Origin of the sequence: Streptosporangium sp. NPDC051022, assembly GCF_040683035.1 — a bacterium.
Classification (GTDB): domain Bacteria; phylum Actinomycetota; class Actinomycetes; order Streptosporangiales; family Streptosporangiaceae; genus Streptosporangium.
The window spans coordinates 113,603-170,485 of record NZ_JBFBCF010000003.1; the positions used below are offsets into that span (position 1 = coordinate 113,603).

Annotated in this window: 48 protein-coding genes and 1 riboswitch (2 of these 49 only partly in view); of the genes, 25 read left to right on the top strand and 23 right to left on the bottom strand. The window is 72.3% G+C overall.

The window, feature by feature from the left end; translation table 11 throughout:
* Positions 1-240: the 3' portion of a hypothetical protein gene (locus AB0N02_RS07225; protein ID WP_363943617.1), read on the top strand. It extends 165 nt beyond the left edge of the window; the window shows 240 of its 405 coding nt (coding positions 166-405); its start codon lies beyond the left edge, outside the window; the stop codon is at positions 238-240.
* A 90-nt stretch (positions 241-330) separates the two neighbouring features.
* On the opposite strand, the gene glgX is transcribed toward AB0N02_RS07225, so the two are convergent.
* The gene (gene glgX / locus AB0N02_RS07230; RefSeq protein ID WP_363943618.1) at positions 331-2,448 is read right to left on the bottom strand and encodes a glycogen debranching protein GlgX; all 2,118 of its coding nucleotides are present in this window, start codon (positions 2,446-2,448) and stop codon (positions 331-333) included.
* 655 nt (positions 2,449-3,103) lie between these two features.
* Entirely contained in the window at positions 3,104-3,532 is a 429-nt protein-coding gene (locus tag AB0N02_RS07235) for an OsmC family protein (RefSeq protein ID WP_363943620.1), read from the bottom strand.
* Between the two features lie 252 nt (positions 3,533-3,784).
* Between AB0N02_RS07235 and AB0N02_RS07240 the strand changes: the two genes are divergently transcribed.
* Together AB0N02_RS07240 and AB0N02_RS07245 are read left to right on the top strand one after the other, a co-directional pair.
* Complete coding sequence (locus AB0N02_RS07240) at positions 3,785-4,318, top strand: sigma-70 family RNA polymerase sigma factor (RefSeq protein WP_363943622.1); 534 nt, start codon at positions 3,785-3,787, stop codon at positions 4,316-4,318.
* Positions 4,315-5,457 (top strand): hypothetical protein, encoded by a 1,143-nt coding sequence (locus AB0N02_RS07245; protein ID WP_363943624.1) that lies wholly within the window; start codon positions 4,315-4,317, stop codon positions 5,455-5,457. Before AB0N02_RS07240 ends, AB0N02_RS07245 begins: the two co-directional genes overlap by 4 nt.
* Positions 5,458-5,583: 126 nt before the next feature.
* Here the strand turns inward: AB0N02_RS07245 and AB0N02_RS07250 are convergent, their stop codons facing one another.
* Entirely contained in the window at positions 5,584-6,147 is a 564-nt protein-coding gene (locus AB0N02_RS07250; RefSeq protein WP_363943626.1) for a hypothetical protein, read from the bottom strand.
* 215 nt (positions 6,148-6,362) lie between these two features.
* Here AB0N02_RS07250 and AB0N02_RS07255 point away from each other — a divergent pair, with 215 nt between their 5' ends.
* Entirely contained in the window at positions 6,363-6,962 is a 600-nt protein-coding gene (locus AB0N02_RS07255; protein WP_363943628.1) for a hypothetical protein, read from the top strand.
* Here AB0N02_RS07255 and AB0N02_RS07260 read toward each other — a convergent pair.
* The gene (locus AB0N02_RS07260) at positions 6,955-8,574 is read right to left on the bottom strand and encodes an isovaleryl-CoA dehydrogenase (protein WP_363943630.1); all 1,620 of its coding nucleotides are present in this window, start codon (positions 8,572-8,574) and stop codon (positions 6,955-6,957) included. The genes AB0N02_RS07255 and AB0N02_RS07260 overlap by 8 nt on opposite strands.
* Positions 8,575-8,820: 246 nt before the next feature.
* Positions 8,821-10,269: an ankyrin repeat domain-containing protein gene (locus AB0N02_RS07265; protein ID WP_363943631.1), complete on the bottom strand. Its 1,449-nt coding sequence runs from the start codon at positions 10,267-10,269 to the stop codon at positions 8,821-8,823.
* Positions 10,270-10,470: 201 nt separating this feature from the next.
* Between AB0N02_RS07265 and AB0N02_RS07270 the strand changes: the two genes are divergently transcribed.
* From AB0N02_RS07270 to AB0N02_RS07280, 3 genes are all read left to right on the top strand, one after another.
* A complete protein-coding gene (locus AB0N02_RS07270; protein WP_363943633.1) occupies positions 10,471-11,313 on the top strand; it encodes a DUF1707 domain-containing protein in 843 nt (280 codons plus the stop codon).
* Between the two features lie 85 nt (positions 11,314-11,398).
* Complete coding sequence (locus AB0N02_RS07275; RefSeq protein WP_363943635.1) at positions 11,399-11,896, top strand: SigE family RNA polymerase sigma factor; 498 nt, start codon at positions 11,399-11,401, stop codon at positions 11,894-11,896.
* 4 nt (positions 11,897-11,900) lie between these two features.
* Complete coding sequence (locus AB0N02_RS07280; RefSeq protein WP_363943636.1) at positions 11,901-12,713, top strand: hypothetical protein; 813 nt, start codon at positions 11,901-11,903, stop codon at positions 12,711-12,713.
* Positions 12,714-12,719: 6 nt separating this feature from the next.
* On the opposite strand, the gene AB0N02_RS07285 is transcribed toward AB0N02_RS07280, so the two are convergent.
* The 5 genes from AB0N02_RS07285 to AB0N02_RS07305 form a co-directional block, all read right to left on the bottom strand.
* On the bottom strand, positions 12,720-13,487 hold the full coding sequence (locus AB0N02_RS07285; RefSeq protein ID WP_363943637.1) for a sirohydrochlorin chelatase: 768 nt from the start codon (positions 13,485-13,487) through the stop codon (positions 12,720-12,722).
* 8 nt (positions 13,488-13,495) lie between these two features.
* Positions 13,496-14,224 carry a phosphoadenylyl-sulfate reductase gene (locus AB0N02_RS07290; protein ID WP_363943639.1) on the bottom strand — a complete coding sequence of 243 codons (729 nt, stop codon included), beginning with the start codon at positions 14,222-14,224 and terminating at the stop codon, positions 13,496-13,498.
* 172 nt (positions 14,225-14,396) lie between these two features.
* On the bottom strand, positions 14,397-14,540 hold the full coding sequence (locus AB0N02_RS07295; protein WP_344900914.1) for an Insertion element protein: 144 nt from the start codon (positions 14,538-14,540) through the stop codon (positions 14,397-14,399).
* A gap of 76 nt (positions 14,541-14,616) precedes the next feature.
* Positions 14,617-16,299 (bottom strand): nitrite/sulfite reductase, encoded by a 1,683-nt coding sequence (locus AB0N02_RS07300; protein ID WP_363943642.1) that lies wholly within the window; start codon positions 16,297-16,299, stop codon positions 14,617-14,619.
* 319 nt (positions 16,300-16,618) lie between these two features.
* A complete protein-coding gene (locus AB0N02_RS07305; RefSeq protein WP_363943644.1) occupies positions 16,619-16,753 on the bottom strand; it encodes a hypothetical protein in 135 nt (44 codons plus the stop codon).
* 98 nt (positions 16,754-16,851) lie between these two features.
* Between AB0N02_RS07305 and AB0N02_RS07310 the strand changes: the two genes are divergently transcribed.
* The 7 genes from AB0N02_RS07310 to AB0N02_RS07340 all read left to right on the top strand — a co-directional run bounded on the left by AB0N02_RS07310 (position 16,852) and on the right by AB0N02_RS07340 (position 23,076).
* Positions 16,852-17,676 carry a TIGR03084 family metal-binding protein gene (locus AB0N02_RS07310; RefSeq protein WP_363944214.1) on the top strand — a complete coding sequence of 275 codons (825 nt, stop codon included), beginning with the start codon at positions 16,852-16,854 and terminating at the stop codon, positions 17,674-17,676.
* A gap of 12 nt (positions 17,677-17,688) precedes the next feature.
* Positions 17,689-18,087, top strand: a complete 399-nt coding sequence (locus AB0N02_RS07315; RefSeq protein ID WP_363943645.1) for a YccF domain-containing protein — start codon at positions 17,689-17,691, stop codon at positions 18,085-18,087.
* A 96-nt stretch (positions 18,088-18,183) separates the two neighbouring features.
* Entirely contained in the window at positions 18,184-19,149 is a 966-nt protein-coding gene (locus AB0N02_RS07320; protein WP_363943646.1) for a YihY/virulence factor BrkB family protein, read from the top strand.
* Between the two features lie 18 nt (positions 19,150-19,167).
* Positions 19,168-19,248, top strand: a riboswitch (ZMP/ZTP riboswitch).
* A 33-nt stretch (positions 19,249-19,281) separates the two neighbouring features.
* Complete coding sequence (gene glyA, locus AB0N02_RS07325) at positions 19,282-20,538, top strand: serine hydroxymethyltransferase (RefSeq protein WP_363943647.1); 1,257 nt, start codon at positions 19,282-19,284, stop codon at positions 20,536-20,538.
* A gap of 463 nt (positions 20,539-21,001) precedes the next feature.
* The gene (gene rsgA, locus AB0N02_RS07330) at positions 21,002-22,120 is read left to right on the top strand and encodes a ribosome small subunit-dependent GTPase A (protein ID WP_363943649.1); all 1,119 of its coding nucleotides are present in this window, start codon (positions 21,002-21,004) and stop codon (positions 22,118-22,120) included.
* Between the two features lie 278 nt (positions 22,121-22,398).
* The gene (locus tag AB0N02_RS07335; protein WP_363943651.1) at positions 22,399-22,776 is read left to right on the top strand and encodes a hypothetical protein; all 378 of its coding nucleotides are present in this window, start codon (positions 22,399-22,401) and stop codon (positions 22,774-22,776) included.
* 54 nt (positions 22,777-22,830) lie between these two features.
* Positions 22,831-23,076, top strand: a complete 246-nt coding sequence (locus AB0N02_RS07340; RefSeq protein WP_363943653.1) for a hypothetical protein — start codon at positions 22,831-22,833, stop codon at positions 23,074-23,076.
* Between the two features lie 104 nt (positions 23,077-23,180).
* On the opposite strand, the gene AB0N02_RS07345 is transcribed toward AB0N02_RS07340, so the two are convergent.
* The 4 genes from AB0N02_RS07345 to AB0N02_RS07360 form a co-directional block, all read right to left on the bottom strand.
* Complete coding sequence (locus tag AB0N02_RS07345) at positions 23,181-23,495, bottom strand: WhiB family transcriptional regulator (RefSeq protein ID WP_012893126.1); 315 nt, start codon at positions 23,493-23,495, stop codon at positions 23,181-23,183.
* Between the two features lie 103 nt (positions 23,496-23,598).
* Positions 23,599-24,513, bottom strand: a complete 915-nt coding sequence (locus tag AB0N02_RS07350) for a sucrase ferredoxin (RefSeq protein ID WP_363943655.1) — start codon at positions 24,511-24,513, stop codon at positions 23,599-23,601.
* A gap of 370 nt (positions 24,514-24,883) precedes the next feature.
* Positions 24,884-26,473, bottom strand: coding sequence for a glycerol-3-phosphate dehydrogenase/oxidase (locus AB0N02_RS07355; RefSeq protein WP_363943656.1), 1,590 nt, complete (start codon positions 26,471-26,473; stop codon positions 24,884-24,886).
* Positions 26,470-27,120: a TetR/AcrR family transcriptional regulator gene (locus AB0N02_RS07360; RefSeq protein WP_363943657.1), complete on the bottom strand. Its 651-nt coding sequence runs from the start codon at positions 27,118-27,120 to the stop codon at positions 26,470-26,472. The genes AB0N02_RS07355 and AB0N02_RS07360 overlap by 4 nt, the downstream gene beginning before the upstream one ends.
* 46 nt (positions 27,121-27,166) lie before the next feature.
* Here AB0N02_RS07360 and AB0N02_RS07365 point away from each other — a divergent pair, with 46 nt between their 5' ends.
* The 3 genes from AB0N02_RS07365 to AB0N02_RS07375 all read left to right on the top strand — a co-directional run bounded on the left by AB0N02_RS07365 (position 27,167) and on the right by AB0N02_RS07375 (position 32,118).
* A complete protein-coding gene (locus tag AB0N02_RS07365) occupies positions 27,167-28,801 on the top strand; it encodes an FAD-binding oxidoreductase (RefSeq protein ID WP_363944216.1) in 1,635 nt (544 codons plus the stop codon).
* A 165-nt stretch (positions 28,802-28,966) separates the two neighbouring features.
* Positions 28,967-30,475 (top strand): metallophosphoesterase, encoded by a 1,509-nt coding sequence (locus tag AB0N02_RS07370; protein ID WP_363943659.1) that lies wholly within the window; start codon positions 28,967-28,969, stop codon positions 30,473-30,475.
* A gap of 35 nt (positions 30,476-30,510) precedes the next feature.
* Positions 30,511-32,118: a bifunctional 3'-5' exonuclease/DNA polymerase gene (locus AB0N02_RS07375; protein ID WP_363943660.1), complete on the top strand. Its 1,608-nt coding sequence runs from the start codon at positions 30,511-30,513 to the stop codon at positions 32,116-32,118.
* A gap of 9 nt (positions 32,119-32,127) precedes the next feature.
* On the opposite strand, the gene AB0N02_RS07380 is transcribed toward AB0N02_RS07375, so the two are convergent.
* The 5 genes from AB0N02_RS07380 to AB0N02_RS07400 form a co-directional block, all read right to left on the bottom strand.
* On the bottom strand, positions 32,128-33,351 hold the full coding sequence (locus tag AB0N02_RS07380) for an MFS transporter (protein WP_363943662.1): 1,224 nt from the start codon (positions 33,349-33,351) through the stop codon (positions 32,128-32,130).
* A gap of 126 nt (positions 33,352-33,477) precedes the next feature.
* Entirely contained in the window at positions 33,478-35,565 is a 2,088-nt protein-coding gene (locus AB0N02_RS07385) for a protein kinase (protein WP_363943664.1), read from the bottom strand.
* Between the two features lie 73 nt (positions 35,566-35,638).
* Positions 35,639-37,054: a DUF1116 domain-containing protein gene (locus AB0N02_RS07390; RefSeq protein WP_363943666.1), complete on the bottom strand. Its 1,416-nt coding sequence runs from the start codon at positions 37,052-37,054 to the stop codon at positions 35,639-35,641.
* Positions 37,055-37,172: 118 nt separating this feature from the next.
* Positions 37,173-38,690: an FdrA family protein gene (locus tag AB0N02_RS07395; protein ID WP_363943667.1), complete on the bottom strand. Its 1,518-nt coding sequence runs from the start codon at positions 38,688-38,690 to the stop codon at positions 37,173-37,175.
* Positions 38,687-39,607: a DUF2877 domain-containing protein gene (locus tag AB0N02_RS07400; RefSeq protein ID WP_363943669.1), complete on the bottom strand. Its 921-nt coding sequence runs from the start codon at positions 39,605-39,607 to the stop codon at positions 38,687-38,689. Before AB0N02_RS07400 ends, AB0N02_RS07395 begins: the two co-directional genes overlap by 4 nt.
* Before the next feature lie 265 nt (positions 39,608-39,872).
* Here AB0N02_RS07400 and AB0N02_RS07405 point away from each other — a divergent pair, with 265 nt between their 5' ends.
* Together AB0N02_RS07405 and AB0N02_RS07410 are read left to right on the top strand one after the other, a co-directional pair.
* Positions 39,873-41,435 carry a PucR family transcriptional regulator ligand-binding domain-containing protein gene (locus AB0N02_RS07405; RefSeq protein WP_363943670.1) on the top strand — a complete coding sequence of 521 codons (1,563 nt, stop codon included), beginning with the start codon at positions 39,873-39,875 and terminating at the stop codon, positions 41,433-41,435.
* Positions 41,436-41,445: 10 nt separating this feature from the next.
* Positions 41,446-41,667 carry an RNA-binding S4 domain-containing protein gene (locus AB0N02_RS07410; RefSeq protein WP_363943671.1) on the top strand — a complete coding sequence of 74 codons (222 nt, stop codon included), beginning with the start codon at positions 41,446-41,448 and terminating at the stop codon, positions 41,665-41,667.
* A gap of 3 nt (positions 41,668-41,670) precedes the next feature.
* Here the strand turns inward: AB0N02_RS07410 and AB0N02_RS07415 are convergent, their stop codons facing one another.
* Positions 41,671-44,067: a germacradienol/geosmin synthase gene (locus tag AB0N02_RS07415; protein WP_363943673.1), complete on the bottom strand. Its 2,397-nt coding sequence runs from the start codon at positions 44,065-44,067 to the stop codon at positions 41,671-41,673.
* 464 nt (positions 44,068-44,531) lie between these two features.
* On the opposite strand from AB0N02_RS07415, the gene AB0N02_RS07420 reads away from it, so the two are divergent.
* The 4 genes from AB0N02_RS07420 to cutA all read left to right on the top strand — a co-directional run bounded on the left by AB0N02_RS07420 (position 44,532) and on the right by cutA (position 49,829).
* Positions 44,532-45,926, top strand: coding sequence for a solute carrier family 23 protein (locus AB0N02_RS07420; protein WP_363943674.1), 1,395 nt, complete (start codon positions 44,532-44,534; stop codon positions 45,924-45,926).
* Entirely contained in the window at positions 45,923-46,792 is an 870-nt protein-coding gene (locus AB0N02_RS07425; protein WP_363943676.1) for a xanthine dehydrogenase family protein subunit M, read from the top strand. Before AB0N02_RS07420 ends, AB0N02_RS07425 begins: the two co-directional genes overlap by 4 nt.
* 63 nt (positions 46,793-46,855) lie before the next feature.
* Positions 46,856-47,338: a (2Fe-2S)-binding protein gene (locus AB0N02_RS07430; RefSeq protein ID WP_363943678.1), complete on the top strand. Its 483-nt coding sequence runs from the start codon at positions 46,856-46,858 to the stop codon at positions 47,336-47,338.
* A gap of 85 nt (positions 47,339-47,423) precedes the next feature.
* Positions 47,424-49,829: an aerobic carbon-monoxide dehydrogenase large subunit gene (cutA, locus tag AB0N02_RS07435; protein ID WP_363943680.1), complete on the top strand. Its 2,406-nt coding sequence runs from the start codon at positions 47,424-47,426 to the stop codon at positions 49,827-49,829.
* A 107-nt stretch (positions 49,830-49,936) separates the two neighbouring features.
* Here cutA and cydB read toward each other — a convergent pair whose 3' ends face one another.
* The 3 genes from cydB to AB0N02_RS07450 form a co-directional block, all read right to left on the bottom strand.
* Positions 49,937-50,878 carry a cytochrome d ubiquinol oxidase subunit II gene (cydB, locus tag AB0N02_RS07440; protein WP_363943682.1) on the bottom strand — a complete coding sequence of 314 codons (942 nt, stop codon included), beginning with the start codon at positions 50,876-50,878 and terminating at the stop codon, positions 49,937-49,939.
* 11 nt (positions 50,879-50,889) lie between these two features.
* Positions 50,890-52,356 carry a cytochrome ubiquinol oxidase subunit I gene (locus tag AB0N02_RS07445; protein ID WP_363943683.1) on the bottom strand — a complete coding sequence of 489 codons (1,467 nt, stop codon included), beginning with the start codon at positions 52,354-52,356 and terminating at the stop codon, positions 50,890-50,892.
* Positions 52,357-52,742: 386 nt separating this feature from the next.
* Positions 52,743-53,639, bottom strand: a complete 897-nt coding sequence (locus tag AB0N02_RS07450; protein ID WP_363943685.1) for a polysaccharide deacetylase family protein — start codon at positions 53,637-53,639, stop codon at positions 52,743-52,745.
* Between the two features lie 484 nt (positions 53,640-54,123).
* Between AB0N02_RS07450 and AB0N02_RS07455 the strand changes: the two genes are divergently transcribed.
* Together AB0N02_RS07455 and AB0N02_RS07460 are read left to right on the top strand one after the other, a co-directional pair.
* Positions 54,124-55,071: an acyl-CoA desaturase gene (locus AB0N02_RS07455; RefSeq protein ID WP_363944218.1), complete on the top strand. Its 948-nt coding sequence runs from the start codon at positions 54,124-54,126 to the stop codon at positions 55,069-55,071.
* Positions 55,072-56,057: 986 nt separating this feature from the next.
* Positions 56,058-56,883, top strand: the 5' portion of a protein-coding gene (locus AB0N02_RS07460) for a pyridoxal-dependent decarboxylase (protein WP_363943686.1). The gene runs 704 nt beyond the window's last position; 826 of the gene's 1,530 nt are visible here — the first part of the coding sequence; the start codon lies at positions 56,058-56,060; the stop codon falls past the right edge of the window.

Sequence of the window (56,883 nt, forward strand, 5' to 3'; positions counted from 1 at the left end):
GGCTGCTGGATCGCCTACGTGGTGACCTTCGAGCGGTTCTTCGCCTGGCTGTCGTTCGGGGTGCTCACGGTCTCCGCGCTGCTCGGCTTCACCATGTTCACCCGCTGGCTCGGCGGAGGCCGTCACGCGCGCGGCGCGGAACAGCGCTTCCCCCTCGTCGCCGTGCTGCTGCACGGCCTGACGGGCGTGGTCACGTTCGTCCTGGTGCTGCTCACCGCCGCGATCGCCACCGGTCTCTGACGCCGCCCTCCGGGAGGACGGCCCCACGCCGTCTCCCGGAAGAGCGCTCCCACGCCGCCCTCCGGGAGGCCGCCCTCCGGGCCGCGGCGCCTACCTCCGGTGGCAGCGCAGGATCCGCACCGAGCGCGAGGTCACCGCGATCTCGGCCTCCGGCGCCCAGGACCCGTCCGGGAGCGCCCGCGCGGGGTCCTCGTCGGCGGTGTCCAGCACGGGCAGCCACCGCGCGCCGTACCTCGCGTCGGGAACGGTGAAGGTCATGTCCTCGTGGTGGCCGTTGATCAGCAGCAGGAAGGAGTCGTCGACGATCGGCTCGCCGCGGGGGCCGGGTTCGGTGATCGCCTCGCCGTTGAGGAAGACGGTCAGCGACTTGGCGTATCCGGTGTGCCAGTCGGAGGCCGACATCTCCTCGCCCGAAGGGGTGAACCAGACGATGTCGCGGGTGCCGTCGTCGGCCCTGCGCCCGTGGAAGAACCTGCGCCGCTGGAAGACGGGGTGCTCGCGCCGCAGCTCCGACAGGGTCCTGACGAAGGACAGCAGTTCCTTCTCGTCTTCGGCCGGCGACCAGTCGACCCAGGAGATCTCGTTGTCCTGGCAGTAGGCGTTGTTGTTGCCGCCCTGCGTCCGGCCGAACTCGTCGCCCGCCAGCAGCATCGGCACACCCTGGGAGACGAACAGGGTGGTCAGGAGGTTACGGCGCTGGCGGCGGCGCAGGCGAGTGATCTCCGGATCGCCGGTCACCCCCTCGGCGCCGCAGTTCCACGACCGGTTGTCGTCGGTGCCGTCGCGGTTGTCCTCCCCGTTGGCCTCGTTGTGCTTGCGGTCGTAGGAGACCAGGTCGGTGAGCGTGAACCCGTCGTGGCAGGTGACGAAGTTGATGGAGGCCACCGGGCGGCGCCCCGAGGTGGCGTAGAGGTCGGCCGAGCCGGTCAGCCGGGAGGCGAACTCCGGCAGCGCGGAGCCGTTCCCGCGCCAGAAGTCGCGCACGCTGTCGCGGTACTTGCCGTTCCACTCCGTCCACAGCGGAGGGAAGTTGCCGACCTGGTAGCCGCCGGGGCCCACGTCCCACGGCTCGGCGATCAGCTTCGCCTGGGAGATGACCGGGTCCTGCTGGATCAGGTCGAAGAACGCGCTCAGCCGGTCGACGTCGTGCAGCTCCCGGGCCAGGGCGGCGGCCAGGTCGAAGCGGAAGCCGTCGACGTGCATCTCCAGGACCCAGTAGCGCAGCGAGTCCATGATGAGCTGCAGCGCGTGCGGCGAACGGACGTTGAGGGAGTTGCCGCAGCCGGTGTAGTCGAGGTAGAAGCGCCGGTCGCCGTCGTGCAGCCGGTAGTAGGCCGCGTTGTCGATGCCGCGGAAGCCCAGCGTCGGCCCCATGTGGTCGCCCTCGGCCGTGTGGTTGTAGACCACGTCCAGGATGACCTCGATCCCGGCGTCGTGCAGCGCCCGCACCATGGCCTTGAACTCCTGCACCTGCTGGCCCCGCTGCCCCGAGGCGGAGTAGGCGGCGTGCGGCGCCAGGTAGGCGATCGTGTTGTAGCCCCAGTAGTTCGTCAGCCCCCGGGCGACCATCGCGTGCTCCGGCACGAACTGGTGCACCGGCATCAGCTCCACGGCGGTGACGCCCAGGCTCAGCAGGTGGTCGATGACCGCCGGGTGCGCCAGGCCGGCGTACGTGCCGCGGTGCTCCCTGGGCACGGCGGGGTGGCGCATGGTGAGCCCGCGCACGTGCGCCTCGTAGATCACGGTCTGGTGGTACGGCGTGTGGGGCAACCGGTCGTTCCCCCAGTCGAAGAACGGGTTGACCACCACGTTCTTCGGCATGAAGGGGGCGCTGTCGTCGTCGTTGCGCCCGGCCGGGTCGGTGAACGGATACGAGAACAGCGACTCGTTCCACGCCAGGCCGCCCTCGACGGCCTTGGCGTAGGGGTCGAGCAGCAGCTTGGCGGGGTTGCAGCGGTGCCCCCCGGAGGGGTCGTACGGGCCGTGCACGCGGTAGCCGTAGCGCTGGCCCGGGGTGACTCCCGGGAAGTAGCCGTGCCAGACGAAGCCGTCCACCTCGGGCAGGTCGACGCGTTCCTCACGGCCGTCGTCGTCGAACAGGCACAGCTCGACGCGCTCGGCCACCTCGGAGAACACCGAGAAACCGGTGCCGGCGCCATCCCAGGTGCCACCGAGTGGGTATGGCGATCCCGGCCAGATTTCGCGCATGTGGCCTTATTCTCCCTCAGCTGGGCCCTCGTGCGCGGGGCGTCGCCGCTGTCGGCGCCCCGCTGCGGGGGAACACGAATGGTCGGACCGGCCCGGCCTCTCCCGGCGGGAGCGGCGGACCTGCGGGGTGTGCACCTTCTTCGGCTGCTTGCTCGGATGGTCGGTCGCGACCGGGCAGGAGTGGGGGACGGCCGGGTGGCCGCGACCGGGGGCACGGCGTGACCGGTGCCTCGGCCCTCGGGGTGGTCTGCCCGGTGGAGCGGGGGTGGCCTGAGTGTATGCGCCCCGGGTCACTGAGTGGAACGCCGATCCTTAAGGCTTTAACCTGCGATTTTGCCGCTTTCCTCGGATATGCGAGTTTCTGCGCGGATGCGTTCGGTGACGGGGTGTGCGCGATCCCGGAGCGGGCGGAACCCGCCGGCGTACGGCGTGCGGAGAGGGCACTGAGAGGGCACTGAGAGGGCACTGAGAGGGTGCGGAGGGGGTGACGGGGGCGCGGGGCCGGGGAGCGCGGGGGCGGGGAAGTCCGGGCCGTGTTCCCGGATCCAGGGGACGGCGGGACGGCGGGACGGGGAGCGGGGACGCGGGCGGCGGGCCCGGGAGTCCGTGACCGCGCGGGCCGCCCTGGGCCCGCGCGGTCATGGAACCGCGCCGATCAGCCGACCAGTTCGGCGTTGAGGCTGATCGTGGTGCCCGCGAGGGCCTTGCTCACCGGGCAGTTGGCCTTGGCCGTCTCGGCCGCCTGCTGGAACTCCTCCGCCGACAGGCCCTCCACCTGGCCGCGGACCGAGATGACGATCCCGGTGATGCCCTCGCCCGGCTGGAAGGTCACGTCCGCCCTGGTCTCCAGGGACTGCGGAGGGGTGCCCGCCTGCGCCAGCCCGTGGGACAGGGCCATCGAGAAGCAGGAGGAGTGCGCCGCCGCGATGAGCTCCTCCGGAGAGGTCTTGCCGTTGGCCTGCTCGGCTCTGGAGGGCCAGGACACGTCGAACGTGCCCACACCGGAGGAGTCCAGCGAGACGGTGCCCGATCCGTCGAGGAGCGCGCCCTTCCACTGGGTCGTAGCGGTACGTGTCGTCGCCATGGCGATGTCCTTTCGATCACGAAGCGTTAGCCATGAACGACCCTACTGGTCGAGATCACGACGCTCGCCCCCGGAGCGTTCATTGGTGCCCGTCCTTCTCCGGAACCTTCCTCGGAACGGAGGCGGCCGTCAGGGACGGCGCGTTCCGAGGTAAGGCTCGAATGACTTTCCGTGACCGTTCGCATGGAATCTGTAATCGAATCCTTGGTGCTGGACGTAAGAGCCATGACGGCAGGTGGGGAAGGGGCGGCCGTGTCGGAGGAGGACGAGGAGAAGTGGTTCGAATGGATGTTCCGCGCCTTCTACGAGCCTGTGTGGGCATACGCGGCGCGCCGGGTCGGCTGCGGGGGAGCCGACGACATCGCCTCGTGCACCTTCCAGACTGCCTGGAACAAGAGGCACCGGATCCCGAAGGACGACGAACGGGCCGTCATCGCCTGGCTGTACCGCGTGGCCTGGGGCCACGTGCGCAACGCCACGCGCGGCGAGGGGCGCAGACAGCGTCTCGTGGCGCTGCTGAGACAGCTCCCGCCCGAACAGTCCGCTGAGGGAGCACACGAAGAGGAAGAGGTCAGGACCGCGATGGAGACGGCCATGGCGCGCCTGCGCCCCAAGGACGGAGAGATCCTCCGCCTGCACTACTGGGAGGACCTCGCGGTCGAGGAGATCGGCAAGGTCCTCGGCCTGACGCCCAACGCGGTCCGGGTGCGGCTGTGCCGGGCCCGCATGCGCCTGGCCGAGCTGCTGCGCGGCATGCGCCTGCGGTGCGAGGAGGCCGGCAGGTGAGCACCGAGGGCGGCGACGAGGTCCGTGAGCTCATGGTCAGGCACAATCCGGTCCTCCCGCACGAGGTGCGGGAGAGGATGGGCCGGGGGGAGGACGACGAGATCCTCCGGCGGATCCTGCGCGGGCGCGCCCCCCGCAGGACGCGCGGCAGGGGACCCGCCCTGGTCTTCCTCGTCCTGGGGTCCGCCGCGGCGATGGTCGCCTCGCTGCAGCTCCCGCAGCAGCCCCGGCAGGTCCGGCCGTCCGCCGGGGCGGCACCGCCCGCCCCGGCCGGTCGCCCGGGGCCGCGCATCACCGACGACCTGACCAGGATCGTGCGCATCTCCAGCGTCAGGCCCCTGCGCGACCTGTCCCCCCGCCCGATGGCGTCTTTCCCGCCGGCCTCGCCCGATCTGCTGGAGCTGGCGGCGCTCGCCGCGGGCCGCCCGCACCCCGCGCCCGGCCCGTGGAGCTACGTCAGGACCGAGGAGTGGCTGCTGGCGACCACCGTGGCGGCGGACGGCACGACCTCGGAGGTCATGCCGTGGGTCGTGCGGCGCTGGACACCGGCGGGCGACGGCGGGACCTATCTCAGGACACGGACGGCGGGCAGGCCGTTCGGCGGCGGTGGCTGGGCGGGCATCTCGACCGGCCTGGAGCATCCGGTCCCCGCCCCGGGCGGCGGGGACGTGCCTTCCACGACGGTCAGGGACACCGGCAGCGCGGCGGACCTTCAGCCCCGGGCGGCCTCGCTGCCGCGCTCCGGGCCCGAGCTCCGCCGGCGGCTGCTGGCCGGCGAGCCGCAGGCCACGATGACGCCGACGCGCCGTCTCGTCAGGGCGGTGGAGAACCTGTGCTCCCACGACGTGGTCGATCCCGCGCTGTCGGCGGCCCTGTGGCGGGTCCTCGCGCTCCAGGACGACCTGAGGTCGCTCGGGCGGATCAGGGACCGCGACGGCAGGCCGGGACAGGCCTTCGGGTTCGAGGACGGGCCGCTGCTGGGGGTGTTCGTCGTCAGCCCGGAGACCGGGGGCCTGCTCGCGACCGAGCTGATCAGGATCGCGGGGGCGGACGGCTCGGCGGACTTCCGCCCGGCCGTCGAGGAGTACCGGACGTACGTCACCGCCAGATGGGTGGACGGCGAGGGGAAGACCTCCTGAGCCGTACGGCCGCCGCCCGGGCCGTACGGCCGCCGCCCGGGCCGGATGGGCACCGGGCAGGACCGGGCCGGGGGTGGGGCGCCGTGCCCCGTCCCCGGCCCGGTCACGGGCGGCCGGGACGGTCGTTCAGCGGCCGGGGCAGTCGCGCATGCTGGGGTGGGCGTTCACCCAGCGCTGGTCGCCGACGTCGCTCACGTTGCCGTAGCCCTCCTCGCGGGAGAAACAGGTTCCGCCGTCGGTGCGGCTCCGTTTGACGAAGAAGACGAAGGGGCGGTCGTTCTTGACGGACATGATGACGCCCGTCCCGCTCAGCCTCCGCGGCCCCGGCGCCTTGATGGCCTGCCGTGACCCCTCGAACGCCCGGCGGTCGTAGAGGCACACCGCGTTGTCCAGGACGCCGTCCTCGTCGCAGTCGTGCTCGGCGCTCCGGCGGGCGGGGCCGCACGACGGCGGCCGGAAGGTGATCACCTCGGCGCCGTCGTCGTAGGAGAGCGTGTCCGGCGGGACGAGCCGTCCCTCCGGCGCCTTCGCGAGCTGTTCCGCGATCGCCCGGGCGATGTCGGCCCGGCAGGGGGAGGGCGGATCGGCGGTGGAGGCGGGAGGCGGGGCCGAGGTCGAGGCCGGGGCACTCGATAGAAGGGTCGAGAGGGCGGCGCACGCCACACCGAGCCCTTTCAGGCCGATCATCATAATTAATCCTTTTTGTGGAAAGCGACGGCGGCGGCGATGACACCCGCCTTTCGAGGGCCGAGAGTAGACCAGCGACCAGGGAGAAGGCCGCAGGGAGATCGCTTTCTTTGCTTCGGCGAAGCAATGAATTATCTGCGTATCCGCCTGTAATGAACACCGCCGCGACGGACGTTTATCACCGGAGAGCATTTCTTTGTCAGGACGGAGCGCTTCGGATGAGGACACCCCCATCGACCCGCACAGGACACCGCGAGCCGCTGCCCCGGGACGGCACCCGCGACTGCGGTGTGCTGGAGAGGGTGATCCACCGGCGCTGGTCGGGGACACCGCGGCGGGAGCTGGTGGTCGCGGTGGACGAGCTCGCGGGCCTGCCCGTCCACCTGGCGAGCCGCCTGGCCGAGGACCTCGACGGGATCTGGCTCGGCGCCGACGTGCTCCCCGAGCCCCCCGAGCCGGACGACTCCTGTGACGCGCGGGTGGCGGCCGACTCGGCGGGCATCTACGTGGGACGCACGATCGTCATCGCGGGCGGGGCCCACTCCTCGGGGGCGCTGGTCCACCACATGATCGGGCACGTGCTGTGCGATCTGGACGAGATGGACCAGACCCCGGAGTGGCGGCGGATCATGAGCTTCTGCCGTCCCCTGCTCGCCCTGGACCGCTACCGCGACTGCTCCTCGGAGTGGTGGGCCGAGAGCTACGCCCTGTGCGCCAGCCGGAGGCTGGACCGGCTCACCCGGCTGCTGGCCGACGACGTCCAAGCCGCCTCGGCCGTGGCGGCCTACCACCAGAGACGCCAGGGGTGGGTCAGATGACGGCCCGGTCGACGACGGCCGCCAGATCCAGTCCCGGGGGCAGGGTGCCGAAGGCGCGGCCCGCCTCGCCGGACAGCCGGGAGGCGCAGAAGGCGTCGGCGACGGCCGGGGGCGCCAGCCGTACGAGCAGGGAACCCTGCAGGACCAGGGCCATGTCCTCGGCGACCCTGCGGGCGCGGGCCTCGATGCCGCTCAGGTCGCCGAGCGACCTGCGCAGCCGGTCGGCGGCGTCGTCCAGGCGCCGGTCGGCCCCCGCGGCCAGGGCGACCTCGGCGAAGAACGCCTCCTGAGCCTCGGGTTCACGTCCCAGGGCGCGCAGCACGTCCAGCGCCGCCACGTTCCCCGACCCCTCCCAGATGCCGTTGAGCGGTGACTCGCGCAGCAGCCGCGGCATCTGCGACTCCTCGACGTAGCCGTTGCCGCCCAGGCACTCCAGCGCCTCGGCCGCGTGGGCCGGGCCGCGTTTGCACACCCAGTACTTCCCGGCGGCCAGCGCGATCCGGCGCAGCGCGCTCTCGGCGCGGTCCCCGGCGACGGCCCGGTCGGTGGCCCCGGCGAGCCGTGTCATCAGCGTGGTCGCGGCCTCCGACTCCAGGACCAGGTCCGCCAGGACGTTGCGCATCAGCGGCTGGTCGATCAGCTTCCTGCCGAAGGCCGAGCGGTGCGCGGCGTGGTGGACGGCCCGTGTCACGCCGTACCGCATGCCGGCCGCCGAGCCGATCACACAGTCCAGCCGGGTCAGGTTGACCATCTCCAGGATGGTCCGCACCCCCCGGCCCTCCTCGCCGACCGGCCAGGCGAGCGCGCGGTCGTACTCCACCTCGGCGCTGGCGTTCGACCTGTTGCCCAGCTTGTCCTTCAGCCGCATCAGGCGCATGGCGTTGCGGGTGCCGTCGGGCAGGACCCGGGGCAGCAGGAAGCACGACAGGCCCCCCGGAGCCTGGGCGAGCACCAGGAACACGTCGCACATCGGCGCCGAGTTGAACCACTTGTGACCGGTCAGGGCGTAGCTCCCGTCGCCCAGGGGCTCGGCCCTCGTGGTGCTCGCCCGGACGTCCGAGCCGCCCTGCTTCTCGGTCATCGCCATTCCGGCGAGCACCCCGCGCTTGTCCTGCGGCGGCCGCAGGCCGAAGTCGTAGCTCCGGGAGACCAGCAGGGGCTCCCAGGCGGCGGCGAGCGCCGGGCTGTGGCGCAGCGCGGCGACCGAGGCGTAGGTCATGGAGATCGGGCAGCCGTGCCCGGCCTCGGCCTGGCTCCAGACGTAGAACTTGGCCGCGCGGGCCACGTGGGCGCCCGGCCTGGCGCTCGACCAGGCGGTCGCGTGCAGGCCGTTCTCCACCGCGACGGTCATCAGCTCATGCCAGGCGGGGTGGAACTCGACCTCGTCGATCCGGTTGCCGTGCCGGTCGTGGGTGCGCAGGACCGGCGGATGCTCGTTGGCCAGCCGTCCCCACTCCCCGGCCTGTTCCGAGCCCGCGAGCGTGCCGAGCCGGTGCAGCTCTCCCGTGGCCCAGTCCGCGCCCTCGCGCGTCACACCGGAAAGGAGCGCGGCGTCGGCGGACACGTCGTGACCGGTGAACGGGGGAACCTGGTTGAAGACGTCATGGGTCACGCGCGGCCTCCAGGAGACTCGACCGGCCCCGTCGCCGGGCCTTGGCATACATATCACCGCTTAACGGGATTTCTCACCGGTCCGCCGGGCCGGGCACCGCCGGGCGGTGCCCGGCCCGGTGAGGAGTCCCGGCCGCGACGGCCGGTTCCCCACGACGAGACCGTCCCGGTTTCCGGGGCGAGGCCGCGGAGACCGGGTTTCCGCGACGAGCCGGTGGAGGTCGTTCCCCGCGGTGAGGCCGTGGGGTCAGTTCCCCGTGACGAGGTCGCGGAGGTAGGTGTCGTCCTCGTCGCTCTCGGCGAGCACCCGGTCGGCGCCCCGCTTGGCCCGCGCGTCGCCCCGCGTCGCGAGCCCCCGGGTCGCCTCGGCCACGGTGTTCAGGTCGTCGTCGTCGAGCCGCCCGGCCAGCGCGTCACGGATCTGCTCGGTGTCCTCGGTCAGCCCGGCCAGGCCCATGGTCGCCCAGTCGCGCACCTCCTCGTCGGGGTCCTCCGTCATCGAGATGAGCAGCGCGAGCCCCTCGGCGTGACCGGGCGGCAGGACGGCGGCCAGCGCGGCGGGATCGGCCTGGGTGCGCGTCCATCCGCCGGCGGTGACGATCTCCAGGACCTCGGGCAGCGCGCGGGGGTCGCCGTGGTGGCCGAGCGCGCCGAGCACCGAGCGCAGCACCCGCTCGTCGCCCTCGGTGGCCGCCATCCGCCGCAGGAGCGGCAGCGTCCGCTCCAGGAAGGGCTTGTCGTCCTCGGTGAAGCCGAACTCCGCCAGCACGTCGACGGCGAACTCCCGCTTGCGCGGATCCTCACTGACGCACAGGCGCGCCGCGGCCTCGAAGGTCTCCTCGTCCCCGCGCCGGCTCAGCGAGCTCGCCACCGTCCACCAGGTCTCGGCCTCCTCGTCGACGTCCCGGTACGGCAGCGCCCGCTCGACCAGCTCGTCGAAGGACGGCCGCTCCCCGGCCGCGTCCTCCAGGAGGGTCGCGATGGCCGCGTGACCGCGCTGGCAGCGCAGTTCGGCCTGGCGCTCGCCGTCCGGCCCGACGGCGGCGACGGTCACCAGGTCGGTGCCGTCCTCGGCGCGGCTGCGGCCCACGACGAACTGCGTCCCCTCGGGGGCCTGCTCGGTGAGCTGTTCGAGCAGCGCGTTCTCCAGTTGCGTGCCCAGCCAGTCGTAGGCGATGGCCAGCGGGGTGTCGCCCTCGCCGTCCGCCCGGCTCGCGTCGGCCCCGTGCTCCAGCAGCGCGCGCACGGCGCCCAGCGCCCCGCGCCGGGTGGCCAGGGTGAGGGCGGTCTCGCCGCTGTCGTTGGTCTCCTCGGGGGAGGCTCCGGCCTCCAGCAGGGCCGTGAGCGCCTCGGCCCGGCCGTTGGAGGCGGCCCAGAGCGGCGCGCTCCAGCCGCCGTCCTCCCGGCCCGCCGGATCGGCCCCGGCCCGTAGCAGCGCCTTCACGATCTCGGCGTGGCCCCAGGCGGCCGCCGCGCACAGGGGCAGCCCCTCCTCCTCGCCCTCGCTGATCCGGTTCGGGTCGGCCCCGTGCGCGAGCAGGGCGTCCACGATCGCCGCGCGCCCGCCGGCCGCGGCCGCGTACAGCGCCGTCCGCCCCGCAGCGTCGCCGGGATCGGCGCCCGTGCCGTCCTGGAGCAGGCGCCCGGCCCGCTCGGCGTCGTTACGGGCCACCGCCTCCAGAAGTTCTTCGTACATGAGGGGACCCTAGCCTGTCCCGGTGCGCCGCCGGGGCCGGGACAGGCCGGGACCCGGCGGCGCACCGGGCGGTCCGTTCCGGTGGGGGCGGAGACCGGAGGCGGCGACCGGAGACCGCGGTGCCGGTTTCCAGCGGTGTAAACAGTCATGTCCTCCTTACGGAGGACCCTCGCCGGAACAACTCACGATATGTTGTGAGTTATGAGTGATCCCGGCGCGATGCGGGTCTCGGACGCGGAGCGAGAGGCGGTCGTGGAGCGGCTGCGCGTCGCCTCCGTGGAGGGACGCCTGACACTCGGAGAGCTGACCGAGCGCACCGAGGCGGCCTACACCGCCGTCACACAGGCGGAGCTGGCGGTCATCACCTCCGACCTGCCCACGGCCGGGCAGGCCGCTCCCAGGCCCGCCTACGCGCCCGCCGGGCCCGCCGGGCCCGCAGTGCCCCGGGAGGGCAGGGTGCGGCAGTGGTTCGTGGCCGTGATGGGCGACTCCAAGCGCCGCGGCAAGTGGCGGATCGACCAGGGGCTCGGCGCGGTCGCCGTGATGGGCGACGTCGTGCTCGACCTGCGTGAGGCCGAGGTCCGCACCGACGTGGTCGACATCGTCGCCACCGTGGTCATGGGCGATGTGAAGATCATCGTGCCGGACGGCGTGGACATCGAGATCGACGGCGTCACGATCATGGGGGACAAGAAGGTCCAGGTCATCGAGGCGCCTCCCGGTATGAACGTGCCACTGATCCGGATCAAGGCCTACGTGGTCATGGGCGACCTCAAGGTGATCGGCGACTCCAAGGCCAAGCCCCTCAAGAAGCCCTGGGCCGCCTGGCGGGAGCAGTGGCGCGAGCTGCGCGGCGAGCTCATGGGCGAGCCCCGGCACTCCCTGCCGCCCTCCGGCGCCCACGGCTGGCACCAGGGCCCGCAGGACGCGCCCGGCGACCCGGCCGCCGCCCCCTGGTACGACTCCGACGGCCGCGGGCGTCGCCGGGAGCACCGGGAATACCGGGAACACCGGGAACGCGGCCGGGAGTATCGCGACCGCTGAGGGTGATGTCCCGCCGGTCGTGCAACGTTCCGCGGGGTCCGAACGGTAGTGATCGGTGAACATCACCGATCAGTGAGGACTTCGGATGCGAGACCGGGCCGACTTCGAGCGCTACGTCGAGCAGCGCTCGGCCCGTCTGCTGCGCACCGCCTACCTCCTATGCCGTGACTGGGGAACGGCGGAGGACCTGCTGCAGACGGCACTGGCCAAGGCGTGGTTCGCCTGGCGCAGAGTGGGAGACGATCCCGACCCCTACGTCTACCGGATCCTGGCCAACACCCATGCCAGCTGGTGGCGCAGGAGGTGGCGGGGCGAGGTGCCGACCGCGGAGCCGCCCGAGGGCGCCGCCGCGGATCCGGCCGGCGAGCTCGGCGTCCGCGAGGCGCTCCGTACGGCGCTGGCCGCCCTGCCCGCCAAGCAGCGGGCGGTGCTGGTCCTGCGCTATTTCGCGGACCTGCCCGACAAGGAGATCGCCGCGATCCTCGGCTGCTCGGAGGCCACCGTGCGCAGCCAGGCCGCCAGAGCCCTGGCCAAACTGCGCGTCGACCCCGCGGCCAGGGCCGCGACCATCACGGGGAGCTGACATCATGATCACCGAATCGGACCTGCGCGATCTTCTCCACGAGGAAGCCGAAGACGCCTCCGGCGCCGGGGTGACCGTCGCCGGGGTGAACCGGCGGATCGGCGTGATCAGGCGCCGCCGCCTGCGCCTGCTGGGCGGGGCGGTCGCGGCCGGGCTCGCGGTCGCGGCGGCGCTGACCCTGCCCGGCTCGGGGGGCGCCGGGGTCCCCGACGACATCTGGAGCGGGGTGATGGCCCAGCCCTCGCCCAGGTACGGCGCCCGCGAGGTCTCCGTCGACATCCTGGACAGGCGGTTCTCCCGGATGGGGGAGCGCATCGCCGTCGACGTCCCGCAGGACCAGGAGGGCGGAGACGGCTGGGGAGTGGTCGAGTGCCCGCCCGAGGCGGAGATGCTCTACTGGCTGGACGGCGTCTACCGCAACGGCCTGGTGTGCAACCAGATCCTGGCCGTCGACGGCAAAGAGACCTTCGGGACCAAGGAACTCATGGCCGGCGGCGAGAAGACCGTCGGGGTCACTGTGACGGTGCCGCGGGGCACCAGGCGCCTGGAGTTCGCCGTGGTGCCCCCCGGCTCCGTCAGGAGGCTCGGCAGGCCGCTGGTGAACGAGAGGGACGCGCAGCGGGTGCTGGGGTTCGCGGACGGGAAGCGCGCCGAGATGCGCTTCACGCTCGTCGACCGCCGGATCGAGTCGTGCGACAGCGGTCCCGGCTGCCGCTTCGCCGACGAGAGCATTCCGCCCTGGACCCCGGCTCCCGCCGGGACCACCATCTATCCCGAATACCCCGAGACCGGGTCAGGCTTTCTCGAGCGCCCCTAGACCGGGTCAGGCGGTGGCCGACCGCTCCGCCCCGCGCAGGGCCTGCTCGTAACGTTCGATTAACACGGCCGCAAGCTCGGGGGCGGCGCCGAGGACGTCCGCGACGACCTCGGCGCCCGCGGCCAGGGTGTTCGCACGGATCTTGTCGGCGAAGAAGCCGGGAGCCAGCAGGTAGGGGGCCACGACCACGCGGGGGGCCCCGGCCGCCAGGAGACGCCCGACCTCCTCCTGCGGCGTGGGCTCCGCGGCGGAGGCGTAGGCGGCGGTCACCGACCACCAGCCGCGCCGTGCCGCCCACCCGGCGGCGACCCTCGCGACCGTCGCGTTGGCCCTGCGGTCACTGGAGCCCGCCGAGACCAGCACCACCGCGGTGTCCGGATCGCCGGGCTCCACCCCCGCCTCGGCCAGGCGCCGCTCGAGGGCGGTGACCAGCAGCGGGTGCGGGCCCAGCGTGGCACCCCGGTGCACCCGCAGCAGCGGCCTGCGGGCCGCCGCCTCGGCCAGCGCCCCGGGGATGTCCACCCGGCTGTGGTAGGCCTCGGTGAGCAGCAGCGGCAGCACCGCCGCCTCGGTCAGCCCGGACAGCGCCATCGCCAGCGTCGGCGGGGCGTGGTCGAGGTAGGCGGTGCGCACGGGGATCTCCGGGCGGGCCCGTCGTACGAGGTCGAGCAGATCCTCCACCGTCGCGGCGGCGCGCGGGTCGCGGGACCCGTGCGCCACCGCGATCAGCGGCGGTGCGGACGTCGTGCCACGCGGGCGCCACGTCGCGGACACCACAGGCGTCATAGATGCAGCCCGCATTCCGTCTTGCCCATGCCGGCCCAGCGGCCGCTGCGCGGGTCCTCGCCGGGCGTGACCTGGCGGGTGCAGGGCGCGCAGCCGATCGAGGGGTAGTTGTCGTAGTGCAGCGGGTTGATCAGCACGCCGTTGTCGGCCATGTAGTTGTCGACGTCCTCCTGCGTCCAGCGGGCGATCGGGTTGATCTTGACCATCTGGCGCTTGGCGTCCCACTCCACGACCTTGACCCCGGCGCGGGTGCTGGCCTCGTCGCGGCGGATGCCGGAGATCCAGGCGAGGTACGGCTCCAGCGCGCGGTTGAGCGGCTCGACCTTGCGCAGGTAGCAGCACAGGTCGGGGTTGCGGCCGAACAGGCGCGGGCCGAGGTCGCGCTCCTGCTCGGCCACCGTCCTGGACGGCTTGACGTCGATCACGTTCACGTCGTAGACCTGCCGCACGGCGTCACGGGTGCCGATCGTCTCGGCGAAGTGGTAACCCGTGTCGATGAACAGCACGTCCACGCCAGGCTTGACCCGGCTCACGAGGTCGATCAACAGGGCGTCGCTCATGGAGGAGGTCAGGCAGAGCCGGTCACCGAACGTGGCGGCGGCCCAGCGGATGATCTCGAGCGCGGAGGCCTCCTCGAGGAAGCGCGCCGCCGACTCGACGATGTCCTGCATGTCCAGCGCGCCACGCTGCTGCCGTAGCCCGACCTCGATGTCCACCAGTGTCATCGCTCGCTCACCACTCCTCATTCGCCGCACGGGCCACTTCGATCGCTGCGTCGGGTGCGTCACACGTCATCGCTCGCTCACCGTCTGTCATCGCTCGCTCACCGCTCCTCATTCGCTACGCGGACCGCTCGTTCCTCGCGGGCCGCTTCGCTCACTGCGTCGGGTTCGCTCCTCATGACCGCACCCCGATGCCGAGGAACTTCAGCTTGAAGGCGCGGATGCACGAACGGCAGTACCAGCCGCCGTCGCCCTCGTAGGGTTCGAGGTCCTCCTCGCCGCAGTAGGGGCAGTGGAAGGGGACCGCTCGCTCGCTCATCGGTTCCTCCCGTCCCGGTTCACGGCGCCGCGCCCGCGGGCGCGGCGGGGCGCACGCCCCGCCGTGTCGTCGGTGATCACTTGAGGTCCGTCTCGTCGGCGCGCTGGACCCACTCGGAGAAGGTCTCGCCCTCGTTGCGCTGCTTGTCGAAGTTGCGCACGACGCGCTCCACGTAGTCGGGGAGCTCCTCCGCGGTGGTCTTCAGCCCGCGGACCTTGCGGCCGAAGCCGGCGTTGACGCCCAGCGAGCCGCCCAGGTGGATCTGGAAGCCCTCGACCTGCTCGCCCGCCTCGTTGACGACCAGCTGGCCCTTGAGGCCGATGTCGGCGACCTGGATGCGCGCGCAGGAGTTCGGGCAGCCGTTGACGTTGATGGTCAGCGGCTCCTTGAAGTCCGGCAGGCGCCGCTCCAGCTCGTCGATCAGGTGGGCCCCGGTGGCCTTCGTCTCGACGATCGCCAGCTTGCAGAACTCGATGCCGGTGCACGCCATGGTCTGGCGGCGGAAGGTGGAGGGGTTGACCCGCAGGTCGTTGGCCTCCAGCTCGGCGACGACGCTGTCCACCCGGTCGGGGGCCACGTCGAGGATGACCATCTTCTGCTCGACCGTGGTGTGGACCCGGTTCGAGCCGTGCCGCTCGGCGATGTCGGCGATCACGTGCAGCTTGTCGCCGTCGAGGCGGCCGACCTTGGGCGCGAAGCCGACGTAGAAGTTGCCGTCCTTCTGCGGGAAGACGCCCACGTGGTCCCGGCGGCCGCCGCGCGGCTGCTCGGGCGCGGGGCCGTCGGGCAGGGCGCGGCCGAGGTACTCGGTCTCCAGGACCTGCCGGAACTTCTCCACTCCCCAGTCGCTGACCAGGAACTTGATGCGCGCCCTGTGGCGCAGGCGGCGGTAGCCGTAGTCGCGGAAGATGCCGATCACGCCGGCCCAGACCTCGCTGACCCGCTCCGGGGCGACGAAGACGCCCAGCCGCTTGGCCAGCATCGGGTTGGTCGACAGGCCGCCGCCCACCCACAGGTCGTAGCCCCGCTCGCCGTGCTCGTTGACCACGCCGACGAAGGCGATGTCGTTGATCTCGTGCACCGTGCAGTGCGCGGGGCAGCCGCTCACCGCGGTCTTGAACTTGCGGGGCAGGTTGGAGTACGCCGGGTCGCCGATGTAGCTGTCGTAGATCTCCCGGATCTGGTCGGTGCCGTCGACGACCTCGTCGGTGTCGATCCCGGCCAGCGGGCAGCCCAGGATGACGCGCGGGGTGTCGCCACAGGCCTCGGTCGTGGACAGGCCGACGGCCTCCAGGCGCTTCCAGATGTCGGGGACGGACTCGATCTCGATCCAGTGCAGCTGGATGTTCTGCCGGTCGGTGACGTCGGCGGTGCCCCGGCCGTAGAGGTTGGAGACGTCGGCGATGGCGCGCAGCTGCTCCAGGTCGAGCCTGCCGCCGTCGATCCTGACGCGGAGCATGAAGTAGCGGTCGTCGAGCTCCTCGGGCTCCAGGATCGCGGTCTTGCCGCCGTCGATCCCGGGCTTGCGCTGGGTGTAGAGCCCGTACCAGCGCATCCGGCCACGCAGGTCGGCCGGATCGATGGAGTCGAAGCCGCCCTTGGCGTAGATGTCGATGATTCGCTGACGGACGTTGAGCCCGTCGTCGTTCTTCTTGTTCTCTTCGTTCTTGTTCAGCGGTTCGCGGTAACCGAGAGCCCACTGACCTTCGCCTCGCGGGCGCTTGTGGTGGCGGTTAGCCGGACGGGCCGGGGTCGTCATGTGCGCGTCCTTTGTAATCGGTGGAGTGATTTCCGGACACGCACAGGCCCCACCTGCCGCCTCGTCGTCGAGTGCGGGGGAAAATCGCTCGCGAGGGAGGACGCCTGTTACGCGCCCGAGCTGGGTGAAATCAGCGGAGGGCGACGGTCAACGGACGTCACGACAGATGGCACTGCGGACACGCAGAAGGTCGACGTGGCGTCGCACGACGAGCAATGGGTCCGCTGGCATGTCCACGACGATACCTTGGTGAGCCGAGATGTCCAATGTGAGGTCCACAATCTGGACTTTTTCTGGGCTCAATGTGGACATTCCAGGCTCAGCCTTGGCGTGGCCAGGCCAGAGCCGACTCTCTGCCCTCTGCCGCCTTGCCGGTCGGCTGGTGCTGGCAGTCGCACCACGAGCCGCCCCGGCACTCGTCGTGCCGGCGCTCCTTGCACCTGTCGCAGATCATTCTTCCATTGTGCGCCGTTCCTTGTAGAACATCGCTCGGTTACCCTGGCCTGAGCCGTGACGATGCCTGAGCCGGGGCAAGGAGGCGCCGTGGGCCTGATGGGCGAGCTGCTGGCGGATCTGTGTGCGGAGACCGACGATCTGGACGCCGTCGTCCGCGGGCTCGAACCCGCGGCCTGGGAGCTGCCCACCCCCGCCGACGGCTGGGCGGTACGCGATCAGATCAGCCACCTCGCCTGGTTCGACGACGCCGCGACCGTCGCCGCGACCGATCCGGACGGCTTCCGCGCCGCGCGGGCCGCGTTCGCCGACCGCGGCGCCTCGGCGGTCGACGAGCTCGCGGCCGCCTCGCGCGGCCTCGCCTGCGACCGGCTCCACGACTGGTTCCGCGCGGCCAGGGAGCGCAGCCTGGAGGCCTTCGCCCGGCTGGAGGCCACGGCCCGGCTGCCCTGGTACGGCCCCGACATGTCGGCGGCCTCCTTCGTCACCGCGCGGCTGATGGAGACCTGGGCCCACGGGCAGGACGTGGCGGACGCGCTCGGCGTCGTGCGGATCCCCACCGCCAGGCTCAGGCACGTGGCGACGCTCGGGGTGCGGGCCATGCCGTACGGCTTCACGGTCCGCGGCCTCGAACCGCCCGCGGACCCGGTGCGGGTCGAGCTGACGCTGCCCGACGGATCACCGTGGACGGCGGGCCCGCTCGGGGCGGCGAACGTGATCAGGGGGACCGCGCTCGACTTCTGTCTCCTCGTGGTCCGGCGCCGCCACCTCGACGACACCTTCCTCGACGTGCGGGGTGCGGCGGCGCGGGCGTGGACGGAGGTCGCCCAGGCCTTCGCGGGCCCTCCGGGTAAGGGGAGGGCACGACTGGGATCAGGGGTTTCTCAGGGGGCCACCCGATGGGGCGGCTTCCGTCCCGCCTGAGATCCTCGAATCATGCGCACTTTGTTGAATGTCATATGGCTGGTGTTCGCGGGGATCTGGCTGGCGCTCGGTTATGTCGTCGCGGGCGTCGTCTGCTGCATTCTGATCATCACGATCCCGTTCGGCATCGCGTCGTTCCGGATCGCCGCCTACGCGCTGTGGCCCTTCGGGCGGACAGTGGTGCGCGACCCCGAGGCGGGCTGCCTGTCCACCGTCGGCAACGTGATCTGGTGCGTCGTCGCCGGGATCTGGCTGGCCATCGGCCACGTGATCACCTCGATCCCGTTGTTCCTGTCGATCATCGGCATCCCGATGGGCGTGGCGAACCTCAAGCTCATCCCCGTCTCCCTGCTGCCGCTGGGCGCCCGGATCGTCGACGTGGACGACGTGGACGCGTTCTACCGCAGGTAGCGCTCTTACCGCAGGTGGTGACGGTGACGGAGCCGAGATTCGATCGTTGCCGAGCGGACTCGTGATCAAGGGGCGCTGCGCATACGGTTGGGTGCCATGATGTCCACCGACGCCCCGGCGCGCAGGCGTGGGTCCAGAAGGCGCACCCTGGGCGCGGCCAGGACCCGGCTGCGCGCGGGCCTGTCCTGGGTTCGGGGCACGGACACCTGGGCACTGGCGAGCGCCACCACGAACGCGGGCGTCACCTACCGGGTCACCGGCCTGGCCGGGGAGGCCGCCTTCTTCGCCCTGCTGTCGCTGCCGCCGTTCATGCTCGGCCTGATCGGGGTGCTCGGCCAGCTCACCCGGATCTTCGGCCCGGAGACGGTGCGCAACGTCAGCGACTGGATCGAGACGCAGGCCCACCTGCTGTTCACCGACAACGCCGTGGACACCGTCGTCACGCCGCTCATCGACGACGTGCTGAAACCCGAGAACCAGGTGTCCCTGATCTCGCTGGGCTTCCTGCTGGCCCTGTGGTCGGGGTCGCGGGCGCTGTTCGTCTACGTGGACCTGATCTCGCTCGCCTACGGGCTCGGCGAGGAACGCGGCATCATCCGCACCCGCCTGATGTCCTTCGGCCTCTATCTCGCGGGCCTGCTGGTCGGCCTGCTGGTCATGCCCGTCCTCGTCCTCGGCCCCGTGGCGCTGCGCGGCGCCCTTCCCCCCGACTACTCCGGCCTGGTCGACAGCCTCTACTGGCCGGTCGTCGTCGTCGGCTCGGTGTTCTTCCTGACGCTGCTGTACCACGTGAGCGTGCCGGTGCGCACGCGCTGGTGGCGGGAGCTGCCCGGAGCGGTGCTCGCGCTCATCATCTGGATCGCCTGCGCCGCCGTGCTGCGCGCGGTGCTCGCCGCCTGGTTCTCCCCGGTCTCCATCTACGGCTCGCTCGCCGCCCCGATCGCGGTGCTGCTGTGGCTCTACATCACCGCGCTGGCCGTGCTCATCGGCGCGACGCTCAACGCGGAGGTGGACCGGCTCTGGCCGGTCGGAGGCGTGGGCCGCACAGCGCGTGCGGGCTGAGCGCGGCCGGTCCGCTATCGTCTAAAGCGCGACTGGCGCATTGGGTGGGAGAGACCACCGGGGAGCGAACAGCGGAGGCCGTACGCCTGGGTCTTCGCACGTTGTCAACGATGACAGGGGAGTGAAGGCGCCATGGGTTCTCTATCCAACGTCGATCCGCAGATCGCCGAGCTCATCAAGGCGGAGGAGCGCCGTCAGAGCGACACCGTGAAGCTGATCGCCTCGGAGAACTACGTCTCCAAGGCGGTCCTCGAGGCCACTGGCACGGTCCTGACCAACAAGTACTCCGAGGGCTATCCGGGCAAGCGCTACTACGAGGGCCAGCAGGTCGTCGACCAGATCGAGACCGTCGCCATCGAGCGGGCCAAGTCCCTGTTCGGCGTGAACCACGCCAACGTCCAGCCCTACTCGGGCTCGCCCGCCAACCTCGCCATCTACCTGGCGTTCCTGCAGCCGGGCGACACCGTCATGGGCATGGGCCTGCCGTTCGGCGGTCACCTCACCCACGGCTGGTCGGTCTCGGCGACCGGCAAGTGGTTCAACCCGGTCCGCTACGGCGTCCGCCAGGACACCGGCCGCGTCGACATGGACGAGGTCCGTGAGATCGCCCTCCGCGAGCGGCCCAAGCTGATCTTCTGCGGCGGCACCGCGATCCCGCGCACCATCGACTTCCCGGCCTTCGCCGAGATCGCCCGCGAGGTCGGCGCCGTGCTCGCCGCCGACATCGCCCACATCGCGGGCCTGGTCGCCGGCGGTGCCCACCCGTCGCCCGTCGGTCACGCCGACGTCATCTCCACCACCACCCACAAGACCCTGCGCGGCCCGCGCGGCGCGATGCTGATGGCCACCGCCGACGAGCACGCCACCGCGATCAACAAGGCCGTCTTCCCCGGCCTGCAGGGCGGCCCGCACAACCACACGACCGCGGCCATCGCGGTGGCGCTGAAGGAGGCGGCCACCGACGAGTTCAAGGACTACGCGCGTCAGGTCGTGCTGAACGCCCAGGCGCTGGCCGAGGAGCTCAAGGGCCGCGGCTTCGACCTGGTCTCCGGTGGCACCGACAACCACCTGATCCTGTTCGACCTGACCCCCAAGGGCATCGGCGGCAAGCCCGCCGCGCAGGCCCTGGACAAGGCCGGTCTGGAGACCAACTACAACACCGTGCCCTTCGACACGCGCAAGCCCTTCGACCCGTCGGGCATCCGCATCGGCACCGCGGGCGTGACCAGCCGGGGCATGGGTGTGGCCGAGATGCGTCAGATCGGCGCCTGGATCGACCAGGTCGTCAGCGCCCTGGCCAAGGACGAGGACGAGGCCAAGCACGTCATCACGCGGGTGCACGGCGAGGTGCGGGAGCTGACCGGCCACTTCCCGGCCCCCGGCCTGTAGGCCCGCCGGGCCGTCCGGCCCCGGCCGCCGAGCCCGCGATCCGGGCTCCCCGCGGCCGGTGAGGCCCGCGGCCCGCGAGCCCACCGCTGAGACCGCCACCAGGCCCCGGGACTCGCCGTCCCGGGGCCTTCGCGCGTCCGCCGTGCCTGCCCCGTGCCCGCTGTACCGCCCCGCGTCCGCCGTACGTCGCGTCCGGCCGCGGGGTCCCGGATCTTCGGGCGGATACGGCGGACATGAGGGAAATGATTTGCGCGCGACGGGTGGGGCTGCGTTACAGTTCTGCCGAAAGGGGACGCCGTCGCGTCCGCGGGAGAGGCCGTCGCGAGACCGGCGGCCGGAAGAGCTTGGAGGTGAGGACATGAGGGTCGTTGTCTTCCGCATGCCTTCAGCCGACCTCCGGGTGCCCGCCTGACCGAACGTCCGACAGGGGCACCCGACTCTTCCAAAAAAGGGTGTACCCACGTTGTCTTCTCAGGATTTTCCTGTTTCCTTTCCGCTGTCCTCGATCGGCTGGAACGACTCACTCGCCGCCGAGCTCCCCGAGGGCCTGACCGCCGCGCGGGTGGCGCGGGTCGACCGAGGCGCGGCCGAGGTGCTGCACGCGGACGGCCAGCTCCAGGTTCACTACGGCGCCCGGATACGGCGGGCCGCCGCGGCCGACCCCGTCGCCCTGCCCTGTGTGGGCGACTGGGCGGCGCTCCGCGAACTGCCCGAGGGGCGCTTCGAACTGGAGGCGCTGCTGCCCCGCCGTACCGCGTTCGTGCGCGGCGGCGTCGGCAGGGTCTCCCGGGGCGGCCTGTCCGGTGACTCCCAGGGGCAGGTGCTCGCGGCCAACGTCGACGTCGTCTTCGTCGCCGAGCCCGCCCTGCACGCCACCGACACCGCCGACCTCGCCCGGATCGAGCGGCTGCTCGCGCTGGCCTGGGAGAGCGGCGCCCTGCCCGTGGTGCTCGTCACCAAGTCCGATCTCATCGGGGACGGCCTCGACTTCCTGATGCGGGAGGTGGCCACGACCGCCCCCGGGGTGGACGTGCACGCGATCTGCTCCCTCACCGGGGAGGGGGTCGACATCGTGCGCGGCTACCTGGAGGGAACGCGCACCGCCGTGGTGCTCGGTGCCTCGGGCGCGGGCAAGTCCACCCTGGTCAACGCGCTGGCCGGGACGGAGGCGATGGAGACCCAGCAGGTCAGGGCCGGCGACGGCAGGGGGCGGCACACCACGGTGCACCGCGAGCTCGTCCCGCTGCGCGACGGCGGCCTCGTCATCGACACCCCGGGCATCCGCCGCATCGGCCTGTACGACATGGGAGAGGGCGTGGACATGGTCTTCTCCGACATCGAGGAACTCGCCGAGCGGTGCCGGTTCGCCGACTGCGGGCACGACGGCGAGCCGGGATGCGCGGTGATCGCCGCCATCGAGGACGGCTCGCTCCCCGAACGGCGGCTGGAGAGCTGGAACAAACTCCAGCGCGAGGCCCTGTGGATGGCGTCCAGGAGCGACGCGCGGCTCCGTAAGGAGTTGCAGAACAAGTGGAAGATCATTCACAAGGAGATGCGCAAGCCGGGGCGTAGCCGCCCCTGAGGTTCCGGCGGTCCGGTTCCGCCGTCTCCCGGGGCGGCGGTGCTCCGGTCGCCCCGGGAGGGTCCGGCCGGCCCGTCCCAGCCCGTCCCGGCCCCTCCCCGCCTGTTCCGGCGCGTCACCGGTCCGGACCGGAATCTCCGCCCCGTTTCAGGGTGGGGATTCCGGTCCGCCGGGACGCCGTCCGTTTCAGCGGGGCGGTCACTGTCGCGTTCCCGGGGGCCCGGCAACAATTACCGAGAGTCCGGTTTTGCTTACTCAGGGTAGGCAAACCTTTAAGTGTGATCGCCGGTTCACGTGGACGCGCACTCGCCCGGCGCCGGATGGCGTCGTGGATCGCGCTTGTCGTCTGCCTGGGGCTCTGCCTGGGCTGGCATCCCGGCGATCTGGGTCTGGTGGCCGCCGAGCGGCAGTGCGTCGAGATGGTGACGGAGGATCGCCATCCCGTCGACGAGGTGCCCGCCACGCCCGGCTGTGACGACCTCGGATGCCGTCGCGCTTCGCGCGCGCGGACCGGAACGCCCACACTGTTCCGCGCTCTCACCGTGGACGAGCCCACCGGTGGGACAAAGGGTCCAGAGTGGGCCAAAGAGGATTTTCCAGTCGCGCTGCCCGCCGGGGCCTGCCGGCTGATCCTGCTGGGTGTCTCTCGCATATAGGTCCGGCTGTTCGCTCCCGAAGGCCGACACAGGACCCATATGAGAAGAGAGAGCATGCGAGAGATCAATGCCGTCGCCGAGGCATGGGACTTCCAGTGCCTGCGCTGCCTGCATGTCTGGGGGGACCTCTACGAGGCCTGCCACGCCGATGACGGGCGCCCGGTCGTGTGGCGCAGGAAGGGCATCGTCACCACGCCGCCGTGGGTGGACCAGAGCTGTCCGAGCTGCTCGGCGCCCCAGGTCAAGCCGCTGCCGTCACGCGGGTGGCGGGACACTCCGAGGATTCCGCCGCAGGGCTAAGCGGCCGTCCGAGGGGTGAACACCCGTCCCACACAACAACGTGTGATCTCGCAGGGGGATCAGCGAGATCACACGTCAGGGGGAAGCCGGGTGGAGGTACTTGCTCAGGCGACGGCACTGATGCCGGCGCTGGCGGCGCGGCGCATGCGACGGCGACGCTCGGAGGCGCGCTCGTCCTCGTTCAGACCGCCCCAGGTGCCGTACTTCTCCGGACGGGACAGCGCGTAGTCCAGGCACTCCGCGCGGACCGGGCACTGGGCGCAGATCGCCTTGGCCTTCCGCTCGCGGATGTCACGCTCAGGCTGACGCTCACCGTCAGGACCGAAGAAGAGCACGAGGTCCTCGCCCCGGCACGCGGCGTCATCCTGCCAGCCCCAGCTGGGCCGTGGCCGGGCGGTCTGCCGACGTACCTGAGACATGAGAAAACCACCTTTTAGTGAGAGGTATTTCGGGTTGATGCCGCATTGGACGTTTATGGCGTCCTTGGGTCCAACGCCTGGATTAGCCGCGATGTTCCCTCGGTCAGGTCAGGACGGGCGTGGCGTACCGCACAGGGGTGAGCCTGTCCAGTGCGACCAGCCGATAGGTAGTGATCGTGTCGGCGCAAGCCGTACCACATGGCGTTGTCAGCGTCATGGGTTCAACCACTACCCGAAAACGAACGCCACTACCGTGCACAAATGCCTCGGTGGTGGCGCCGTCCGACCTGGAGGACTCCACGGCCACTCCGCCGACCGAGAGTTCGCCCGTGTGGGCGCGGACGAAATGCTCGGCGGCTTGCAATGGCTCAGGGATGCCTGCGCGTCCCCGGTAACGGTCGAGAATGATCTCGCCGGACCGGTACGCATCGGCTGCCGCGATCGCAGCAGCCTGAGACATGCTGCCGTAGTAAAGGCCGTGTGGCAAGCACACAAGGTTGGCGGCGTATCGATCGCCGCCAACATGTGATGTTTCCCATACTCTGTCCGGCAAGGACTTTGCCAATGACCGAGCGAGGGGTAATCCAATGCGGGCGCAGCACGCGTTGCGCTTGGCATGCGTGCAGACCAGAAAAACCGGCTCAGTCACAAGTATGCAGGACTCCGGGACCACTCCGGCCAACAAACCTTCCAGGTCAAGATCGTCCGGACCTGCGACGACGCCTTCGGCGAGCCACGGCTCGGCCGCCGTCGAGTCGGCGACCATGACGTGAACGCCGCCCTCCACGGGGTTGCGGCGTCCCGGGCGGCGGATCAGCTGGGGCCGGATCCCGAGGCTCGTGGCCCGGTTGACAAGTGTGCGCACGTCTTCGGGAAGAAGACATTCGTCCAGGTGGGAGGCCCAGGGGCCGGGGTGCTCGATGAGCAGCCAGAACCGGGCGCCGACCGTGGCGCTGGCGAGAACGGGCAGGTCACCGGTATGACACCCCTCGGAGTGTGTACAGCCCTTGACTGTCATATCCGGAACGCTCCCCCGCGGTCGCACATGCCCTCTATACCAACTTAGGTAAGACTAACCTAATGATGGTGCGGGTGGGGTGCGGCGGCACGGGTGGCGTCCGGGGGAACGTGAGGGGCCCCTATGCCCTCCGGTGATCCGGTGTCAACAGAGTCGCCGAATAAAGTCGTTCCGCCGTGCCCGTGGCCGTCGCCCTGCTTCAATGGAGCGGTGTCAACAGGCTCACACCGGCAGGCAACCGCCTGCCGTCCTGAGCCGGCGCTCAGGGAGCGGCGGGTGGGTGCCGCCGCTCCGGAGTCGTCGGCCACGGCCGGGAACCGGTGTTCTCTCCTCGGGGCCGCCGGGCGCGGTCGCGGGTCGGCGCCGCCGGTCAGTGTTCCAGTGCCGCCCGTGCCGCGGGGAGGGCCGCCGCCCTGTCCTCGGCGACCAGGCCGATGCGGGTGCGGCGATCGAGCAGGTCGTCCACGTCGAGCGCTCCCTCGTGCCGCACCGCCCAGACGAGCTCCGCCCCGGTGACCCCGGTCGGCAGCGGCTCGGCCAGGCGGAGATCCTCCGCGGCCAGGGTCAGGGCCAGGGCGTGGATCGCCGCCGCCTCGTTTCCGTACCGCTCGGCCAGCCGCCTGGGCACCCCGCCAGGCCTCCCGTCTCCCGTGTTCTCTCCGCCTTCTGCGCCTTCTCCCCTTCCCGTGCCCATGCCCGTTTCCGTGCCCGCGGCCCCGACCAGGGGCAGGCGCGCCGTACGGCTCCCGCCCGCCGTCAGGCCGCGCAGCCGTACCACCAGGTCGACCGCGTCCTCGGCCATCCGCCGGTAGGTGGTCAGTTTGCCTCCGACGACGGTCACGACCCCGTCCGGGGAGACCGGCAGTACGTGCCTCCTGGACAGGTCCGCGGTGCGTCCCCGGCCGGCGCGTCCCCCGGAGGCCGTCAGCGGCCGCAGCCCGGCGTAGGTCCCGGCGACCTCCCGCCTGCCGATCCCCGCCTCCAGCACCGAGTTGAGCACGCCGAGCAGGAACGTCACGTCCTCCTCAGGGGCCGTGGGCACGTCGGGGAGCGGCCCCTCGACCGGCTCGTCGGTGAGGCCCACGTGGATCCGCCCGTCGGCCTGGGGGAGCACCAGGACGAACCGGTCGCGCTCCCCGGGGATCGGCACGTGCAGCCCGGCCGCGAGCCCCGGCAGGGTCCCCGGACGCAGCACCAGATGGGTGCCCCGCGAGGGACGCATCCGGACACCGGGGGCGAGCAGGCCGGCCCAGACGCCGGTGGCGTTGATCACGGCCCTGGCCCGGATCGCGAAGGTGTCCCCGGTGAGCTCGTCGCGGGCAAGCGCCCCGTCTCCGGTCAGCTCCAGCGCCCGGCAGCGGGTCAGGATCCTGGCCCCGTGCGAGGCGGCCGTCCTGGCCAGCGCGACCACCAGCCGCGCGTCGTCGACCAGCCGCCCGTCCCACGACAGCAGGGCACCGCGCAGGCCGCGCGGCTCCAGCGGCGGGACGAGACGCAGCGCCCGCTCCGCGGAGATCCGCGAAGGGCCGGGGAGAAGACGCCGGGGCGTGCGCGCGGCCATCCGCAGCCCGTCGCCGAGCCGGTAGCCGGTCATCACCGTCGCCGCCGCCGGCCCGGAGACCGCCGGGGTCAGCGGCAGCAGGTACGGCTGCGCCCCGGCCAGGTGCGGGGCGGTACGGCACAGCAGGATCCCGCGCTCGACCGCGCTCTCGCGCGCCACCCCGACCTGTCCCCTGGCCAGATAACGGAGGCCGCCGTGGATCATCTTCGAGCTCCACCTGGAGGTGCCGAACGCCAGGTCGTGGGCGTCGATCGCGGCCACGGACAGGCCCCGGGAGGCGGCGTCGAGCGCCGCGCCCGCGCCGGTCGCCCCCAGCCCGACGACCAGCACGTCCACCACGAGGTCGCGGACCTCGGCGAGCTCGCGCGAGCGGCGCGCCGCGTTGAGGGAGGAGCTCACGGCCTGAGATACCTCTCCAGCAGCGTGGTCAGCTCGGCGTCCAGGTCGTCCCGGGTGAGCGGGACGAGCATGGTCGGACCGGACAGCAGGAACGACTGCGCGGCCAGCATGACCGTCACGGCCAGCCTCGCCGGGTCGCCCCGCCGTACGGTGCCCAGGTCCTGCCCCCGCGTGACGGCCGCCTCGACGAGCGAGAGCATGGCCTCGTGGCCGGCGCCCCTGCGGTTCAGCAGGTACGGCAGGAGCAGCTCGGGGTCCACCTCGACGATCTTGCGCCAGAGGGGGTGGTCGCGCAGCGCCCGCACCGTCGCCACCGCCGCGGTGACCGGGTCCTCGGTGGCGAACCGGCCGGCGACGAGCACCCACTCGCGGGTCATCAGGTCGGCGACGAGACCGTGCACGTCGGGCCAGCGGCGGTAGAGCGTCATCCGGGACAGCCCGGCCCTGCGGGCCACCTCGGTGAGAGTGGTCCGCCTGACCCCGATCGCGAGCACCACTTCGCGGGCCGCGTCGAGGACCGGATCGGGGAGCGGGACGTGGCCCGAATCGGGGCGTGGATCGGGGCCCGGATCGGGGCGCGGGTCGGGGCGTGGATCGGGGCCCGGGTCCCCGGGGTCCGGGATCACATTGTGACGAATGGACGTCATATGTCACAGTGTAGAGGTGGAAACTCCGACGAGCGCCGCGGAACCGATGCTCTGGTCCGGCTGGGGCGATCCCGCCAAGGCGTCCGAACTGCCCGAGCCGATCCGCGCGCTGCTGCGGGACCTGCTGGGCGTGCGCGCGCCCGAGACGCGGGCGGTGGGCATCGAGGAGGTGCGGCTGCCCGCGGTGACGCTGCCGCCGCCCGTCCTCGGCGAACTGCGCGCCGCCGTCGGCGCCGATCACGTGCGCTGCGACGACGACGCCCGCGTCCGGCACACCCGGGGAAAGTCCACCCCCGACCTGATGCGCATGCGCGCCGGCGACGGCTCGGAGGCGCCCGACGCCGTGGTGCTGCCGGGCTCGCACGCCGACGTGCTGGAGGTGCTGCGGATCTGCGCCGCCCACCGGGTCGCGGTGGTCCCCTTCGGCGGGGGCACCTCGGTGGTCGGCGGCCTGACGGCGGACCGGCGTGGCTTCGCCGGGGTCGTCGCGCTGGATCTGGGCAGGCTCGACCGGCTCGTCTCCGTGGACGCCGAGTCGATGACGGCCGAGATGGAGCCGGGACTGCGCGCGCCGCGGGCCGAGCGGCTCCTGGCCCGGCACGGCTTCACCCTGGGGCACTTCCCCCAGTCGTTCGAATACGCCACGCTGGGCGGTTTCGCCGCCGCCAGGTCCAGCGGCCAGGCCTCCGCGGGCTACGGAAGGTTCGACGACATGGTGGTCGGCATGACCGTGGCCACCCCGCGCGGCACCCTCGACCTCGGCCGCGCGCCCAAGTCCGCCGCGGGCCCCGACCTGCGGCAGGTGATCCTCGGCTCCGAGGGGGCCTTCGGGGTGATCACCTCGCTCCGCCTCCGTGTCCGGCGGGCCCCCGCCGAGCGCGCGTACGAGGGGTGGCGGTTCGAGTCGTTCCAGGCGGGTTCGGCCGCGCTGCGGCGGCTGGCGCAGGAGGGCCCGCTGCCCACCGTGCTGCGGCTGTCCGACGAGACCGAGACGATGGTCGGCCTGGCCAGGCCGGGGGAGATCGGTGCCCTGGCCTCCGGCGCGGGCTGCCTGGCGATCGTGGGCTACGAGGACACGGGGGAGAGCGGCCCGGCCGGGGCGGGGGAGGACGGGGCCGGAGGGACCACGACGGGGACGGGCGGCGGGATCGCCTCGCTGCGGGAGCGCGTCGCGGCCGTGCTGTCCGGGGCCGGCGGCGTCTGTCTCGGCCCGGAACCCGGCGAGTCCTGGGCGCGCGGCCGTTACTCGGCCCCCTACCTGCGTGACTCCCTGCTCGCCGCGGGCGCGACCGTGGAGACGCTGGAGACGGCGGGGTTCTGGTCCGGCCTGCCCCGGCTCTACGACGCCGTACGGCTGTCGCTGCACGCCTCGCTCGGCTCGCCGCTGGTGATGTGCCACGTCTCCCACGTGTACGGCACCGGCGCCTCCCTCTACTTCACGGTCGTCACGGCCCGGAGCGGCGATCCCGTCGCCCAGTGGGAGACGGCCAAGAGGGCGGTCAGCGACGCGATCGTGGCGGCGGGCGGCACGATCTCGCACCATCACGGCGTAGGCCGCGATCATCGCGAGGCCTACGCGGCCGAGATCGGCGAGCTGGGTGTGGAGATCCTGCGCGGGATCAAGGGGCGGCTCGACCCGGAGGGGATCCTCAACCCCGGCGTGCTGATCCCGCCCCTTTGAGATCTACAACGTAAAGGCGTGGGGGCGGGGCGTCCGGAGGCGTCGCACGCGGCGGATCGGATGCCCGTTCGGATGACTTCCGGCAGGGCGGGATCGCGCCATCCGGGCAGGGGTATTCCTCGTGAAACGGGTGCGTCTATCTAAGATCACCGCCAAAATACGAGCATGGTGGATGTCGGGCAGGCCGCGAAGCGTGGGCGTGAGATCTCCTCCCGGATCTCGGAGGAGGGGGCCGGCTGGGTCTGCGCCCGGCCCGGCAGGTTCCGGCAGCTGGTGCCCAGCAAGGAGACCTTCACCTGGCTCAGCCCGCGCACCCTGTGGAGGTCGAGGAACGAGATCCTCTCCGGCCTGTTCGGTGACCCGTCGGGCCAGGTCAGGGCGCGCTGGGTGGCCTCCCAGCGGGACCGGGGCGTCGATCCCTCCTTCCGCGTCCCGATGGACGTCGGCCCCGAGTTCTCCTTCCTCGTCCTGGGCGACACGGGGGAGGGTGACGCCTCGCAGTACGCCGTGGTCCCCGGCATGCTCAAGATCGGCGAGGACACGGCTTTCGCGATCATCGCCAGCGACGTGATCTATCCGGCGGGGGCCGGCAACGAGTACGACAACAAGTTCTTCCGCCCCTACGCCGGCTACCGGGCGCCGATCTACGCGGTTCCCGGCAACCACGACTGGTACGACGGGCTCGGCGGCTTCATGCGGGTCTTCTGCGAGGCTCCCGCGCTGAAGGCCGAGCGCGAGGGGGTCAGGCTGTCGCCCGCCGGGCTGCGCGGGTTGCTGTGGCGCGAACCGGAGGAGATCGACGAGGCCCGCCTGGCCAGGGCGCGCGAGCGCAGGGCCCTGCCCGAGCAGCGGGCCGCGCAGCCGGGGCCCTACTGGGCGATGGAGACGCCCGGGCTGCTCATCGTCGGCGTCGACACCGGGATCCACGGCGATCTGGACCGGGAGCAGACGCGGTGGCTGCGCGAGGTCTCCCGGGACCCCCGGCCCAAGATGCTGATCACCGGCAAGCCGATCTACGTTCGCAACGAGTACAAGCCGTCCAGGCTCGAAGGCGGCGGCACGATCGACGACATCGTCGTCGACCCCGCGCACAACTACGTCGCCGCGATAGGCGGCGACGTGCACAACTACCAGCGTTTCCCGGTCAGGGCGGGCGGGCGGACGATCCAGTATCTCGTGGCCGGCGGCTCGGGGGCCTTCATGCACGCCACCCACACCACCCCCAGGATCACGGTCGGCGGCGTCCACGAGGACGACTACCGGTGCTATCCCCTCCGGGGCGACTCGCTGTCGTTCTACAGCAAGCTCTACAGCGAGCGGCTGCGGATGCGCTGGCTCTACCTCACCCCCCGGGAGGGGGTGGCGCTGATGTCGAAGCAGATCGGCAACACCCCGCCCAGGGACATCCCGGACGTCCCCATCACCGCGCGGATGCGGTGGGCCGCGCGGATCCTCGGCGGCTGGCCGATGCCGTTCCGGCTGCCGGTCGGCAGGGTCTTCCACCGCTACCTGTCCGAGCTGTCCGACTGGGACACCCCGCCGTTCTTCAAGAGCTTCCTGCACGTCTCCGTGACACCCGCCAGCCTGAGGATCCGCTGCTTCGCGGCCACCGGCTGCCTGACGCAGGAGATCGAACCCCCGCTCGAGGACGAGGTAGAGATCCCGCTCGTCTGAGCGGAACTGTCGGTCCGGCGTGACAGGCTGGACGGATGAACGTGGCAGTCGCCGCCGGGCCGGGCGCCTCGGGGGTCCTGCGTCCCGACGGGCAGGAGGCCGGGGCCGTCGCCGACCTGGCGGCGGCCGTGCGGGAGTTCGAGGCCGGGCCGGAGCGGGCGCGGCCCCGATGGATCTGGGCCGACACCCGGGAGGTCTACCCCGCGCTGCTGCGCGCCGGGGTCCGGGTGGCCCGCTGCCACGACCTCGCCCTGACCGAGGGCCTGCTGCTGGGCTACGAGGGGCGGCACGGCGAGCCCCGCTCCGCGCGCGCCGCCCACGCCCGGCTGCACGGTCTGGCGGTGCCCGACGACCACCACGAGCCGCAGGCGCGACAGGCCACGCTGTTCGAGGAGGAGCCGCCCCCGCCCGACGCCGGGCCGGCCGCCGAGGTCCACGCCGACCAGCTCCGGCGGATCGAGGCCGTCGCAGATCCCCGGCGGTTCCGGCTGCTGGTCGCCGCAGAGTCGGCGGGGGCGCTGGCCGCGGCGGAGATGGGGCACGAGGGCATGCCCTGGCGGCGGGACGTGCACGACGAGCTGCTGACCGGACTGCTCGGCCCGCGGCCCGTGCACGGCATGCGCCCGGCCAGGCTGCAGGCCCTGGCCGACCAGGTCTCCGAGGCCTTCGGCGCCCCGTTCAACCCCGACTCCCCGCAGCAGATCGTCAAGGCGTTCAAGGCGGCGGGGGTGCCCGTCGCCTCGACCCGGGCCCACGAGATCAAGAACATCGACCATCCCGGCGTCGCGCCCCTGCTGGCCTACAAGGAGCTGGCCAGGATCCACAGTTTCCACGGCTGGGCCTGGGCCGACCAGTGGGTGCGCGACGATCGCTTCCGTCCCGAGTACGTGGTGGGCGGGGTGGTCTCGGGGCGCTGGGCCACCAGCGGCGGCGGCGCGCTGCAGATCCCCAAGGTGATGCGCAGGGTCGTGGTGGCCGACGAGGGCTGGACGCTGGTCGTGGCCGACGCCGCCCAGCTGGAGCCCCGGGTGCTGGCCGCGATGGCGGACGACGGAGGCCTGGCCCGGGCCGCCGGGCAGATCGACCTCTACCAGGCGCTGGCCCAGGCGTTCGGCGGTGAGCGAGAGCACGCCAAGATCGCCATGCTGTCGGCGATGTACGGCGGGACCAGCGGAGACGCGCCCAAGCTGCTGGCCGTGATGCGCCAGCGCTTCCCCAGGGCCTATCAGTTCGTCGAGGACGCCGCCCGGGCAGGGGAGGAGGGCAGGCTGGTGCGGTCGTGGCTGGGCCGTACCTCTCCGCCGCCCTCGGAGCGCTGGCGGGAGCTGGTCTCGGGACCGGAGGGCGGCAGGGCTGCCCGTGACCGGGGGCGTTTCACCCGCAACTTCGTGGTGCAGGCGACGGCCGCGGAGTGGGCGCTCACGCTCATGGCGGTGCTGCGCGGGCTGCTGCCCGCCCCGGCCGCGCTGGTGTTCTTCCAGCACGACGAGGTGATGGTGCACTGCCCGCTGGAGCTGGCGGACGAGGTGGTCGCGGCGGTCGGCAGGGCCGCCGACGAGGCGACCCGGCTGCTGTTCGGCCCGACGCCGGTGCGTTTCCCGATGCAGGCCGTGGCGGTGCGCTGTTACGCCGATGCCAAGTGAGCCGCCCCGTCACGCGCGCCTGAGCGCCAGCCAGGCTCCGGTGACCGTCACCATGACCGCGACGGCGGTGCCGAGCACGCCGTAGGAGAGCGCGCCGACGATGACTCCGGCGACCACCGTGCCCGCCGCGCCGCAGACGTTCATCAGCAGGTCGGACAGACCCTGTACGGCGGGCCGGTGCTCCAGCCCCACGGCCTCGCTGAGCATCGCGGATCCGGCGATCAGGCCGCAGGACCAGCCCGCGCCGAGCAACGCCAGCCCCGCCGTCACCCGCGCGACGTCCTGCGTGCCCGCTCCGCCCGCCAGGACGGCGGCCGCCAGCAGCAGCCCCATGCCGAGCACGAGCACCCGGACCCGGCCGATCCGGTCGGCCAGCCAGCCGACCACCGGGGACAGGATGTACATGCCCGCGATGTGCAGGCTGATCACGATGCCGATGACCGTGTAGGTCGCGCCGCCGTGGTTGAGGTGCACCGGCGTCATGGACATGATCGACACCATCGCCGTGTGGCTGACCGCGATGGCGGCGAGCGCCCGTGAGGCCGCCGGCGCTTCGCGCAGGGCGTGCCACGCGGTGCGCAGCGTGCCCTTGCGCCCGCCGGCCGCCTTCTCGGGGGCGGCGGCCGGGGGGACGCCCTGGGCGGAGCCGGCGACAGAGCGGGCCACCAGCAGGGGGTCGGGGCGCAGGCCCGTCGCGATGACGGCCAGCGCTGTGAGGAAGGCCAGCAGGGCGAGCACGAACGGGCCGGCGCCAGGGGCCAGGCCGAGCAGGCGGCCGAGACGCTCGGCGGGTTCGGCGAGGTTGGGGCCGGCGACCGAGCCGATCGTCGAGGCCCACACCACCCACGACAGGTGCCGGGCGGAGTGGCCCGGAGGGGACAGGTCGGTCGCGGAGTAGCGGGAGGCCAGGTTTCCCGCGCCGGCGCCGCCGAACAGCACCAGTCCGGCGAGCAGCAGCGGCCACGACCGCACGGTGATCGCGGTCACCGCGACCAGGCAGCCGAGCAGGGCGCATCCGTAGGCCAGGGTCAGCCCGGCCCTGCGCCCGCCCCGGCCGGAGGTTCTCGCGGTCGGCAGCGCCATCAGCGCGGCGCCGAGCACGGTCGCGGTTCCGGCCAGCCCGCTGATCGCGACGGAGCCGGACAGCTGGGCGACCACCAGTGAACTGAGGGCGAATCCGACGGCGGTGCCGATCCCGCCGGCGATCTGCGCGGTGGACAGCACGGCGAGCACCCGCCGTTGAAGTTTGGCTATTTCCCCTGTTTTTTCATGGGAAATGGTGGAATTTGAGGGGATTGCGGTCACAGGCGAATTTTGTCATCGCTTGTGGCTTTATGTGAGGTCAGGTGCCGACAGAAGTCATTCGACCGGTAAGAAGGTATTGAAAAAGGTCTGCAGCAACTCGGCGCTCTTCTCCCACTCCAGGTCCTGCGCCCGGAACGCGATCAGGTAGGCGCTGCGGCCGTCGACCGCGACGTAACGGGTCAGCCCGTGCATGGGAACGCCCGTCGGCTGGACGTAGGTGTACTCCCAGTCGGCGGCCCGCCACGGGCCGAACCGCACGGGGGTCACGCCTATCTCGGTGTACTCGTCCAGACCGTCCCTGCCGGCCTGGCCGAGCGCGGTCACCGGGTCGGCGACCGGGGTCTCGGTGACGAGGATGCTCTGCCCGCTGTTCTTCGGCCCGGAGAACGTCACGGCCGTGCCGTCACCCGTCCGCACCGTCCAGCCCTTGGGCAGCGCGCCGGAGACGTGCCCGCCGCTGAGCGTCCGGTAGCCGTCCGGGACCTCACCGCGTGAGGGCGAGGGCATGGGTGAGGCCGGACCGGTGGGCGTGGAGCCGGCGGGGGAGGAGGCCGCCGAGACCCCCGGAGCGCCGGAGGGCCACAGCGCGAGGAGCACGGCCGCCACCACGGCCAGCAGGGCGGCCACGCAGACCAGGAGCAGGAGCGGGGTGGGGCGGCCGTCACGCGTCCAGCGCCCGTCGCCGCCCGCCCTGCGGCGCGAGCTTCTGCGGCTGCCCGCCCGGCCCGTCCTCGCCGGGGCTCCGGAGGAGGGCCCGGAGCCCCGCGCCGCGTCGTGTCCGGCTCGCGGGGCGCCGTCGTCCGGCACCGCCCCGGCGAAACCGGGGGCACCGGGAGCGCCGAGGGAGGCCGGTGGCTCGTTCCACGACGCGCCGACGACGCCCGCCGTCGCGGTGACGCCGGGAGGGCCGGAGGGTTCTCCGGGCCATTCGGGGGACTGCCGCCCGAGCTCGGCGGCCGGGCTGCGCAGCGCCTCGTAGCCGCGCCGGTGGCCGCCTCGCGCGCCGGGGGAGCCGTCCGCCGCGGGCGCCGTGTCCACACCGGACCGTCGCCGCGCGGCCGGGTCCGTCCGCTGCGGGCCGGAGGAGCCCGGCGCGTCGTAGGGCACCCGTACGGGTCCCGAGGGGGTCTCGATGATCCGCGAGGGCGTCGGTCCCAGCGGATCCGGAGGCGCGAGGAGGTCCGCCGGCACGAGATCGCCGGGAACCGTCGCCGGGGGGAGGACCCGCGCGGCGCCCGCCCGGCTCGAACTGGCCGAGCCGTGGCTGCGCAGCACCCGGTCCAGCAGATCCGACACCTGCGCCGCGCTCATCCGGTCGGCCGGGTTCCTGCGGAGCAGGCCCTCGATGACGGCGATCAGCGCTCCGGCCCGCTGCGGCCGGTTGGGCTCCTGGGTGAGGATCGCGCCGAGCACGGCCACCGTGTCCGGCCCCTCGTACGGCGGCCGCCCCTCCACCGCCGCGTACAGCGTCGCGCCGAAGGACCACAGGTCGGCGGCGTACGTGATCGGCTGCCCGGCCAGCCGCTCCGGCGGGATGTAGGCGGGCGAGCCCAGCAGCAGGCCGGTCTGGGTGATCGAGACGTCACCCTCTATCGCGGCGATGCCGAAGTCGGTGAGCACCACCCGGTCCGAGGTGAGCAGCACGTTGCCCGGCTTGACGTCGCGGTGCAGCACCCCGGCGGCGTGCGCGTGGCACAGCGCGTCGAGCATCCGGACGCCGATCTCGGCGGCCTCCACGACCGGCAGCGGCCCGTTGCGCCGTACGGCCTGCTCCAGGGACCAGGCGCGGACCAGCTCCATCACGATCCAGGGACGGCCGTCCTCCTCGACGACGTCGTGGACGGTGATGATGCCCGGGTGGCTGAGCCGCGCCGCGGAACGGGCCTCGCGCATCATGCGCCGGTGCGCCGCCCGGGTCCCCTCGTCGTCGAGCCCCGGCGGGAGGATCAACTCCTTGACCGCGACGTCACGGTCGAGCAGGACGTCGTGGGCGTGCCACACCATGCCCATGCCGCCCCGGCCGACCGGCGAGATCAGGCGGTAACGCCTGCCGACCAGCCTGCTCTGCTCCTGCGACCCGGTCGTGCCGATGGTCCCGCCCTCCGAACCCGTGGGGAGTGTGCCGAGCAAGCGATCGGTCATCACTCCCCGTCCCGATACCAACCTTATGCGCAAGGCTGGACACCATATCGGGACTGCGTCGGGCAACGGAAGTTCAGGGGGCGCCGGAGTGGGGCCCGGAGTGGGGTGCCGCCTCGGCGAGCGCGGACAGGGCGGCGGTGAACGCGGACGCGGGCGGGCTCACCAGGCCCGCGCCGACCTGTCCGGTGCCCGCGACCCGGCCGGCGATGCCGGTGTTGACGGTCGGCAGCAGGCCCGTCCTGGCGACCAGCGTCACATCGACGCCGACGGGGGTGCCCCGGAAACCGAGGCCGGGAATCTGGTAGGCGGGGTGCTCGGTGAGGGTGATCTCGTACATGGCGCGGGTGGCCGCCGTGGCCGCCGACACGTCGCCGCCGACGAACCGGACGATCGCCGGGGCCGCCGCCATCGCGAAACCGCCCAGGCCCGCCGTCTCCGTGATCGTGGAGTCGCCGATGTCGGGGTTGGCGTCGGCCGGGCCGTACGCGCCGAGATAGAGGCCGTCCGGCACCCCCGCGGGGCCGGTGAACCAGCGGTCGCCGAGACCGGAGACCTGCACGCCGAAGTCCGTGCCGTTGCGGGCCATCGCGACGACCATCGTCGAGCCGGGGACGTCCCTGGCCGCGTCCGCGCTCACCTTGCACGCCGCCATGCCCGCGTTGAGGAAGAAGTGGTCGTTGCCGTTGACGAAGCGCAGCACCTCGGCCGCGTGGGCGGGGGAGGCGTCCACGATCCCCGGGGCCAGTTCCCGCACCAGCAGCGAGGTCGCGGCGCGGTTGCGGTTGTGCAGCTCGTCGCCCATCTGCAGGGCCTGCGCGATCAGCGCCCTGAGGTCCAGCGGCCCGGTCCGCTCCAGGGCATCCCGCAGCACCGGGCCGAGCACCTCGTCCATCCAGTGCAGCCGCCGCAGCACCTCGGGGCCGTAGGCGCCGTAGCGCAGCACCTTGCCCAGCCCCTCGTTGAGCGAGCAGTAGGCGGTGCCGCCGTGCTCGGCGTCACGCACCTCGAACATCCACATCGACGGGCTGACCACGCCGGCCATCGGCCCGACCGTCCGGCGGCCGTGGCAGGGTTCGAGGCGGGCCCGCCCCCCGGCGAGCAGTCGCTCGGCCTCCTCGGCGTCGGAGGCCAGCCCCTCGAACAGCACCGCCCCGATGAGCGCGCCCCGCATCGGGCCCGAGGCACGCTCCCAGCCGATCGGCGGCCCGGCGTGCAGGAACGAACCGACCGGCAGGTCCAGGGCCTCACCGGCCCGCCGCACCCCGACGAGCCGGGGCCTGGCGGACACCAGGCGGCCGACGGCCCTGTCGTTGGCGGCGGCCCTGCGCGGATCGGCCAGCACCCGCGCCAGATCGTCCGCGGTGCCGGGCATCGGCGGACGCCAGTCGACCCCGGTCCTGGGCACGGCCTGCGCGTCCAGCGCCTCGCCGAGCACCTCGGCCCCCACCGTGATCACCCGGGGTTCCCCGGAGAGCATGGGCAGCGTCATCGGTCCCTCCCGGAGCATCGGTTCCTCCCGGGGAGTCGGTTCCCGCCGGGAGAGGGGCGGCACCCGGCCGCCGGAGGGCGGGGAGTCCCCCGGGCGCCGGTACGGCGTGACCGCCGGGTCATCGGGCACCCGCCAGGACGCCGGCCGCGTGCCCCGCCGCCCGGGCGTTCGAGGAGAAGACCGCCGCCCCCGCCGCCCGCAGCGCCTCGGCCTGGGCCTCCAGCCCCTGGGGGTCGCCCGCCGAGCCGACCAGCGCGACCACCACCCGCACGCCCCTGGCGACGGCCGCGGCGATCGCGGGGGCGAGCCCGGCCGCCGGGTCGGGATCGGCGGCGTGCCCGAGGACCACGTCGAGCAGTGCGACGTCGCCGGACGGCACCCGCGCCACGGCCTCCAGCCTGAGGGAGGAATCGATCATCGGGTGGGCCCTGCCCCGGGTGTAGGCGTCGTCGCCGAAGTCGACGAACTCCCCGGTCCCGGCGACCAGCCGGGCCTCGGCGCACAGCGTTCCCCCGGAGTAGACGCCCCACAGCCTCCCGCCCCGGAGGGCTCCGGGGGACGCCTCCCCGCCGTCCGCACCGGTCGTGCCGTCCGCCGTGCTGTCCACCGTGCCGTCCGCCGTGCTGTCCACCGTGCCGTCCGCCGTGCTGTCCACCGTGCCGTCCGCCGTGCCGTCCGCGGGCCACGAGCGCCAGGCGGGGACCGGGACGCCGAGCACGCGCAGGACGGTCTCGGTCGCGGTGGTCAGGTCGTCGCGCCCCGGGCCCAGCAACGCGGTCACCACCGGGGTCGCGAGCTCTCCGACGGCCCGCCGTACGGTGTCCTCGACCTCGGGGGCGGGGGGCTTGGAGATCAGGACGATCAGCTCGGTCGCGGGGTCGGCGTCCAGCGCCCGCAGGGCGCGGAGCGTGGACAGCCCGCCGACGTCCGCCGACAGGTCCCTGCCGCCCACGCCCAGCACGTGGCTGACCCCCACGCCCGCCAGATCCAGCAGGCAGGTCACCTGCTGGGCGCCGGTCCCCGACGCGGCCACGACCCCGACCGGGCCGGGGCGCAGCACGTTCGAGAAGCCGAGGCCCGCGCCGCCGATCACGGCGGTGCCGCAGTCGGGCCCCATGACCAGCACGCCCAGCTCCCCGGCGCGCCTTTTGAGCAGCACCTCCTGCTCGACGGGGACGTTGTCACTGAAGATCATCACCGACAGTCCGGCCTCGATCGCGTCCATCGCCTCGGCGAACGCGTACGGCCCCGGCACCGAGACGAGGGCCAGCGCGGCGGCGGCGCCGGTCCCGTGGCGGGCGGCGGCGCGCACCGTGCGCGGCGGGGACCCGGCGGCCGCGCCCGCCGCCCCGCCGCTCGTCCGCACGGCCAGCCCCGCCAGCAGCCGCTCCAGCTCCGCGGCCGCCTCCTCCAGCTCGGCGGGCCCGCTACCGCGCAGCGCGATCAACAGGTCGCCCTGTCCCGCCCCGGGGAGCTCGAAGCCCAGCTCGGCGGCGATGCCCCGGTTGAGGTCGGTGGCCATCGCCACCACCGCGACCTCGACGCCGGGCAGCCCGGTGACCGCCTGGCTGACCCGCATCAGGCTGACGGAGTCGTGGTAGACCCCGGCGCGCACCCTGACCAGATCGGCGCTCACCGTTCCCGGCTCCCCAGCTCGACGACGGCGGCCAGACCGGCGCGCACCCCCCAGGCCAGGTCGGCCCCCGAGGTGTGGCCGACCTGGAGCAGCCGGTGCAGCGCGGGCTCGGGCGACTGCCGCCCGGTCAGGCTCCGCAGTACGGCCAGTACCTCGCCGCTGGCCTCGCCCCTGGCGGCGCAGTGCAGCAGTGTCGCGGAGATGGGCGTGGTCCTGCACCGGGCGTCGAAGGTCACCGCGGCCGCCAGCCAGTCGGCCAGCCAGACGGCCCGGCCCGCACCCGCCGCCGTGCCGAGATGACGCAGCGCGAGCAGCAGCCCGGAGAGCATGTCGTCGCCGCTGGGCGTGAGGCCGGGTCCCAGGCCGACGAGCTGCTCGGCGGCCGTGACGCCCAGCAGCAGCGAGCCCCGCGCGCATCCCTCGGCGAGCAACTCGGCGGCGGCGTTCCCCTCCAGCCCCGGGCGCCTGGGCGAGCGGCCGCACAGCTCGGTCATCACGGGCAGCCAGGAGGCCAGCCGCGCCGGATCCACCCGCCCGAGCGGCGGGGCCGGGTCCCACCAGCGGTGTGCCCGCAGCCCGAGACCGCCGATCTCGATGGCGCCGTCGCCGACGCAGGCCTCGTCCCCGACGGAGACCTTCGGCATCGGGTCGTTGATCACCATCGCGTTGGGCAGCCGGACGGCGTCGCCGGTCACCACCGCGATCACCTGAGGTTCGAGCTCGGTGCGGATCTCCAGGTAGATCCCGACGGGGAAGGCGGCCAGCACCCGCGCGGGACGGCGGGGCGACTCCAGCACCCGGCGCAGGGCCGTGCTGGCGGCGCCGGTCGAGTGCGCCCGCACGTGCTCGCGACGGTCCCCCTGCCCCGCCCCTCCCGCCTGGACCCGCCGGGCCCTCGGGCGCGTTCCAACGGTCATGAGACCCCCCTCGCCGGCGCAGCCGCCGGTCCTGTCACAGTCATCGCCGCCGACGCCGTCGACGGCCCCGCCGCCGAGGCCGTCACCGGCGCTCCGCCCGTGTCGTTCCCGCAGGTGCGGCCACCGTGCTCGCTCACGGGCGCCCCCAATCCACTGAGCCGACCGTAGAACGCCCGCCGATCCTCTCCGTACGGAGAAAGATGCCAACAGTCAGCCCAAAGGTTGGCTCTTCCTGACAGACGCTCCGATCGGTCACAATCACTTCATGGAACCTCCCGTACGTCTGGCGAGCACCGGCACCATCACACACGGCGTCGCCGTCGGGGAGGTCCTCGGCGTCTCGACGCTGACCGGAGCCCGGCTGATCGCGGGAGGGCGCGGTCTCGGCCGGATCGTGCAGCGGCTCAACGTGATGGAGGTCCCCGACATCCTGGCCTGGGTGAAACCGCACGAACTGCTGCTCACCACCGGCTACCCGCTGCGCAACACCCCCCAGTCGCTCGACCGGCTCGTCACCGACCTGAACGACCGCGGGCTGGCCGCGCTGGCCATCAAACTCGGCCGCTACCTGGAGCGGCTGCCCGACGAGATGGTCGAGCAGGCCGACCGCCTCGGCTTCCCGCTGATCCAGCTTCCCGACGACGTCGGCTTCGACGACATCCTCAACCAGGTCCTCACCGACATCCTCAACCGGCAGGCCGCCGTGCTGGCCAGGGCGGAGGAGGCGCACCGGGCGCTGGTCCAGGTCGTGCTCGCGGGGGGCGGGCTGCGGGAGGTGACCGCCGAGGTCGCCGGGCTGCTCGGGGCGGCCGTCGCCGTGCTGGACGGCGCCGGGCAGGTGCTGGCCGCGGCCGGACCGGCCGAGCAGGTCGCCGAGCTGCGCGCCACCCCCGACGGCCGTCACACCTCGGTCCCCGTCGTCGCGGGCGGCCACCACCACGGCCGGATCGTCGCCTGCACGCCCGCCGGGGCGACCGGCGACAGCGACATCGGCATCTTGGAACGTGCCGCCACGGTCGCCGCGCTCGTGGTCACCCGGCAGGAGGCGGTCAACGCGGTCGAGAGCAAGTACCGCGCCGACTTCCTGCGGGACGTGCTCACCGGCCGGGCGGGCGGCTCCGAGCGGGTCGCCGCCCGAGCCAGGGCCTTCGGCTGGGACCTGGAACGTCCCCTGACCGTGCTCGTGGCCGAGCTCGACCCGGAGGGCGACGAGCGCGTCGCCCAGGACCGGCTGGTCACCTGCTGGACCAGCGCGATGCGGCGCCACGACCGGCGCGGCGCGGTCGCGGGCTTCTCCCACGAGGTCGTCACCGTCGTGGACGCCACCGTCGACACCGGCCGCCTGGCCAAGGACGCCGTCGCGGCCTTCGCCGAATGCCTGCCCGCGACCTTCTCCACCGGCGCCAGCCGTACCGCCGTCGGGGCCGAGGCGCTGCCCGAGGCGTACGGCCAGGCCCTGAAGGCGGCCCGGGTCGGCCGTCAGCTCCACGGCCCCGGCGCGGTCGCCCACTTCGACCAGCTGGGCGTCTACCGGCTGCTCTCCCTGGTCAACGACACCGCCGAGCTGCACGCCTTCGTCCGCGAGACCCTCGGCCCGCTCGCCTCCGACGCCGACGTCGAGAACGGCGACCTGCGCCGCACGCTGCAGGTGCTGCTGGAGACCAACCTCAACGTCGCCGAGACGGCCAGGAGGCTGCACTTCCACTACAACACGCTGCGCTACCGGATCGGCAAGCTGGAGCGGATGCTGGGCAACTTCACCGAGGACGCCCACCTGCGGCTGAACCTCACCCTCGCGCTGCACGTCCTGCGGATGCGCGGCATCTAGACTCTCGACCGTGAACGAGACCTTTGAGCTGGAAACCGACTACATCCCGCTGTGCGACCTGCTGAAGTACTGCGCCGTCACCGACACCGGAGGCCAGGCCAAGCACTTCATCGCCGAGGGCAACGTCACGGTCGACGGCCGGGTCGAGCTCCGCAAGACCTGCAAGATCCGCGCGGGCCAGGTCGTGGCCGGGGACGGCTTCGAGATCCACGTGGTCGCCCCCGGCGGCTGACCGTCACACCTGGAGCGGCCGGGAGGCGAGGTCGCCGAGCCCGCCCCGTCCCGAGGGCGCCACGGGCCTCAGCGCGGAGGTGCCCGGTCCCGAGGGCGCCACGGGCCTTCGCGCGGAGCCGTCCGGTCCGGAAGGCGTCGTGGCGTGGAGCGCGGAGGCGCCCGGTCCCGAGGGCGCCGTGACCCTGGCCGCGGAGGTGCCGAGCCCGGAGAGCCGGAACGGCGGGCCCGCGGGCGTCTCCGGGATTCGGTGGTGGCGCCTGAGCTCGGCCTCGGTGTAGCGCGCGCACCTGCGGTGCCACTCCAGGATCCCCGCCATCCAGTCCTTGAGGCCGTCGGCGTGGCGGGTGAGGATCTCCCGGACCCGGTCGTCGAGGTCGAGGTCGTCGAACAGCGCGGGCAGGTCGACGCCCGCGAGGTGCTCGAACTGCCGCATCCGCGCCGTCATCAGCTCGGCCACGACGTCCCTGGCCCGCGTCCGGTCCACGTCCAGGAAGTTCTCCACCACCAGGACGATGTTGTGGAGCTCGCCCTCGAACTGGATCTCCTTCTGGTAGGAGAACAGGTCGTTGGTGAAGCAGGCGTAGTCCTGGGCCGCGGTGTCCAGCTCGCGCATGACCCGGGTCCGGTGGATCTCCTCGGGCACCGTGTCCCAGTGCGCGAGCTTGGCCAGGCTCATCGTCATGTCCGACCCGAACGTCCTGCGGCGCATCTCGACGTAGTCGACCGGGTCGGGGACACGGTTCTGAGCCTGGTTGGCCAGCTCCCACAGCCAGCTGGAGGTCATCTCCTCGACCGACAGGCGGAGCAGGCGCCTGGCGGAGACCTCCATCGGCCCCGCGGTGCGCCGCCACAGGTCCGCCAGGCCCCGCTCGACCGGGTTCGCGGGCTCCGGGGTCGCCCCGGCGTCCAGCGGCATGAACGCCTTCAGCCGTTCGTCGCACAGCTTCGCCGCCACCAGGTCGCGGGTCGTCCCGAACACCACGGGGAAGTAGTCGTCGCCGTAGGTCCCCCAGGCCAGCCAGTCGGCGGACAGGCAGACCTGCTCCAGGCTCCCGTCGGCGTGGATCATCGAGGCGCAGTGCGCGAGGTCGAAGACGTGGAAGCGCCGCTCGTCCCACACCCCGCCCGCCTCGACCCCGGGCACCGAGTCGAACAGGCCCATCCGCCGCGCCCAGCCGGCCGAGTGGCTCCGCACGGCCTCCAGGTGGGGGCTGAGGCGGGCCCGGTAAGGCATGTGGAAGTCGGGCAGCGGCAGGTGGCCCACCGCCTCGAACGGCGTGTGGGACTGCTGCCGGGTCCTGCGCCGCACGCCCGGCCTCGTCGAGGCCGACAGCGACCGGATCGCGGAGGTGCCCAGGCCGGTCGGGCTCCTCGGCACGCTCCAGGAGTTCGCGGTGGCGCCCTCGTTCATGTAACGGCTCGACCTGGCGTGCCACTCGTGCCCGCCGGACTGCCAGTCCTGCAGGCCCTTGACGTAGAGGCCGACCCCGGCCTGCTCGTGCGCGGGCACGGCGTGCTCGGCCAGCAGGGCCGGGACCTCGGTCAGCGCGGTGTTCTCGAACTGCTCCAGCCGGGAGGTCAGCAGGTTGTTGACGAGCTCGGCCGCCTCCTGCGTCGGGCAGTCGAAGAACCGCTCGAAGACCAGCACCGCGTTGGAGTTCTCCCCCTCCTCCTGGACCTCGCGCTGGTAGGAGAACAGGTCGTTGCGCAGGTGCACGGCGTCGGAGAAGGTGTCCGACAGCACCCGCATCGGCCGCGTCCCGGCGAGCCCGTCGGGGATCTCCGCGCCGACGGCGTACTCGACGAGGTTCGCCGACCAGGGCGCCCCGCCCACCCTGCGCCGCATCTGCACGTACTCGATCGGGTTGGCGATCCTGCCCCGGTCGATGTTGTCCAGCTCCCACATCGACTCGACCATCAGGTTGTGCGTGCTGGTGATGAAGCGCCGCCGCCACCCGTCCGACATCGCGGGCACCGTGCGCTCCCACAGGTCGGCCAGGCCCGCCTCCGCCGGGTTGGCCGGTTCCGGCGGCGTCTGGTCCCGCACGATCATGAACAGTTCGAGGCGGTCGAGGTGGGCCTTCGCCCCCGGCAGGTCGCGGGAGTACTTGAAGTGCTCGAGGAAGTGGTCGTCGAAGAAGAACACCCAGACGTACCAGTCGGTGATCAGGTCCAGGGTGGGGCCGTCGCAGTCGGGGTGGGTGTAGGCGCACATCAGCGCGTAGTCCATCCGGGCCAGCGCGGGCTCGTCCCAGACGACGCCGCCACCGGGCTTGGGCGCGTCGAGCATGCCCATCTCGCGCGCCCAGGCGGCGCTGTGCTCGCGGGAACGTTCCAGGTGGGGGTTGAGCCTGGCGGGGTACGGCATGTAGAAGTCGGGCAGCGTGAAAGCCTGCATGGGGGTGTGCCTACTCTCTTGGGCCGACTGACGCGCTTCACTCAAAGTCGCGATATCGCCACTCACCGTACTGCATCGCGACCTTCCGCCGGGAGACCTCCGGGGGAACGGCCGCCCGCCGATCGAGGGCGCGCGGGCCCGTCGTGGATCACGTCGTGGATCACGCTGCGGATCACGCCGCGGTCCGGGGCGGGCGGTCGGCGAGCCCGGTGCGGCGGCGGGTTTCGGTGCCGCCGGGCCCGGGAACCCTCCGTAGATCTTGGCCGCTCCTCGGGCCCGGCGACGGTACGCCGCCGCCGTCCGCGCGCGAGGCGATCACCGGCCGGAGGCTCAGGTTTGGCAGATCGTGACGGTGTGGGAGGAGCACTGCGGGCCTAGGGTGCCCGCAACGACAGCATGGGAGTTCGCCGGAGGGTGCCTGCGGGGCGGCCGCCGACCGACGGCCCGATGGGAGGCAGGGCTCGATGGTTGCAGGGTGGACCAAACACGGGGACGGCAGGACCCTGGCTCCGGGCGAGGTCGTCAGACCGGACGAGCGGCTGACCTGGCCGCGCATGGTCGGCTTCGGCGCGCAGCACGTCATCGCGATGTTCGGCGCGACGTTCGTCTTCCCGCTGGTCATGGGACTGGATCCCAACATCGCCATCATGTTCTCCGGCGTGGCGACGATCATGTTCCTGCTCATCGTGAACGGGAGGATCCCCAGCTACCTCGGCACGAGCGCCTCCTTCGTCGGCGGCGTGCTCGCCATCAGGGCGCTGTACGGCGGTGACACGCCCGCGGCCGACGCGATCGTCACCGGCGCCATCCTCGTCGTCGGCCTGGTGCTCGCGCTGGTCGGCGTCGCCGTCCACTACCTCGGTGTGCGGATCATCAACCGGGTGTTCCCGCCGGTCGTCACCGGCGCGGTCGTCATGCTGATCGGGTTCGGCCTGGCGTACGTGGTCGCCGACGTCTACTGGCCGCAGGACCAGTGGATCGCCCTGATCACGATGACCGTCACCGCCGTGATCATCGTGGTGTTCAAGGGGTTCGCCGGCCGGATCGGCATCCTGCTCGGGCTCGTCATCGGCTTCGCGCTGTCCTGGGTCGCCGACCGGGTCCTCGGGGACATCACCGCCTACAACGCCGTCACCGCCAAGGTCGACACCCACCCGCGGGTGAGCCTGTCCGGGGTGGCGGACGCCGCCTGGATCGGGTGGCCGGACACCCACCTGCCCGACATCAGGCTCTCCGCCGTGCTGCTGGTGCTGCCCGCGGTGATCGCGCTCATCGCGGAGAACGTGGGCCACGTCAAGGCGGTCGGCGAGATGACCGGGACCGACGTGGACCCCTACCTGGGCCGGGCGATCGCCGGGGACGGCCTCGCCACCGCGGTCGCCAGCGCCTTCGGCGGCTCCCCGACCACCACCTACGCCGAGAACATCGGGGTCATGGCGGCGACGCGGGTCTACTCGACGGCCGCCTACTACATCGCGGCCGTCATCGCGATCCTGTTCGGCCTGTGCCCCAAGTTCGGCGCGCTGGTCGCGGCGACCCCCGGCGGCGTGCTCGGCGGCATCACGGTGATCCTCTACGGCATGATCGGCCTGCTCGGCGCGAAGATCTGGATAGAGAACCGCGTCGACTTCGCCGACCCGATCAACATGGTCCCCACCGGCGCCGGCATCATCCTGGCGGTCGGCCCGGTCAGGCACATGATCGGCTCCGACTTCGCACTGGAGGGCATCGCGCTGGGCACCATCGTGGTTGTGGGGGGCTACCACCTGCTGCGGGTGCTCTCGCGCGGAGGCCCGAGCGGCGGGGCCGTCGTCGAGGCCGCCGCCGGGGCGTCGGGGGGCGGGGGGACGTCAGGGTGAAGCCGCCCCCCTTCGACTACCACGCCCCGCGCTCGGTCGGCGAGGCGCTGGAGACCCTGGCCGCTGCCGGGGAGCACGGCAAGGTGCTCGCGGGCGGCCAGAGCCTGATCCCGATGCTGAACATGCGCCTGACGGCCCCCGGGCACGTCGTCGACATCAACCGGCTCACCGAGCTGGCGGTCGTCGCGGTGGAGCCCGGCGGCGTCAGGACCGGGGCACTGGCCAGGCACGCCCAGGTCGAGCGCTCCGAGCGGGCCGCCGCGGCCCAGCCGCTGCTGCGCAGGGCGCTGGGGCTGGTCGCCCACCCGGCGATCCGCAACCGGGGCACCGTCGTCGGCAGCCTGGTGCACGCCGACCCCGCCGCGGAGCTGCCCGCCGTCCTGGCCCTGCTCGGCGGCTCTGTACGGCTGGCCCGCCCCGGCGCCGTCAGGGACGTCCCCGCGGCCGACTTCTTCACCGGTCCCCTGGAGTCGGCGCTCCTGCCGGGCGAGCTGGCCGTCTCCGCCCTGTTCCCCGCGCTCGCCCCGCGCTCGGGCACCGCCTTCCACGAGGTGGCCCGGCGGCACGGCGACTACGCGGTGGCGGGGGTCGCGGCGCTGGTCCGCCTCGACGACGACCTGCGGATCGTCGAGGCCAGGGTGGCGTGCGTGAGCGCGGGACCCGTCCCGGTGGTCGTCGACGTCACCGAGGCCTGCGGCCACCGGCCGCCCGCCTCGGCCGGCTGGGACTCAGCGGCGCGGGCGGTACGGGATCGTGTCGAACCGGAGGACGACGTCCACGCGACGGCCCATTACCGGCGGCACCTCACCGGGGTGCTGGCCGAGCGGGCCCTGCGGGACGCGGCCGGGGAGGCCGCCGATGAGTGAGCCGGCACCCGGGCGGCGGGTCCCGGGCGGACATCGGGGACACGGACGAGGAGCGGCGGGCCGATGACGGACATCGCGATCACCCTGACCGTGAACGGGGTCGTGCGGCGGCTCCGGGTGCCGGGCAGGCGGTTGCTGTCGGACTGCCTGCGGCACGACCTCGGGCTGACCGGCACGCACGTCGGGTGCGAGCACGGCGTCTGCGGGTGCTGCACGGTGCTGCTGGACGGCGAGCCGGTCCGGTCCTGCCTGATGTTCGCGGCCACCGCCGACGGCCACGACGTGACCACCGTCGAGGGACTGGCGGCCCCCGGCGGCGGACTGTCGCCCGTGCAGCGGGCCTTCGCCGAGTGTCACGGGCTGCAGTGCGGGTTCTGCACGCCGGGCTTCCTGTGCACGGTCACCGCGCTGCTGCGGGACAATCCGGCGCCGACGGAGGAGGAGGTGCTGGAGGGCGTCTCCGGCAACCTGTGCCGGTGCACGGGATACCAGAACATCGTCAAGTCGGTCCACCGCGCGGCCGAGATCATCGCGGAGGAGTCGTGAACGGGCACGCCGTGACGGGCCGCGGGGCGTACGGCCGGTCCCGTGACCGGGCGTACGGCACGGCACACGGGGGAGCGGGGCGGCCATGACGACGAAGCTGTTCGGAGAGCCGGTCCGGCGCAGGGAGGACCCGCGGCTGCTCACCGGGCAGGGCCGCTACCTGGACGACCTCGGGGAGGGCGCGCTGGAGGTCGCGTTCGTCAGGTCCCCGCACGCGCACGCCAGGATCCGCGACATCGACGTGTCGGCCGCGATCGACGTCGACGGGCTGGCGGCGATCTACACCTGGGAGGACCTGCCCGACCGGCTCGCCGAACCGCTGCCGCTGCTCATCCCGCACCCGGCGCTGACCCACGGGCGCACCGCCCGCCCGCTGGCGCGCGACGTCGTCCGGCACGTCGGCGAGCCGGTCGTGATGGTCGTCGCCCGCGACCGCTACCTCGCCGAGGACGCCTGCGCGCTCATCCGGGTGGACTACGAGATCCTCAAGCCGGTGGTCGGCGTCGAGGAGGCCGTCCGGTCGGCGCACCTCGTCCACGACGACGTGCCGGGCAACGTCGGCGCGCACCTGGTGCAGGAGGTGCCGTCCGCGGCCGGGCTCGGCGCGCGGGAGGCGATCGAGGCGGCGCCGCACACGCTGTCCTTCCGGCTGGACATCGAGCGCAGCGCGTCCATGCCCCTGGAGGGACGCGGCGTCTACGCCAGGTGGGACCCCGACGACCGGTCCCTGCGGGTGTACTCCAGCACCCAGACCTCCACCAGCGTCCGGATGGCCGTCGCCGCCAAGCTCGGCCTGCCGCTGCCCAAGGTCGAGGTGATCGCCCCCGACGTGGGCGGCGGGTTCGGCGTCAAGATCGTGCATCCGTGGCCGGAGGAGGTGCTCGTCCCGTGGGCGGCCATGCTGCTCGGCCGCGAGGTGAAGTGGACCGAGGACCGGCGCGAGCACTTCGTCTCCTCCGCGCACGAGCGGGCCCAGGTGCAGTTCGTCCGGGTCGGCTTCGACGACGAGGGGCGGGTGCTCGGGCTCGACGTGACCGTCCTGCACGACCACGGCGCCTACACGCCGTACGGGATCATCGTGCCGATCATCACCTCGACCCAGCTGCCCGGCCCCTACAAGCTCGGCGCCTACCGGGTGGAGTTCTCCTCCGTCTACACCAACACCGTGCAGGTCACGCCGTACCGGGGGGCGGGCCGCCCGCAGGCGGTCTTCTGCATGGAGCGCACGATGGACCGCATCGCCGAGCACCTGGGAGCCGACCGTACGGCGGTGCGCGAGGCCAACTTCATCCAGCCCGGCGAGTTCCCCTACGACCAGGGACTGATCTTCCAGGACGGGCGCCCGCTGATCTACGACAGCGGCGACTACCCCCGGTCGCTGCGGATGCTCAAGGAGCTCATCGGCTGGGACTCCTTCGCCGGGCTGCGGGAGAGGGCCGAGGCGGAGGGGCGCAGGATCGGCATCGGCCTGGGCTGCTACGTCGAGGGCACCGGGGTCGGGCCGTACGAGGGCGGCCACGTCCAGGTCACCTCGGACGGCCGGGTGCACGTCTCGACCGGGCTCACCTCCCAGGGGCAGGGCCACGAGACGGCGTTCGCCCAGATCGCCGCGTCCGAGCTGGGCGTGCCGCTGGAACGGGTCTCCGTGGTCACCGGCGACACCCGCAGGTTCGGCTACGCGGTCGGCACGTTCGCCTCGCGGGCGGCGGTGATGAGCGGCAACGCCATCGCCCTGGCGTGCCGCAAGGTCAGGGAGAAGGCGCTGCGGATCGCCGCCGGGGCGCTGGAGGCCGACCCGCGCGATCTGGAGATCGTCGACGGGGAGGTGCGGGTGGTCGGCTCGCCCGGCGTCTCCATCCCGCTGGCGACGGTCGCGGTGCTGTCCAACCCGCTGCGCTACGCCTTCGACGCGGAGGCGGGCCGGGCGACCCAGTTCGCGGGCGCCTCGTCCCCGGACCGGCCGCCGGTGGCACGGGGGGAGGAGCCGGGGCTGGAGGGCCGTGACTACTACTCGCCGATCCGCTCGACCTTCGCCTCCGGCATGCACGCGGCGATCGTCGAGACCGATCCGCTGACGGCCGAGATCCGCATCCTGCGGTACGCCGTCGTGCACGACTGCGGCAACCTGATCAACCCGATGATCGTCGAGGGGCAGATCCACGGCGGCGTCGCCCAGGGCGTCGGCGGCGCGCTGTACGAGCGGATGGCCTACGACGAGCACGGCCAGCTGCTGAACGCCTCGTTCATGGACTTCCTGATGCCCTACGCCACCGAGATCCCGCTCGTGGAGACCGCCCACCTGCAGACGCCGTCCCCGCTCAACCCCCTGGGGATCAAGGGGGCGGGCGAGGCCGGGGTCATCCCGGTGTCCGCGGTGATCGCCTCGGCCGTCGAGGACGCCGAGGGCATCAGGATCGACAGGATGCCGATCTCCCCGTCCGAGCTGTTCGACCTGCGCCGCGCCGCCTCCGGAGACCCCGGCGCGCGGTGACGGCCGCGCCGCCTCCCCTCCGGGACGGCGCGCGGCCGTCACCGTGAAAGTCACCGTGAAAGTCACCGTGAAAGTCACTGTGACCGTGAGCGCGGCCGTGAGCGCGGTCAGGAGACCCCGGCGACCAGGCGCTTGCGGAACACCCAGTAGGACCAGGCCTGGTAGCCCAGCACGAAGGGCAGGGCGATCAGGCCGATCCAGGTCAGCATGCCCAGCGTGTAGGGGCCCGAGGCGGCCCCCGCCACCGTGAGGCCGGGCAGCGGTGCCGGCCACAGGGCGCCGAACAGGGCCAGGCCGCCCAGCGCGATGGACGAGGCGGTCGCGGTGAACGCCCAGCCGTCCCGGCCCCGCCAGGTCAGCGCCACCCCGGCCGCCAGCGCTGCCATCGCGGCCAGCGCGCACGCCCACAGCAGCGGCGACGCGGTCCAGTCGGCGGCGGCCGTACGGGCGGTGGGGATGTTGGACAGCGCGACCACCGCGACGGGCAGCGCGACCGCCGAGGTGACCATCGCGGTACGGCGGGCACGCGTGCGGACCGGACCCGACGTCTTGAGCGCCACGAAGACCGCGCCGTGCAGCACGCACACCGACAGCGAGAACACCCCGCCGACCAGCGCGGCCGTCGCGCTGTTGTGCAGCAGGTCGGCGAAGACGGCGCCCCAGAGGAAGGCCGGGAGCCCGCTGCCGACCAGGATCCCGAGGTCGCACCAGGCGCGGTCGGAGGCGTGGTGGACCTTGGCCCGCCACTCCAGGCCGACGCCGCGCACGATCAGCCCGGCCAGGACCAGCGTGACCGGCAGGTAGAAGGCGCTGAGCAGCCCGGAGTACCAGGCGGGGAAGGCGGCGAACATCGCGCCGACGGCGGTGATCAGCCAGACCTCGTTGCCGTCCCAGACGGGGCCGATCGTGCCGAGCACCTGCTTGCGCTCGGCCTCGCCGCGCGACAGCACCGGCAGCAGCAGGCCCACGCCGAAGTCGAACCCCTCCAGGACGAAGTAGCCGGTCCACAGGAACGCGATGACCGCGAACCAGAAGGTGGTGAGTTCCATGATTCCGCCTCTTAGTACATCAGGGTCGGCTGGAGTCCCGCGGTCGCGTCCTCGACGCCGCCGCCCGTTCCTCCGTCCGCCCTGCCCCCGCCGGAGGACGGCGTGCGGGGACGGCTCGCGGGGACGGGCTCGGGGCCCGCCTTGACGTGGCGGACCAGCAGTACGGCCTCGGCCAGGGCGAGCGCGCCGTACAGGGCCGTGAAGATCGCCAGGGAGACGGCCACCTCGCCCAGGCCGACGCCGGGGGAGACGCTCGCCGCGGTGAGCAGTTCGCCCTGGACGGTCCACGGCTGGCGGCCGATCTCGCTGAGCAGCCAGCCCGCGATCATCGCGACGGTCGGCAGCGGCAGGGCCAGCAGGCACGCGCGGGCCAGCCACGAGGGCACCTCGCGCGGCGCTCCCCGATGCCCGCGGCGCCTGCGGGTCAGCCAGAGGCCGAGGACGGACAGGCCGACCGTCGCCATGCCGAAGGTGATCATCACTCGGAAGGACCAGTAGACCGTCGGCAGGTCGGGCCGGTAGTCGGCCGGCCCGAACTGCTTGGTGAAGCGCTTCTGCAGGTCCTCGGTGCCCTGGACGACCGCCTGCGGATCGCCGGTGGACAGGAAGCTGAGCAGCATGGGCACCTCGACGCCGGGCACGGGGGAGAACGGCGCGGCGGCCGTGTCGTGCCGGAGTCCCTCGGCGGCGGCCAGCTTCATCGGCTGCTGCTCGTACAGCAGTTTGGCGGACATGTCCCCGCTGCCCGCGACCACGGCCCCCGCGATCGCCGTCATGACCAGCGCGGCCCGCATCGGGGTCCGCCACATGTCCGCCCCCCGGCGCATCGGCCGGGTACGGTCGGGATCGGCGCGCCGCTCCCGCAGGATCCGGTAGCCGCACACCGCCAGCACGAACCCGCCCGCGACGACGAAGGCCGCGGCCACCACGTGGGGCACCTGGGCCAGCGCGGTCGAGTTGGTGAGCACCGCCCACAGGTCCGTCATGCGCGCCTTGCCGTCGACCACCTCGTAGCCGACCGGGTGCTTCATCCAGGCGTTGGCGGCGAGGATGAAGTAGGCCGACAGGTTGGAGCCGATGACCGCGGCCCAGATGGTGGCCAGGTGGATCCGCTTGGGGAGGCGGTCCCAGCCGAAGATCCACAGACCCAGGAACGTCGACTCCAGGAAGAACGCCAGCAGTGCCTCCAGCGCGAGCGGGGCGCCGAAGACGTCACCGACGAAGACCGAGTACTCGCTCCAGTTCATCCCGAACTGGAACTCCTGCACGATGCCGGTGACCACGCCCATCGCGAAGTTGATCAGGAAGAGCTTCCCGAAGAACTTCGTGAGCGTCAGATAGTGCTCCTTGCCGGTACGGTGCCACGCGGTCTGCAGCCCCGCCACGAAGACGCCGAGACCGATCGTCAGGGGTACGAACAGAAAGTGGTAGACGGTGGTGACCCCGAACTGCCACCGTGCCAGGTCCAGCGCGTCCATCTTCCCCTCACGGGTCTGGAGCTCTACAAGTCGTAGTTCTACTAGTAGTAGTACTACAAGCTGTAGAGCATCGAGTGCGGGTGGCGTCGCGAGCTCCTGCGATCTTTGTCACATGGTCCGGTACGAGACCGCACTTCTCTGCCGGACCAAGATCGTCCCCTCTGGCTCGCGACGCCGGCTCTTCCCGCGTCGCCGGGGCTCTTCCCCCGGCCGCCCCGGGCGGGCGCGGTGCGCGCCCCACCCGCCCGGGAAGGCTCGCGGGTCACCAGGCCCCGCGAGCACACGGTCCATGGTGGGGCACGGGGTGCCGGCCGGGCGTCAGCCGCTGGAGTGACTCGGGGGTACGCCGGGCGGCGGATTCTCCCGGCCCGGTTCTCGCCGGCGGGTCACCGGATCGCGGCTTTCAGGTAGGCCTCCAGGTTGCCCAGCTCGAAGCCCCGGCGCTTGATCTTGTTGACCAGGATGCGGAAGTCCCGTGACAGGTTGGGGCGGAAGTGCAGCAGCAGTACGTCCCCGGGGCGGAGCTTCTTGTCGGGCACCTGGTAGGCGATCTTCCCGCCGGGCTGTACGGTCGCGGTCCAGAGCAGGAGGGCCTTGACGCCGCACGACGTGGCCGCCTTGCGGGTCAGGCCGTTCTGGTTGCCGAACGGCGGGCGGAACAGGGTGGGCGCGCTCCCGGCCTGTTTGCGGATCACCTTGGAGGCGCCGCAGATCTCGGCCCGCTGTCCCTCGTAGCCGAGTGCCGGAAGGTTCGGGTGGGTCAGCGTGTGGTTCTCGATCGGCACCCCCGCGTCCCGCAGGTCGCGCACGTAGTCCCATTTGCCCGCGCCCAGGAACCTGCCGCCCTGGGCGGTCGGGTCGGCCGCGCCCCTGGCCTCGACGGCGTCGCGGGTGACGAAGGCGGTGATCGGGATGCGCCGGTCGCGGACCTGCGCGAGGAAGCCCGGGTCCTGCTCCCAGCCGTCGTCGATGGTCAGGAAGACGACCTTCCTCTTGGTCGGGATGGAGCTGATCACCGGTGGCAGCCCGTCCTGTGGCCTGGGGATCCGGCCCACCTCGCCCGGCCGGGGCAGGGCCCCGGGCGGTCCCTGGGGCGCGGTGGGGGCGGCGCTCGCGCCGGGAGACGGGGCCGTGCCCGCGGTGGCGTCTCCGGTGTCGCCCGCCACGGGCCCGTGGGCGGCGGCACCGCCGTCGGGGCCGCTTCCGGTCGCGCATCCCGTGCTCACCGCCAGGGCGGTGAACGCGGCCGTCACCCTGATCACCCATGACTTCCCCGATGCCATGGGCCACCATCCTGCCAGTAACGGGAACCCCAACTGACCGACTAACCACTCAATTAGCCGATGAAGCACACATAACCCCATATATCAGGAATATCTCCTGTGGCGATGCCGGAGTGCGGAGAAGGACGCCGGAGTGCCGAGGAGAGGGCGCGGCCGATCCGCCCGGGACGGCGCCGAGGCCGGAACCGGGCGGGGCGGGACCGGATGAGGGTGGGGCCACGCCGGAGGGGTGGGGTCAGCACTACCGCGATCCGGGGTGGTGGCGGGGATCCGTACCCACCCCAGATCTGGAAATCCTGTGACAGATGGCTAATTAGCATCTTTTCTGGTTTTCAGGCGGTTTTATCTGACGATCCCCCATGTGAGGAGAAGCGTGACCACCTCCACCTCGGCCTCCACCGTGAACCATCCTGCCCGTGCCGGAGACGGCCCCAGGGGCAGCGACTTCGCGCGCCTGTCGCGCCGTGTCGCGGAAGCGGGGTTGATGGACCGCCGGCCCGGCTACTACGCCCTGCGGCTGGGACTCGTCGGCGCCCTCTACGCCGCCGGGTGGGTCGCGTTCTTCGCGATCGGCGACTCCTGGTACCAGCTCCTGGTCGCCGTCTTCCTCGCGGTCGTGTTCGCCCAGGTCGCGCTCGTCGCGCACGACCTGGCCCACCGGCAGGTCTTCCGCGCCCGGCGCGCCGCCGAGATCGCCGGTCTGGTCGCGGGGAACCTCGGCATCGGCATGAGCTACGGCTGGTGGATGGACAAGCACACCCGCCACCACGCCAACCCCAACCACGCCGACCACGACCCCGACGTGGCCCCCGACGTCCTGGTCTGGTCGGTCGAGCAGGCCGACGCCAGCCGGGGACTGCCCAGATTCGTGGGCGCCAGGCAGGCGTACCTGTTCTTCCCCCTGCTCACCCTGGAGGGGTTCAACCTGCACGTGGCGAGCTTCAGGGCGCTGCTGCGCCCGTCGCTGAGGCGCAGGGGAGCGGAGGCGGGACTGCTGGGCGCGCACGTCGTGGCCTACCTGACCGCCCTGTTCACCGTGCTGCCGCCCGGTACGGCCGTGGCCTTCCTCCTGGTGCACCAGGCGGTCTTCGGCCTCTACCTGGGCTGCACGTTCGCCCCGAACCACAAGGGGATGCCGATGCCGACCGACGAGGACGAGCTGGACTTCCTCCGGCGCCAGGTGCTGACCTCGCGCAACGTGCGCGGCGGGTGGGTGGTCGACACGGTGCTGGGCGGTCTCAACTACCAGATCGAGCACCACCTGTTCCCCGGCATGCCGACCCCCAACCTGCGCCGCGCCCAGCCGATCGTCAGGCGGTACTGCGAGGAGTTGGAGATCCCCTACCTGGAGTGCGGCCTGTTCGCCTCCTACGGCCAGGCGCTGCGGCACCTGCACGAGGTGGGGGCGCCGATCCGGGCCGCAGGACGATGACCCGCGGCGGGCGATCTCCGTTCGGAGCCGCGACCCGGCGCCGGCCATGCCGAGATCGTCCGCCTCCCGCGGGGTCGGCCAGCTGACTTCACCGGCCGGCCGGCTTAACCGGCCGGTCGCTCGCCGGTCCGGGACGGCCGGTTCGGGGGGTGGCGCCGTCCAGAGCCTCGGCGGGTCCGGTGCCGTCCGAAATCATTAGATGTGTCCACTTTTGATGGCGACACGCCGAGAAAGGTCGACGCATCGCCTTGTCTAGTTCTTCTACCGCATTTTGGCGAATACAGTCACATGCAGTAAGAGTGTCCTGTTAGTGGGATCGCCCCCCGAAGGGGCGGTCTCGAATGCCGAGCTTGACCCGGGTTTGCGAGAAAAGCTCATAAGTTCAGAAACGGCCGGGATCCGCCGAACATCTCCCATCTCAATCACCATGCGTGACTAGGAGAAAAATCTGCTGGTCCACCTGCATCTGAGGACTTGCGTCACTCCTGTGATCGATGATTAGGTCGCCTACATGACGGGTGTGCCGACCTATATGGCGGGTGGAATTCAGGTCGAATTAATCGCGATTCGTCCACGACGGGTCTCCCGCAGGTCCTGATCGCCGGCGACGTCGTCGCCGGATCGATTCGAACTGCTTGAACAGAGCGTGAACGGGGGGTGGCGAGGCCCTCTCGCACCACTTCCGCTGTCGCCGGTCGGTATTCTCCGCCGGGATTGGACCGTTCTAACGTGCCGTGACGGTCCGGCGACGGTGCGAACGCGGCCTCATGTCCCCGGCGTGCCGGGGGTTTCTTTCTCGCTCTAATCATCACCGCAGATCACGCATTTATTCGCGGGAATCTCCATGCGATCGTCCGGGAGTTCGGTGCGCCATGCCCGAATTCTTCTCCCGGCGTGCCCGCATGGGCGTTTCCGGCGCCGGATCATTTGGAGTCTCCTTCATGACGAGTTCGCTTTCCGATGTCCAGAATTCCTTTCCGGAGCAGATGGCCGGCGAAGACTCCCGGTCACCCACACCGGGTCTCACCGCGGCTTTCGACCCCGGACGTTTCCACGACGGCGCCGTGGACATCGTCGGCCGCCTGACGACGTATCTGGGCGACCGGTCGGTCCGTGGACTCGACCTCCTCGACCCGGCGGTGCTGCTGAAGGCCGCGCGGGAGCTGATGACCCCGGAACGGCAGCACATCGCCGACTTCGACGCCGACCGGGTGAACCAGATCGTCGACCTGTACACGGCGACCGGCATCCCGGTCCACTCACCCGGCTACATGGGACGGCAGTTCTCCGGCGTGGTGCCGCTGGCCAGCCTTATCGACCTGGTCGGCTCGGTGGTCAACCAGCCCTCCTCCTTCTACGAGGCCGGGCAGCTGCCCAACGTCGCCGAGCGGCTCATGGCCGAGGAGCTCAACCGGTTCATCGGCTGGGACCGCGACCGGTTCGCCATGGTGACGACCTCGGGGGGTTCCCTGGCCAACCTGACCGCGCTGCTGGCCGCCCGCAACCGCGCCTTCCCGCAGATCTGGACGCGCGGCGCCGGGAGCGCGCCGGGGCTTCCGGCCATCGTGGTCAGCGAGGAGGCCCACTACAGCGTGACCCGGGCGGCCGGGGTGCTCGGCATCGGGGAACGGCAGATCATCCGGCTCCCGGTCGACCGGGCCGGACGGATCCGCCCCGATCTGGCCGGCCCGGTGTTGGAGGAGGCGCGCCGGCAGGGTCTGCGGCCGTTCTGCCTGGTGGCCTCGGCCGGAACCACGTCGATGGGCGCCTTCGACCCGTTGGAGGAGCTCGCGGCCGTGGCACGCCGGTACG

Coding starts and splice junctions, on each gene's coding strand:
- glgX (WP_363943618.1), bottom strand. CDS start 2,448: ATGCGCGAAATCTGGCCGGGATCGCCATACCCACTCGGTGGCACCTGG.
- AB0N02_RS07235 (WP_363943620.1), bottom strand. CDS start 3,532: ATGGCGACGACACGTACCGCTACGACCCAGTGGAAGGGCGCGCTCCTC.
- AB0N02_RS07250 (WP_363943626.1), bottom strand. CDS start 6,147: ATGATGATCGGCCTGAAAGGGCTCGGTGTGGCGTGCGCCGCCCTCTCG.
- AB0N02_RS07255 (WP_363943628.1), top strand. CDS start 6,363: ATGAGGACACCCCCATCGACCCGCACAGGACACCGCGAGCCGCTGCCC.
- AB0N02_RS07265 (WP_363943631.1), bottom strand. CDS start 10,269: ATGTACGAAGAACTTCTGGAGGCGGTGGCCCGTAACGACGCCGAGCGG.
- AB0N02_RS07270 (WP_363943633.1), top strand. CDS start 10,471: ATGAGTGATCCCGGCGCGATGCGGGTCTCGGACGCGGAGCGAGAGGCG.
- AB0N02_RS07275 (WP_363943635.1), top strand. CDS start 11,399: ATGCGAGACCGGGCCGACTTCGAGCGCTACGTCGAGCAGCGCTCGGCC.
- AB0N02_RS07280 (WP_363943636.1), top strand. CDS start 11,901: ATGATCACCGAATCGGACCTGCGCGATCTTCTCCACGAGGAAGCCGAA.
- AB0N02_RS07290 (WP_363943639.1), bottom strand. CDS start 14,224: ATGACACTGGTGGACATCGAGGTCGGGCTACGGCAGCAGCGTGGCGCG.
- AB0N02_RS07295 (WP_344900914.1), bottom strand. CDS start 14,540: ATGAGCGAGCGAGCGGTCCCCTTCCACTGCCCCTACTGCGGCGAGGAG.
- AB0N02_RS07300 (WP_363943642.1), bottom strand. CDS start 16,299: ATGACGACCCCGGCCCGTCCGGCTAACCGCCACCACAAGCGCCCGCGA.
- AB0N02_RS07305 (WP_363943644.1), bottom strand. CDS start 16,753: ATGATCTGCGACAGGTGCAAGGAGCGCCGGCACGACGAGTGCCGGGGC.
- AB0N02_RS07310 (WP_363944214.1), top strand. CDS start 16,852: ATGGGCGAGCTGCTGGCGGATCTGTGTGCGGAGACCGACGATCTGGAC.
- AB0N02_RS07315 (WP_363943645.1), top strand. CDS start 17,689: ATGCGCACTTTGTTGAATGTCATATGGCTGGTGTTCGCGGGGATCTGG.
- AB0N02_RS07320 (WP_363943646.1), top strand. CDS start 18,184: ATGATGTCCACCGACGCCCCGGCGCGCAGGCGTGGGTCCAGAAGGCGC.
- glyA (WP_363943647.1), top strand. CDS start 19,282: ATGGGTTCTCTATCCAACGTCGATCCGCAGATCGCCGAGCTCATCAAG.
- AB0N02_RS07340 (WP_363943653.1), top strand. CDS start 22,831: ATGCGAGAGATCAATGCCGTCGCCGAGGCATGGGACTTCCAGTGCCTG.
- AB0N02_RS07345 (WP_012893126.1), bottom strand. CDS start 23,495: ATGTCTCAGGTACGTCGGCAGACCGCCCGGCCACGGCCCAGCTGGGGC.
- AB0N02_RS07350 (WP_363943655.1), bottom strand. CDS start 24,513: ATGACAGTCAAGGGCTGTACACACTCCGAGGGGTGTCATACCGGTGAC.
- AB0N02_RS07360 (WP_363943657.1), bottom strand. CDS start 27,120: ATGACGTCCATTCGTCACAATGTGATCCCGGACCCCGGGGACCCGGGC.
- AB0N02_RS07365 (WP_363944216.1), top strand. CDS start 27,167: ATGCTCTGGTCCGGCTGGGGCGATCCCGCCAAGGCGTCCGAACTGCCC.
- AB0N02_RS07370 (WP_363943659.1), top strand. CDS start 28,967: ATGGTGGATGTCGGGCAGGCCGCGAAGCGTGGGCGTGAGATCTCCTCC.
- AB0N02_RS07375 (WP_363943660.1), top strand. CDS start 30,511: ATGAACGTGGCAGTCGCCGCCGGGCCGGGCGCCTCGGGGGTCCTGCGT.
- AB0N02_RS07385 (WP_363943664.1), bottom strand. CDS start 35,565: ATGACCGATCGCTTGCTCGGCACACTCCCCACGGGTTCGGAGGGCGGG.
- AB0N02_RS07390 (WP_363943666.1), bottom strand. CDS start 37,054: ATGACGCTGCCCATGCTCTCCGGGGAACCCCGGGTGATCACGGTGGGG.
- AB0N02_RS07400 (WP_363943669.1), bottom strand. CDS start 39,607: ATGACCGTTGGAACGCGCCCGAGGGCCCGGCGGGTCCAGGCGGGAGGG.
- AB0N02_RS07405 (WP_363943670.1), top strand. CDS start 39,873: ATGGAACCTCCCGTACGTCTGGCGAGCACCGGCACCATCACACACGGC.
- AB0N02_RS07415 (WP_363943673.1), bottom strand. CDS start 44,067: ATGCAGGCTTTCACGCTGCCCGACTTCTACATGCCGTACCCCGCCAGG.
- AB0N02_RS07420 (WP_363943674.1), top strand. CDS start 44,532: ATGGTTGCAGGGTGGACCAAACACGGGGACGGCAGGACCCTGGCTCCG.
- AB0N02_RS07430 (WP_363943678.1), top strand. CDS start 46,856: ATGACGGACATCGCGATCACCCTGACCGTGAACGGGGTCGTGCGGCGG.
- cutA (WP_363943680.1), top strand. CDS start 47,424: ATGACGACGAAGCTGTTCGGAGAGCCGGTCCGGCGCAGGGAGGACCCG.
- cydB (WP_363943682.1), bottom strand. CDS start 50,878: ATGGAACTCACCACCTTCTGGTTCGCGGTCATCGCGTTCCTGTGGACC.
- AB0N02_RS07445 (WP_363943683.1), bottom strand. CDS start 52,356: ATGGACGCGCTGGACCTGGCACGGTGGCAGTTCGGGGTCACCACCGTC.
- AB0N02_RS07450 (WP_363943685.1), bottom strand. CDS start 53,639: ATGGCATCGGGGAAGTCATGGGTGATCAGGGTGACGGCCGCGTTCACC.
- AB0N02_RS07455 (WP_363944218.1), top strand. CDS start 54,124: ATGGACCGCCGGCCCGGCTACTACGCCCTGCGGCTGGGACTCGTCGGC.